The organism is Sinomicrobium oceani (genome assembly GCF_900119185.1).
GTDB classification, from domain to species: domain Bacteria; phylum Bacteroidota; class Bacteroidia; order Flavobacteriales; family Flavobacteriaceae; genus Sinomicrobium; species Sinomicrobium oceani.
Genome location: NZ_FPJE01000023.1, coordinates 1 through 57,671, shown reverse-complemented (window position 1 = coordinate 57,671; position 57,671 = coordinate 1). Strand labels below are relative to the sequence as shown.

The 57,671-nt window shown below is 43.8% G+C and carries 51 protein-coding genes (1 of these 51 running past the window's edge); 37 read left to right on the top strand and 14 right to left on the bottom strand.

Annotated elements, in window-relative coordinates:
• The 10 genes from BT112_RS21895 to BT112_RS17215 form a co-directional block, all read left to right on the top strand.
• On the top strand, window positions 1–61 hold the end of the coding sequence (locus tag BT112_RS21895; protein WP_175545818.1) for a hypothetical protein. Its footprint begins 113 nt before the window's first position; 61 of the gene's 174 nt are visible here — the last part of the coding sequence; the start codon falls outside the window, past its left edge; the stop codon is at window positions 59–61.
• Window positions 45–1,457, top strand: a complete 1,413-nt coding sequence (locus tag BT112_RS17255) for a LysM peptidoglycan-binding domain-containing protein (protein WP_072318699.1) — start codon at window positions 45–47, stop codon at window positions 1,455–1,457. Before BT112_RS21895 ends, BT112_RS17255 begins: the two co-directional genes overlap by 17 nt.
• Entirely contained in the window at window positions 1,454–2,083 is a 630-nt protein-coding gene (locus tag BT112_RS17250; RefSeq protein ID WP_072318697.1) for a hypothetical protein, read from the top strand. Before BT112_RS17255 ends, BT112_RS17250 begins: the two co-directional genes overlap by 4 nt.
• 118 nt (window positions 2,084–2,201) lie before the next feature.
• Window positions 2,202–3,266: a hypothetical protein gene (locus tag BT112_RS17245; RefSeq protein ID WP_072318695.1), complete on the top strand. Its 1,065-nt coding sequence runs from the start codon at window positions 2,202–2,204 to the stop codon at window positions 3,264–3,266.
• Window positions 3,267–3,272: 6 nt separating this feature from the next.
• Window positions 3,273–3,773 carry a DUF4280 domain-containing protein gene (locus tag BT112_RS17240; RefSeq protein WP_072318693.1) on the top strand — a complete coding sequence of 167 codons (501 nt, stop codon included), beginning with the start codon at window positions 3,273–3,275 and terminating at the stop codon, window positions 3,771–3,773.
• Between the two features lie 23 nt (window positions 3,774–3,796).
• Entirely contained in the window at window positions 3,797–6,460 is a 2,664-nt protein-coding gene (locus BT112_RS17235) for an OmpA family protein (protein WP_072318692.1), read from the top strand.
• Window positions 6,461–6,470: 10 nt separating this feature from the next.
• Window positions 6,471–7,160, top strand: a complete 690-nt coding sequence (locus tag BT112_RS17230; RefSeq protein ID WP_139276293.1) for a hypothetical protein — start codon at window positions 6,471–6,473, stop codon at window positions 7,158–7,160.
• Complete coding sequence (locus tag BT112_RS17225) at window positions 7,157–7,924, top strand: hypothetical protein (protein ID WP_072318688.1); 768 nt, start codon at window positions 7,157–7,159, stop codon at window positions 7,922–7,924. The genes BT112_RS17230 and BT112_RS17225 overlap by 4 nt, the downstream gene beginning before the upstream one ends.
• A 231-nt stretch (window positions 7,925–8,155) precedes the next feature.
• A complete protein-coding gene (locus BT112_RS17220) occupies window positions 8,156–8,773 on the top strand; it encodes a hypothetical protein (RefSeq protein WP_139276292.1) in 618 nt (205 codons plus the stop codon).
• A 57-nt stretch (window positions 8,774–8,830) separates the two neighbouring features.
• A complete protein-coding gene (locus tag BT112_RS17215) occupies window positions 8,831–9,559 on the top strand; it encodes a hypothetical protein (protein ID WP_139276291.1) in 729 nt (242 codons plus the stop codon).
• A 188-nt stretch (window positions 9,560–9,747) separates the two neighbouring features.
• Here the strand turns inward: BT112_RS17215 and metK are convergent, their stop codons facing one another.
• Window positions 9,748–11,004: a methionine adenosyltransferase gene (gene metK, locus BT112_RS17210; RefSeq protein WP_072318682.1), complete on the bottom strand. Its 1,257-nt coding sequence runs from the start codon at window positions 11,002–11,004 to the stop codon at window positions 9,748–9,750.
• Between the two features lie 435 nt (window positions 11,005–11,439).
• Here metK and BT112_RS17205 point away from each other — a divergent pair, with 435 nt between their 5' ends.
• Complete coding sequence (locus BT112_RS17205; protein WP_072318680.1) at window positions 11,440–12,720, top strand: serine hydrolase domain-containing protein; 1,281 nt, start codon at window positions 11,440–11,442, stop codon at window positions 12,718–12,720.
• A 33-nt stretch (window positions 12,721–12,753) separates the two neighbouring features.
• Here BT112_RS17205 and BT112_RS17200 read toward each other — a convergent pair whose 3' ends face one another.
• Together BT112_RS17200 and lysS are read right to left on the bottom strand one after the other, a co-directional pair.
• Window positions 12,754–13,215 (bottom strand): DUF4890 domain-containing protein, encoded by a 462-nt coding sequence (locus BT112_RS17200; protein WP_072318678.1) that lies wholly within the window; start codon window positions 13,213–13,215, stop codon window positions 12,754–12,756.
• 142 nt (window positions 13,216–13,357) lie between these two features.
• Entirely contained in the window at window positions 13,358–15,055 is a 1,698-nt protein-coding gene (gene lysS, locus BT112_RS17195; protein WP_072318677.1) for a lysine--tRNA ligase, read from the bottom strand.
• Window positions 15,056–15,405: 350 nt separating this feature from the next.
• Here lysS and BT112_RS17190 point away from each other — a divergent pair, with 350 nt between their 5' ends.
• Window positions 15,406–15,564, top strand: coding sequence for a YqaE/Pmp3 family membrane protein (locus BT112_RS17190; protein WP_072318675.1), 159 nt, complete (start codon window positions 15,406–15,408; stop codon window positions 15,562–15,564).
• A gap of 61 nt (window positions 15,565–15,625) precedes the next feature.
• Window positions 15,626–16,351 carry a lipoyl(octanoyl) transferase LipB gene (lipB, locus tag BT112_RS17185; RefSeq protein WP_072318674.1) on the top strand — a complete coding sequence of 242 codons (726 nt, stop codon included), beginning with the start codon at window positions 15,626–15,628 and terminating at the stop codon, window positions 16,349–16,351.
• A 37-nt stretch (window positions 16,352–16,388) separates the two neighbouring features.
• Here the strand turns inward: lipB and BT112_RS17180 are convergent, their stop codons facing one another.
• Window positions 16,389–17,105 (bottom strand): pyridoxine 5'-phosphate synthase, encoded by a 717-nt coding sequence (locus tag BT112_RS17180; RefSeq protein WP_072318726.1) that lies wholly within the window; start codon window positions 17,103–17,105, stop codon window positions 16,389–16,391.
• Window positions 17,106–17,275: 170 nt separating this feature from the next.
• Between BT112_RS17180 and BT112_RS17175 the strand changes: the two genes are divergently transcribed.
• The 7 genes from BT112_RS17175 (at window position 17,276) to BT112_RS17145 (ending at window position 24,817) form a co-directional block, all read left to right on the top strand.
• Window positions 17,276–17,932 carry a CBS domain-containing protein gene (locus tag BT112_RS17175; protein WP_072318672.1) on the top strand — a complete coding sequence of 219 codons (657 nt, stop codon included), beginning with the start codon at window positions 17,276–17,278 and terminating at the stop codon, window positions 17,930–17,932.
• An 18-nt stretch (window positions 17,933–17,950) separates the two neighbouring features.
• Entirely contained in the window at window positions 17,951–18,835 is an 885-nt protein-coding gene (locus BT112_RS17170) for an NAD kinase (RefSeq protein ID WP_072318671.1), read from the top strand.
• A gap of 177 nt (window positions 18,836–19,012) precedes the next feature.
• Window positions 19,013–19,753 carry a type IX secretion system protein PorG gene (gene porG, locus BT112_RS17165; RefSeq protein ID WP_245777062.1) on the top strand — a complete coding sequence of 247 codons (741 nt, stop codon included), beginning with the start codon at window positions 19,013–19,015 and terminating at the stop codon, window positions 19,751–19,753.
• A gap of 82 nt (window positions 19,754–19,835) precedes the next feature.
• On the top strand, window positions 19,836–20,579 hold the full coding sequence (locus tag BT112_RS17160) for an isoprenyl transferase (protein ID WP_072318669.1): 744 nt from the start codon (window positions 19,836–19,838) through the stop codon (window positions 20,577–20,579).
• A gap of 7 nt (window positions 20,580–20,586) precedes the next feature.
• A complete protein-coding gene (locus BT112_RS17155; RefSeq protein ID WP_083564978.1) occupies window positions 20,587–23,160 on the top strand; it encodes a BamA/OMP85 family outer membrane protein in 2,574 nt (857 codons plus the stop codon).
• 291 nt (window positions 23,161–23,451) lie between these two features.
• Window positions 23,452–24,279, top strand: a complete 828-nt coding sequence (locus BT112_RS17150) for an OmpH/Skp family outer membrane protein (protein WP_072318665.1) — start codon at window positions 23,452–23,454, stop codon at window positions 24,277–24,279.
• Between the two features lie 28 nt (window positions 24,280–24,307).
• Window positions 24,308–24,817 (top strand): OmpH/Skp family outer membrane protein, encoded by a 510-nt coding sequence (locus BT112_RS17145; RefSeq protein ID WP_072318663.1) that lies wholly within the window; start codon window positions 24,308–24,310, stop codon window positions 24,815–24,817.
• 91 nt (window positions 24,818–24,908) lie between these two features.
• Here BT112_RS17145 and BT112_RS17140 read toward each other — a convergent pair whose 3' ends face one another.
• From BT112_RS17140 to BT112_RS17115, 6 genes are all read right to left on the bottom strand, one after another.
• Window positions 24,909–25,646 carry a tyrosine-protein phosphatase gene (locus BT112_RS17140; RefSeq protein ID WP_072318662.1) on the bottom strand — a complete coding sequence of 246 codons (738 nt, stop codon included), beginning with the start codon at window positions 25,644–25,646 and terminating at the stop codon, window positions 24,909–24,911.
• A 324-nt stretch (window positions 25,647–25,970) separates the two neighbouring features.
• Window positions 25,971–26,777 (bottom strand): TPM domain-containing protein, encoded by an 807-nt coding sequence (locus BT112_RS17135; RefSeq protein WP_072318660.1) that lies wholly within the window; start codon window positions 26,775–26,777, stop codon window positions 25,971–25,973.
• A 27-nt stretch (window positions 26,778–26,804) separates the two neighbouring features.
• Window positions 26,805–27,254, bottom strand: coding sequence for a TPM domain-containing protein (locus BT112_RS17130; protein ID WP_072318658.1), 450 nt, complete (start codon window positions 27,252–27,254; stop codon window positions 26,805–26,807).
• Window positions 27,255–27,321: 67 nt separating this feature from the next.
• A complete protein-coding gene (locus tag BT112_RS17125) occupies window positions 27,322–27,918 on the bottom strand; it encodes a LemA family protein (protein ID WP_072318656.1) in 597 nt (198 codons plus the stop codon).
• A 25-nt stretch (window positions 27,919–27,943) separates the two neighbouring features.
• Window positions 27,944–28,273 carry a MerR family transcriptional regulator gene (locus BT112_RS17120; protein ID WP_072318655.1) on the bottom strand — a complete coding sequence of 110 codons (330 nt, stop codon included), beginning with the start codon at window positions 28,271–28,273 and terminating at the stop codon, window positions 27,944–27,946.
• Window positions 28,274–28,324: 51 nt separating this feature from the next.
• Window positions 28,325–29,302, bottom strand: a complete 978-nt coding sequence (locus BT112_RS17115; RefSeq protein WP_072318653.1) for a M23 family metallopeptidase — start codon at window positions 29,300–29,302, stop codon at window positions 28,325–28,327.
• Window positions 29,303–29,544: 242 nt separating this feature from the next.
• Here BT112_RS17115 and alaS point away from each other — a divergent pair, with 242 nt between their 5' ends.
• From alaS to asnB, 3 genes are all read left to right on the top strand, one after another.
• A complete protein-coding gene (gene alaS, locus BT112_RS17110) occupies window positions 29,545–32,157 on the top strand; it encodes an alanine--tRNA ligase (protein WP_072318651.1) in 2,613 nt (870 codons plus the stop codon).
• A 22-nt stretch (window positions 32,158–32,179) separates the two neighbouring features.
• Window positions 32,180–33,118 carry a GSCFA domain-containing protein gene (locus tag BT112_RS17105; RefSeq protein ID WP_072318650.1) on the top strand — a complete coding sequence of 313 codons (939 nt, stop codon included), beginning with the start codon at window positions 32,180–32,182 and terminating at the stop codon, window positions 33,116–33,118.
• A gap of 251 nt (window positions 33,119–33,369) precedes the next feature.
• Window positions 33,370–35,031, top strand: coding sequence for an asparagine synthase B (gene asnB / locus BT112_RS17100; protein WP_072318648.1), 1,662 nt, complete (start codon window positions 33,370–33,372; stop codon window positions 35,029–35,031).
• Window positions 35,032–35,111: 80 nt separating this feature from the next.
• Here the strand turns inward: asnB and BT112_RS17095 are convergent, their stop codons facing one another.
• A complete protein-coding gene (locus BT112_RS17095; protein ID WP_083564979.1) occupies window positions 35,112–36,407 on the bottom strand; it encodes an exo-beta-N-acetylmuramidase NamZ family protein in 1,296 nt (431 codons plus the stop codon).
• A 73-nt stretch (window positions 36,408–36,480) separates the two neighbouring features.
• Here BT112_RS17095 and BT112_RS17090 point away from each other — a divergent pair, with 73 nt between their 5' ends.
• From BT112_RS17090 to tsaB, 10 genes are all read left to right on the top strand, one after another.
• A complete protein-coding gene (locus tag BT112_RS17090) occupies window positions 36,481–37,716 on the top strand; it encodes an ABC transporter permease (protein WP_072318646.1) in 1,236 nt (411 codons plus the stop codon).
• 169 nt (window positions 37,717–37,885) lie between these two features.
• Window positions 37,886–39,193, top strand: coding sequence for a M20/M25/M40 family metallo-hydrolase (locus BT112_RS17085; protein WP_072318645.1), 1,308 nt, complete (start codon window positions 37,886–37,888; stop codon window positions 39,191–39,193).
• A 164-nt stretch (window positions 39,194–39,357) separates the two neighbouring features.
• Window positions 39,358–40,575 carry a porin family protein gene (locus BT112_RS17080; protein ID WP_139276290.1) on the top strand — a complete coding sequence of 406 codons (1,218 nt, stop codon included), beginning with the start codon at window positions 39,358–39,360 and terminating at the stop codon, window positions 40,573–40,575.
• A 10-nt stretch (window positions 40,576–40,585) separates the two neighbouring features.
• Window positions 40,586–42,031: an anion permease gene (locus tag BT112_RS17075; protein ID WP_072318718.1), complete on the top strand. Its 1,446-nt coding sequence runs from the start codon at window positions 40,586–40,588 to the stop codon at window positions 42,029–42,031.
• 150 nt (window positions 42,032–42,181) lie between these two features.
• Window positions 42,182–42,886 carry an ABC transporter ATP-binding protein gene (locus BT112_RS17070; RefSeq protein WP_072318643.1) on the top strand — a complete coding sequence of 235 codons (705 nt, stop codon included), beginning with the start codon at window positions 42,182–42,184 and terminating at the stop codon, window positions 42,884–42,886.
• Window positions 42,876–44,111, top strand: a complete 1,236-nt coding sequence (locus tag BT112_RS17065) for an ABC transporter permease (protein WP_072318641.1) — start codon at window positions 42,876–42,878, stop codon at window positions 44,109–44,111. Before BT112_RS17070 ends, BT112_RS17065 begins: the two co-directional genes overlap by 11 nt.
• Before the next feature lie 50 nt (window positions 44,112–44,161).
• A complete protein-coding gene (locus BT112_RS17060; RefSeq protein ID WP_072318639.1) occupies window positions 44,162–45,427 on the top strand; it encodes an ABC transporter permease in 1,266 nt (421 codons plus the stop codon).
• A 55-nt stretch (window positions 45,428–45,482) separates the two neighbouring features.
• Window positions 45,483–46,610 carry an efflux RND transporter periplasmic adaptor subunit gene (locus BT112_RS17055; RefSeq protein ID WP_072318638.1) on the top strand — a complete coding sequence of 376 codons (1,128 nt, stop codon included), beginning with the start codon at window positions 45,483–45,485 and terminating at the stop codon, window positions 46,608–46,610.
• A gap of 242 nt (window positions 46,611–46,852) precedes the next feature.
• Window positions 46,853–48,274, top strand: coding sequence for a TolC family protein (locus BT112_RS17045; protein ID WP_072318635.1), 1,422 nt, complete (start codon window positions 46,853–46,855; stop codon window positions 48,272–48,274).
• Between the two features lie 80 nt (window positions 48,275–48,354).
• Complete coding sequence (gene tsaB, locus BT112_RS17040) at window positions 48,355–49,029, top strand: tRNA (adenosine(37)-N6)-threonylcarbamoyltransferase complex dimerization subunit type 1 TsaB (RefSeq protein WP_072318627.1); 675 nt, start codon at window positions 48,355–48,357, stop codon at window positions 49,027–49,029.
• Window positions 49,030–49,145: 116 nt separating this feature from the next.
• Here the strand turns inward: tsaB and BT112_RS17035 are convergent, their stop codons facing one another.
• Complete coding sequence (locus BT112_RS17035) at window positions 49,146–51,185, bottom strand: thioredoxin domain-containing protein (protein WP_072318626.1); 2,040 nt, start codon at window positions 51,183–51,185, stop codon at window positions 49,146–49,148.
• A 406-nt stretch (window positions 51,186–51,591) separates the two neighbouring features.
• On the opposite strand from BT112_RS17035, the gene BT112_RS17030 reads away from it, so the two are divergent.
• A complete protein-coding gene (locus BT112_RS17030; protein ID WP_072318625.1) occupies window positions 51,592–53,862 on the top strand; it encodes an inorganic phosphate transporter in 2,271 nt (756 codons plus the stop codon).
• A 93-nt stretch (window positions 53,863–53,955) separates the two neighbouring features.
• On the opposite strand, the gene BT112_RS17025 is transcribed toward BT112_RS17030, so the two are convergent.
• On the bottom strand, window positions 53,956–54,861 hold the full coding sequence (locus BT112_RS17025; RefSeq protein ID WP_072318623.1) for a NifU family protein: 906 nt from the start codon (window positions 54,859–54,861) through the stop codon (window positions 53,956–53,958).
• A gap of 211 nt (window positions 54,862–55,072) precedes the next feature.
• On the opposite strand from BT112_RS17025, the gene BT112_RS17020 reads away from it, so the two are divergent.
• The 3 genes from BT112_RS17020 to tssD all read left to right on the top strand — a co-directional run bounded on the left by BT112_RS17020 (window position 55,073) and on the right by tssD (window position 57,255).
• Window positions 55,073–55,609, top strand: coding sequence for a gamma carbonic anhydrase family protein (locus tag BT112_RS17020; RefSeq protein ID WP_072318621.1), 537 nt, complete (start codon window positions 55,073–55,075; stop codon window positions 55,607–55,609).
• Window positions 55,610–55,714: 105 nt separating this feature from the next.
• On the top strand, window positions 55,715–56,590 hold the full coding sequence (gene fabD, locus BT112_RS17015; protein WP_072318619.1) for an ACP S-malonyltransferase: 876 nt from the start codon (window positions 55,715–55,717) through the stop codon (window positions 56,588–56,590).
• A gap of 278 nt (window positions 56,591–56,868) precedes the next feature.
• Window positions 56,869–57,255, top strand: a complete 387-nt coding sequence (tssD, locus tag BT112_RS17010) for a type VI secretion system tube protein TssD (RefSeq protein ID WP_072318617.1) — start codon at window positions 56,869–56,871, stop codon at window positions 57,253–57,255.
• A gap of 149 nt (window positions 57,256–57,404) precedes the next feature.
• Here tssD and BT112_RS17005 read toward each other — a convergent pair.
• Window positions 57,405–57,671: transposase (locus BT112_RS17005; RefSeq protein ID WP_139276289.1), on the bottom strand; the 267-nt coding region annotated here is incomplete at its 5' end.

Below are 57,671 nucleotides of genomic sequence, written 5' to 3'. Positions count from 1 at the left end.
TAGTTCTGATCTGACGCTGACCAGCAATAAAAAAATAGTGTCCAATGGGAACAAGCGTTAGTTTCGGAGATTATAGCCCGGGAGTTCTACCGGTGACCATAGTGGTACGGACGGCTTATTTTGCCAAAAAAAAAACGGAAGATATCCTTGAAGAAACTACGGAGGAATATACCGTGGTAGCTGGGGATAATCTCTCCAAAATAGCCGGTAATTATGAAGGTGTATCCTACCAGGATATCATGGAGGAAAACGGGTTGACATCTACCGTTATCAGTGTCGGGGATACGTTAACTATAACCAGCCGGAAAAAGACCGGTGAAAAAACGAGTTTTGAAAAGATAAAAAATGGAAATGTAGGAGATGAAGTGTATATCGTAGCGGAGCATTTCGGTATCGTGAGCAGTATACAGGTAACGCTGAAAGAAAAGGAGGCTTTGCTTACCGATGGAGGGATGCTTCCCGTATTGCAGGATGAAAGTGAGATAACCACTATAGAACTCTGTGAGCCGGAAGAAGAAAACTTAAAAGGAACACATCGTTATGCCAAGGTAAAGCTCCGCCCCAAGGAAGATGAGACATTGGAAGAATGGCGCGAAAAACTCGGAGAAAAGGAAGTTATGGGATATACCGACGGGCAGCGGAGCATATCCCCTGAAAGCTACGACAGAATGATCACTAAAGAAGGATGGGAACCGGAATACGGAGAAGCAATAAAAAGTCTCCTGTCTATTGAGGTGGAAGCCCAGGCAGAAGGAGAAATTACATATAGAGGAACGGACAAGAGCAATGTGTTTTTGAATGAAGAGGGGGAGTGGTTTGAAGTGAAGTCTGAAGAAGATGGATATGTAATACTTGCAGATGGTACTATAGAAATTGGAAATGTGTTGGATGAAAAAATTCGGTATTACATAGAAAATAAAAGTGGTAATATAGAATTTGTCGGTGAGTTTATAAAAAATGATAACGAACTTATTCAATTACCATCAAGCTTTAATTTTGAATCTGAGGATGCTAATTCTTCGTTTGCTTTTTCCGTTAAATCTGGAAATGAATACCGTAGTTATATAAGCCCAATTTCTTTAGCAGCTATAATAGGAGCAATGTCAGAAGCAAATATTGAAGATGTAACTATTGTAGGCTTTAGTGTTGAGGATGGGAGTTCCCCGGCTCCAAGCACATCTCATAAAAATGGAAGAAATGGGGATTTCAGATATTTACGAAAAGACAAATCCGGAGGTGCTTTATATATAGATAGTTCTGCTGAAGATTTAGATGAAGATCGACAGAATGATTTTAATGATGCATTATATAAATATGGTTATACTGATTTATTGAGTTTTAAATATAATATAGACAGTGAAGAAAGGCTTTTGAACCATTCTAGACATTATGCTAATCACCATCATCATTTACATATTCAAGGTTTTAATCCAACTACTAAAAATATAGGAGAATGAAAATAAAGACTCAATTCATTTTGATTTATATCTTTTTTTGCGGCTTATACAGTTGTAATTCGCAGCCAAAGAAATCACTTAATGATATCAAAACAGAGGGAGTACTCATAGCTGGTTCTATTACGCATTATAGATTGGAGGAAGATATAAAAATAGTAAATAATGATAATACTATTTATACAACAATATCCAGAAAAGAGAATCAGGAAATAGTACTAAGACCACAAGTAAAAAAAATTGAAATAAGAGCGTTTTACCCAGATTACGATATCATAATTTTTGATGCGGACAAAAAGGAAAATGAGTATTTGGTGTATGTTGGTAGTGAGGTGAAAAGAATAGTTTCGTATTCAGGTTTGACCTATATGAATTGGGAGGATTTCATTAGTGGAATATATCTGGGATTGACTGATGAAAGCCCATTGAAAACATTAAAAGATGATAATTCTGAAACTATTAAGGATTATAAACTATATAGTTATGAGGTTACTAGTGTAGAAGGTGATTGGCTAAAAGTAAGATGTTTAAAAGACTGCGAGGGATGTCCTTCTGGTACCATGGTAGAAGGATGGGTTAAGTGGAGAAATAAAAACCAATTATTAGTAGAACTATTTTATTTGTGCTAATGGTAAGTATTATAAGTTGATGGTTTTTACGTTTGGATATATCAAATTTCCATATAAAAAGAAGGAGAGCTTCAATAGAAGTATAATGCCTTTTTGATTAAGGTTTAAAACATAAAAATTGCCCCCAAAATACAGAACATATAAAATACACAAGGGAGATACGCTGATTAGTGTAGCTGAGGCTCTGGGGATTACACCACAGGAAGCGAAGAGTTTTCACAATATTTTCAGTAGTGAAGACGACCTTATTAGTGTTGATCTTCCACCGCATTTGCGTACACTATATGTGTATCCGCATATTTATGAAAAGATCCGGGACAATCCGGCTTTCGTAAAATTTAATTACGGATATACCCTCAGGTTTAAACCTGTGGAAAAAGCGCTTAATTATGGAGTGATGTATACCATCTCATCCGGTGAAAAAGAAGAAAATACCTTAAAATACAGGGTTAGCGTAACATTTATAAGACAGGATGAAAAAGGATATGTTTTTGAGATAAACCGATTGTCAAAAACATATATTAACGATGAAGAAGCATCGGAAATAGCCGACGAGCTGGCCGAAAAGGTATCGGGTACAGTATACCCGTTAGAAATAGTTGTGGATGAAGACGGTAACTGGATAGATATTGCTAATCATCCTGTTATACGGAGACGATGGGAACAGGTTAAAAAGGGGATTTTCGAAGAATACGATGGAGCATGGGTAAAACAGTACGTGGCTGAAAGCGAAGTCTCGCTGGAAGATAAAGAATTATTGAAGATGTCCTTATCTGGAGATTGGTTTTTAGTCGCCTATTTCGGACAGATTTATGTGGATTACACGCCACGGTTTGTCTTTGAGAATAAAATTTCATTTCCCGTTGTGCCATTTATAAAACCTGTAGCGTACATCGTTAAACAGGAAGTGAAAATGCTTCTGGATGAATACGGCCTGGTACAAATAAGCCAGGAAGGAAAGGTCTCGGACAACAGGTCAAAGACCGATCTGGAAAACAGGCAGAATTTTCCTCACGATGCTTTGTTGTATCTGGAGTCGGAAAAAGCAGAGGGAACATATAAGGCTAAATATTTTTTAAACGCCGGAAATAACCTCATTGAAAGTTTGTTTCTGGAATGCTCTCTGCAACTGGAGAAACCGAAGAAAATAAAAGTAGTCGTTTCTTTATTGGAAGATAAATAGAAGATTATGAGCGAAAAGCATGTTGTAGTTCATGGGGCCACCTGTAAGTGTAAGTTTAGCGAGAAACCGCAGACAGATATATTGCAGGTTAAAACACAAAGCAGGCATTTTGCCAATGACAAAGACGGTTCGAAGAAATTAATTGCAACCGATAAAGAGGTTGGACAAACCTTAAAGAAGAACACTTTTGGCAAATGTAAACTGCAGCCTACCTCAAGCGGATATAAACCTTGTCAGGCAGTGATAACCCAATGGAGCAACTTTTATGAAGATACGGTGCTTTCCAATCAGGGTAAAATATTGCTTGAAAACAGTAAGGCAACATGTCCTATAGGAGGGGCGGACTGCATTTCTATAGACAACCACGGACAGAAAACGGAGGGCAGTAAGCAAAATGCGGACAATGCCAATGAAGATGTTCACAGTCAGTTAAACCCCATGACCAATATAAAGGAGATGAGTGCTCCGGCACCTACTCATGAAGGAATAGAAGATTCTTCGCAATAACAAAGTTGATGGAATAGGTTATTATGGCAAAAGGAGTACAAAAAATACGCTGTGTCAAAGGGAAATACTATCCCAAGATGTCGGTACAAAATGAAAAAGTGGTCATAGTGCCCGACCAGTTCGTATATTTTATGGTCAGTGAATGGTATCCGGATACTACCGAGGAGGAAAAGAAAAGAGACCTCACCTGGATGCGACAGGATACCGGTAGAAAGACGATCATACGGCAAATGACACTTCCTATAAGTAAAATGTACGGAGTGAAACTGCCAAAAAAACTGTGCGGTCCGTATAGCTATTATGTCGAAGCGAGCCTTTTCGGAAAACGGGACCCGGCGAATACGGGGCTTTATGTAAACGGACATTGCCCCGCCCGGATAGTTAGCAGTAAATGGAGTACCCGGAATGGGGGAAGTGATGAACGAAAAAGCAAAAAATTCGCTTATGGCGAAACGGTTTACCTCAATTTAAGTACAGAAGGACTGAATGGTTGTACCGATCTGTCCATAGAGATATACAATATTCAGAACCTGAGAGGAGATAAACGTATCTTTACCTATAACCGCATACATGTTACCGACGGAGAGATCAACCTGGAAATACGCAATACTTCTTCATGGCAACCCCTTGTCAGCAATATACAGGAAGAAGAAAAGTTTTATATAAAAGTAAAAAATGGCATAGGACAATATATAATAGATGATAATAACGATGATATCCATGCCCGTTTTCTCCGTATTAAAAATGAACTCGTATCGAACGAACCCGAACGGCCAAAGAACCTTACGCCGGTAAGAATAGGAAAACCACAGCTGAACATGGAGCGTTATGAGCCATGTAAATTTGAGACCATATCTATTACAGAAGTAGAAGAGAAAAATGGCAAGGCACAGCAAAAGAAGATTGTGGTTTTTGACAACGGTAAGAATCTGTCTGAGATCAGGTCTGTTCCGGAACTGGTGAACCGCACCGTCTATTTCACTTTTGACTCGGCAGCGATAGAATCCCAAAGCAGATCGGTTCTGGATAATACCCTTCGGTTTTTACTGGAACACGAACACTCTACGATTACCCTTAACGGATATGCTTGTGTAATAGGAAAGGCAGATTACAATAAAGCATTATCACTTGAAAGAAGCCAGGGCATTAAACAATATCTGACGGAAGGAGGTTTGAATCCCAATCGTATTATAAGTAATGGTAAAGGAGAAATACTCTCGGATAATAATAGGGAGAACGATACTAAGGATGGAGCAGATAATTTAAGATATAAGGACGAAAAGGAATATATAGAAGCCCGAAGAGTGGATATTTCCTTTACGTTTTACGGGCACGATGCGCATACTGTAATCTATGAAACTATAGCGCCTAGCAGTGACCGGAATATAACCATCGATGTTACAGGATTTGAAACGAAATCTTGTTTTAGGAATGACAAAAATAAACATGAAAAGAAAATAACAGTTTCTTCTCCCGAATATAATTCAAAAATAGAAATATCGGGCGAATCGGTGCAAATTCCCATTCACTCTGCTCTTTCCGTATTGAACATAGCTCCATTACAGTATATCTGGCCAAAATGGAATCTTATAGACGGTATCGGAGGAAGAGGCCTGGATTCTGCGGTTTTGTATAATGCTTATATAAATTCATGTCGTTATTTTTCTAATGAGAAAAAGGTAACGGTATTGATTAAAGCATATCCCGATATAAAATGGACTCTGGAATTCAAATGGAATCATAAACAGGCATTTGCGTATAGTTACGGTAGAGCAATGCATCCTTATGATATTAAAACAGGGCAGAAAAAAGTGATTGGTTCTGTTCTTGATGGGGCGATGGCTGCAGAATATGGGGAAATGGACCAATCTTTTGAGCTTTCTTTGGAAGCAGAATGGAATAAAGGAACTCAAAAGATAGAAATAGCAAAGGAATTCGGAGAAAAAATAGCAAAGACGCTTAGATTATTTCTTAAAATTAAAAAGACTGCAGATGCTATAACAAAATCGCCTGTAAACGGAGGAAAAATCAGCTTTGAGATAAAAGCCCCGGTTATTGCTGTTTCCCTACAATGGTCTTTGGAAAGAGCATCCCAAACTTCCAAGGAAATTGGTGCTGCGATTGAACTAGGGGTGGAGTCTAAACCTTTATTAGAGGCCAACGGGAATATTAACCTGTGGAAAATATTTACGGAATATGGAGCTAATGCCCTTTGTCCAGGTGCGGGAACCATAATCAGGTTTGTTTTGGATCATTTGGAAGGAAATGTCGGAATGCATTTTCTGGTCATTTTCATAGGAGCTATTAACGTAAAGGGACGAATCAGAGGGAATACGTTACTGCCTGCAGAAGCTGATGGTAAAGTGGAAACAACAGGAAAAATTGGAGTTAGTGTAGAATTTAAAGCTTGGGCCAAAGCAGAAGTTGGATGGGCCGGTTTCGATGGGTATATAAAGGCAAATGTAGATACGTCTATTACAGCTGGCGTGGGGACTGAGTTTGATAAACATGGGGTGGCCGGCTACCCCTTATTTGAATTTGCAGGAATTGTAGCTAAATATGTTGCTGTAGGAACTGTAAAGTTTGGTATTTTTAAACGGACTTTTTCAATGAGTGGAGAATACGTGATTGTTGAAGAAAATAAAGCGTCATTTAATAAGTTTCATATAGTAGGCCCATACGAATAAATTAATAGTCATGAAAAGAATGTTGTTTTTAAGTAGTCTTTTATCAATATTTAGTTGTCAGACACAAACCCTCGATATAACAAAGATAGACTTGCATAAAAATGCAAAAGAAACACTTGAAGGATTAAAAATATCAAGAATAGATACTCAAAACGGAGCTTATAAAACAGGAGGAAATGCTGAACTTGAAGATAATGGAAAAATAAGCATGTATTATATCTTCAAAGGGCCCAGTGACGAAAGTAAAGTTGCCTATTCCGGTATAAGACCAGAACCAGGAACTGGGGGACGGATTGTAGAACATGACGATAAAATAGCTTTCATAAATTTTGCCTTTCAGCGAGATAAGACATTCGAACTTCTTGCCAAATTAAAAAAAGATTTGGGAACTCCGGACCAGATATTATATGACAGTATTCCTAATAATGAGTCTGATTCTGAAGTTAAAATGCTTTTGAAAGCCTTTTCATCTGAAGAATTAAAATATTCGGAAGATGAATTCGGGGATTCTTATATATCATTTCCATTGCATCATGTATGGGTTAAAGATGGGTATATTTATAAATATACATTATTAAGAGGTAGAAAGGAATACAGTAATGATCTGGTAATTATCTCAAAACAAGCATTATTGGATAGGATTGTTTTTGGATACCATAATCCGGATAAAGATCCTATTTTTATAAAATATGTGCAATGAAAAAGTATAAGGAACCTTATTATCTGGTAGAGTTTAATTCCTCCATTTGTAATTTTGAAATTTTCATAAATGATTTGCCCGCTTTTATTCATAATACGGGAGGAATTATATCTTCACATTACCCAATTAACCACCTGATATTAGAAAGTGGAAAGCAGATAATAAGTGTAAGAATTCTACCCTTAAAAGGAGAGACTTCTTTAAGGAAAGACAGTTTTTTGAAGATAAAAGTTTTCTTTTTTGATGCTTTTACTAATGATTATAGCAATTCAATTGAGGTTTTTCAATATAATAACACCGATTTGGATGGAGATATTCCTTTAATCGAAATATCCGAGTTCTTTTTTGCAGAAGTGCCTTATGCTTTATCGGGATGGGGTAATTCAGAGGAAATTAAAGATTGTGATATGGAATTAATTTCATTTTACAAGCATCTTTATAAGTCCTTTGAAGGGAGAGATGTAGAAAAAATATATCAAATATTTAGAACTAAATTTAACGAAATAAATACGGCAATGTATTTAGATGACTCGGATGATAAAAAAGATTTGACTAAGTTATTTAAACAAATTGATGAAGGAGAAATGAAATTACAGCCCTTCCCTCTCAATCCTTTAGTGATTTTATATAATAATAAAGTGGGTAATGTGATTCGTGAGAATAGGGAGCCTGTTATATATTATAAGAATAATAAAACCAATGAAGAATTTGCCTTTCCTGTTTTCGTAAATATGAATGATGGTGATATAAGTGTTATAAGATAATTTGAGGATAAACAATATAAATTAATCCAAATATAACGAGAATAGCTTCATACTGAAGGAATAAGTTTAATGTAGATATAAACTCATACAGGTATTTTATGGGCGAAAAAATCAACAGTTTTCATAAGAGTATGTCTTGTTGTAAAAGGATATTTAATTTTTTTCTTAATCATTTGAAATGAATTGAAAGTTAATGGGAAGAATATATTGGTTAATTAAAAATGATTAAGTATGAAGAGTTGTATGTTGAGTGCTAAAATTTTTGTGCTTACCATAATATTATATTCTTGTCAGTCCCGAATGGAAGTTTCCCAAGTAGTTCTCAATGAAGATGTAAGTAGGGTGATTAAAGATAAAAAGGAATTCTTTTCTGAGCAGATTCACCCTTCCGCCGGCTTGCCGTTGCTGTATACTTATGATGTTCAGCATTATACTTTCGGGGATGTTGACTTTAAAAACAATAGTCAACAAACTGCATTAGGAATTAATTCGGTTGGATTCTACCTGTATAAAGCTTATAATAAAGAAGAAAATAAAATAGCAGGTATTAGGATAGAAGTTCATGAACAGGGAGAAGAATTGTTTAGTTATTTAAAAGAAAAGTACGGAGAACCGGAAGAACTGGCTCCTGAACCGGAAACCCGCTATGAAGGTATCGTTCATGGCATATCAGCTTATATATGGAAAAGCGATGCCCCGTATACTGTGATATTGTCCAAATCTTATGCGACGAAAGATAAAGAACAACTCATTACAACCACTGTCTATATACTGAATAATGATGCTGTAGATAGTACTGCCGATGGAAGAACATCTGTGGAACGTCTTATACAATCACTTAAACAATAATGTTTTAGCATGAGTATATTGCCCTATTATATGATAGACTTTAGCGGGTCTGCCTGTATGTTTGAAATCCGTGTAAATGATTACCCTGTTATTACACAAGATCTTGACGGACAGGTGTCTTCGATGATTCCCATAAATTATGCCATATTGAAAGACGGTATACAGACAATTTCAGCAACCGTATTACCGTATTCGGGAACCGAAACTTTGCACCCCAAAGCCAGCCTGAGGTTTAAGGTAATGTTGTTTGATGTGACCAGTGATTTTATGTTTAAAGAACAATTTAGTGAATATCAAACGCAGGACGTAGGTGATAAGGTATTACCTGTCTTAAAAGAAGCAGGTACTTTTTCTGCACAAATTCCGTATACTCTGGATGCCTGGCAAAATGGATTGGACCTTAAAGATGAAAAGGACCTGGGACAGAAATTAATTTCGGCCTATCAGAAAATTGAGGAGCTGATAGCTACTAAAAAATACGATCTTTTTAGAGAAAAAATAAGTAAAAGGGAAGGGAATATGGCTCTTTCCATGTATCTCTCAGAAGAAGAAAGCCAATCGAGAATCTCCGGATTGGTTTCTGATTTTGAGTCAGGATTTGAGGTTGTACCCGTTACAACAGAAGGTGCAGTCTTGCAGATTTATGGAAATGGTAAAGTGGCAGCATTAAAAAAAGCAGACGGGCGTTCCGGGTTAATGCTTTATAATAAAGAAACAAAGGAAGAGTTGATGCTGGATTTAACATTCTATATTCCAAAAGGGAAAACGGAGTTCGAAATTATCTGATAGCCATATGTATGCATTAGATTTTAGCTTTTTCCGGCTTCTGTCACTTTTGTTCGTATAACCTCTCTTGAAAACAATGAAGTGTTTCATAAAATAGTCCGGATATTGAAAATAAAAAACGGGGAAAAATAACAGAACTGTTTCCGTTTTCCTCCCCGTAAATATAGGATATATGAGGTTTTTTCTTCTTACAGAGAAAAAGCCTCTTTTATTTTAGCTACATGATCCAGCTTTTCCCAGGTAAACAGTTCCACCTCTTTTTCTATTCTTCCGTTGTACGGAGATTCGAATACCTTGGTTACGGTCTGTGGAGTTTTTCCCATATGACCGTAGGCTGCAGTTTCCAGGTAAATCGGGTTTCGGAGTTTTAACCTTTCCTCGATAGCGGCAGGCCGCATGTCGAACAGTTTTTCGACGATCTTTGCGATCTCCCCGTCTTTGAGCTGTATGTGGGCTTTGCCGTAAGTATTAACACTGATAGAGGTAGGTTCAACCACCCCGATAGCATAACTCACCTGTATCAATACTTCGTCGGCTACGCCGGCAGCAACCAGGTTTTTGGCAATATGGCGGGCGGCATAAGCCGCACTTCGGTCTACTTTACTCGGATCTTTTCCGGAGAAAGCACCTCCGCCATGAGCTCCTTTTCCTCCGTAAGTGTCAATGATGATTTTCCGGCCGGTAAGACCGGTGTCTCCGTGAGGTCCTCCGATTACAAATTTTCCCGTAGGGTTGATATGATACTGGATGTTATCCGTAAATAGTTTTTGCAGGTTTTCGGGAAGCAGAGCCTTGACTTTCGGGATCAGGATTTCGATGATGTCTTTTTTGATCTTTTGAAGCATGGCTTCATCATCTTTATCAAAATCATCGTGTTGGGTGGAGACCACAATCGTAACGATACGTTGCGGAACATCTTCATCACTGTACTCAATAGTTACCTGAGCTTTGGCGTCAGGCCTCAAGTAAGCGATTTCTTTTCCTTCCCTGCGTAGTTCCGCAAGTGTTTGCAGTATCTTATGCGAAATATCGAGGGCAAGAGGCATGTAATTTTCCGTTTCCCGGGTGGCATAGCCAAACATCATTCCCTGGTCGCCTGCTCCCTGTTCTTCTTTGCTTGCACGATCCACACCCTGGTTGATATCCTGGGATTGTTCGTGAATAAGTGAAATAACACCGCACGAATCTCCGCTGAACTGGTATTCTCCCTTGGTGTATCCGATATTATTAATAACGTCCCTTGCAATATTCTGCAGGTCCAGGTAAGTTTTGGATTTTACTTCTCCGGCGAGTACGACCTGGCCGGTAGTCACTAAGGTTTCGCATGCCACTTTAGATTCGGAATCGAAAGCGAGGAAGTGATCCAGGAGGGCGTCGGATATCTGGTCTGCTACTTTGTCCGGATGTCCTTCACTGACAGACTCGGACGTAAATAAATATGCCATTGTATATTGTTCTGATTATTGTTATCCTTCGGAAGGAAGATTGTCCGGCGAGAAAGCTAAAGCGGTTTGTCCTGCGGCATTTTTCAGGTGCCGGGTCCGGGAGACGACAGGATAACTGTTTTAGCATTTTTTCACGAGGTTGCAATCAGTCAAATCCTTCCTCTTTTATTTTACCGGGACAAAGGTATGAAACGGATTTGAATTGCAAAATGAATTAACAAATTTAGTCATCTCATTCCCCGTCAGGTCTATCTGCTCCGGTGTGCCTCGATTTGACTTTTTTTAATTATCATTGGAGGATACGGTTATGGTGTTAATATATAACCTTCTTACCCGGTGAAATAATAACTAAATAACCGAAATACAATAAAACTCATAATTGTTGATTCACACTTTTATTTGGTATATTGCCATAATGATCAATCTCTTTTTACGATGAAAGTAAAATACCTTTTCTATAGTCTTATATCTGTTGTGCTCACTCCGGTGTATGCCCAGAAACTACAGGTTTCCGATCCTGCCCAGGCCGGATTTTCCAGGGAACGTCTCGACAAAATCGATGACATGCTGCAGGAATATGTGTCTGCAAAAAAAATTGCCGGTGCGGTTGCTTTGATAGCGCACGACGGCAAAATTGTCTATCATAAGGGAACGGGATATGCGGATATCCGGGAAAAGCGAAACATGGCTCCCAATACTATTTTTCGTATCGCTTCGCAGACCAAGGCGATAACCAGTACCGCTGTTATGATGTTATTTGAGGAAGGAAAGCTGCTGCTGGACGACCCTGTCTCTTTATATATACCGGAATTTAAAGATCAGGGTGTGCTGGATGAATTTAAACCGGCAGATTCTACGTACACTACCGTTCCTGCCCGGAGAGCTGTGACCATCCGCGATCTTTTGACACATACTTCCGGTATCGGGTATGCGGTGATAGGAAGTAAAGAGGCCAATGCCATATACGCCAGGGCCGGAATACCTGCCGGTTTTGTGGCGGAACCGCTGAAACTCGGGGATAAAATGAAAATACTTGCAAAACTCCCATTGACGCATCAGCCAGGTGAAAAATTTACATACGGATTAAATACGGATGTGCTTGGCTATGTTGTGGAAGTGGTTTCGGGTATTTCTCTCGATGACTTTTTTCGTCAACGTATTTTTCAACCTTTGCAGATGAACGATACGTATTTCTACCTGCCACGGGACAAGCAGGCTCGTCTGGCAGAAGTTTATGTGGAAAATCAGGCCGGCGAAACTGTGGAAGCCCCTCAGGTAAGCCACGGAGGGATAGATAAAGATTATCCGTTGAAAGGGAGTACCTACTTCTCCGGGGGAGCAGGACTTTCATCGACTGCGGCAGACTATGCCGCATTTCTGCAGATGTTACTGAATGGTGGTATATACAACGGGAAACGCCTGTTAAGCCCGGATACCATACGATTGATGACGGTGAACCAGATCGGGGAACTGGGCCTGGGATACGGCAATACATTCGGACTGGGATTTGAGATTGTCGGTAAAGGCGGCAGTGCCGCACTTCCGTGGCATGAAGGATCTTTTTCCTGGGGCGGATATTTCGGTTCGCATTACTGGGTAGACCCGGCATCGGGGATTGTAGCCGTTATTCTCACACAGGAAGTCCCTAACAGGGAATGGGGAGATATTTCGGCAAAGTTTAAGAATATGGTCTATGCAGCGCATACCGGAAAATAAAAAATCCTGCCGAAGCAGGATTTATAGGGGGAATTAACGTCCCTGACGGAAACCTTTTCTTTTATGATGAAAATGTTTCCCGGGCTTATCGTGACTTTTTTTCCATATGGCATACTGGTTGTCATCCAGGATGTTTTTCATTTTTTGCTGAACAGCCAGGCGTGCATCAAGTTTTTTGTTCATAAAATCGAAGCGCTCTTCTGCTGTCCATTCCTTCTTTCCGTCCTTGGCTTCTTTGAACTTCTGAAACTCGGCTTTTCTCTTTTCGGCAAGTTCTGTGTTGAGTTTCAGTATTTCCTTTTGCTGTGCCTGGCTCAGATCCAGCTTAATGGCCATACGCTTGGTCTGCAAAGTAGCCAGTTGTTCCGGCGTTAAATCTTTGAAACGTTCTATACGGTCTTTTTTATGGTCCGTACTTTTTCTGTCCCTCTTTTCCTGTGCCATAGCTCCGGTGATCAGGGTGAGTGCTATGACAAGACTAAATACTTTTTTCATACTCTTAATTTTTTGCGATTTTACTTCTTAGACTGTTGTAGAAGTGTAAAGTTTAAAGAGAATGCTTTAGTTTGTGATGTTTTTAACAAAAAAAAGCCCGGAAAGACTGATCTCCGGGCTTGTGAATGTATGTAGAAAAATCTTATTCCTGGTCCTGTAACACAACGGTTTTGGAATCCCCACTGACTTCTACTTTGATAAGGCCCAGTTTGGAAAGCCCTTTCATGCCTTTGTCCCAGGCCTTATTGCTCAGCTCTGTTTTGTTCTTGAGGGTATCGAGCGGCATGGATTTTTGTAATTTCAGGATGTCCAGAATGGCCTTTTCATTATCGCTTAACTGCAGGGGCTTTTTCTCGGGTCTCATTTGCGGGAAGAACAGTACTTCCTGTATAGAGGAGTTATTGGTCATAAGCATCACGAGACGATCAATTCCGATCCCGATCCCGGAAGTCGGAGGCATACCGTATTCGAGTGCACGGAGAAAGTCCTGGTCTATAAACATGGCTTCGTCGTCACCCTTTTCGGATAATTTCAACTGATCTTCAAAACGCTGCCGCTGATCGATAGGGTCGTTGAGTTCGGAATACGCATTGGCCAGCTCCTTACCGTTTACCATCAGTTCGAATCGCTCGGTAAGTTCCGGGTTATCCCGGTGTTCTTTTGTCAGCGGACTCATCTCTTTGGGATAATCCGTGATAAACGTGGGTTGTATGTAATGATGTTCGCATTTTTCACCGAAGATCTCATCGATAAGTTTTCCTTTACCCATCGTTTCGTCGGCAGGAATATCGAGCGCTTTACATACGTTGCGTAGTTCGTCTTCGGTCATACCTGCTACGTCATATCCCGTATGCTCTTTGATAGCCTGTAATATCGGTACGCGCGGATAGGGAGCCTTAAAATTGATTTCGTTTTTACCTACGTTCACTATAGAGGAGCCGTTAGAATCCAAAGCTACTTTTTCGAGTAGTTGCGCTGTCATATCCATCATCCAGTGGTAATCCTTGTAGGCTACATAAAGTTCCATGACCGTGAATTCCGGGTTGTGAGTACGGTCCATGCCTTCGTTGCGGAAGTCTTTGGCAAATTCGTATACCCCGTCAAAACCTCCTACAATAAGCCTCTTCAGGTACAGTTCGTTGGCAATACGCAGGTATAATGGAATATTGAGTGCGTTGTGATGCGTTATAAACGGGCGGGCGGCGGCGCCACCCGGTATAGGCTGAAGAATAGGGGTCTCGACCTCCAGATATCCTTTCCTATTGAAAAAATCCCGAATACTTGTGGTAATCCGGGTGCGTTTTATAAAAGTTTCCTTAACATGCGGATTCACCACCAGGTCTACATAACGCTGACGGTACCGGAGCTCAGGATCGTTGAATTCGTCAAATACGTTGCCTTCGTTATCCACTTTGGGCAACGGCAAGGGACGAAGTGATTTGTTCAGTACGGTAAAGTCGTTGACCATAACGGTTCTTTCACCGACCTGCGTTGTAAACAGCGTACCTTCGACTCCTATGATATCCCCGATATCGAGCAGCTTTTTATACACTTCGTTGTACTTGGTTTTGTCATCGTCGGGGCAAACTTCGTCACGGTTGAAATATACCTGTATCCGTCCCGCGCTATCCTGCAATTCGGCAAAGGAGGCCTTACCCTGTATTCTTCGGCTCATCAGTCGTCCGGCAATAACAACCTTCTTGCCTTCCTCGTATCCTTTTTTTATTTGTTCGGATGTGTGATCTACCGGATACAAAGCGGCAGGATATGGATCTATACCCAATTCCCTTAACTTTCCGAGTTTTTCCCTTCTGACGATTTCCTGTTCTGAAAGCTGCATAGTAAAGCTGTAATATTAATTTCGGTTCTTCTTTTAAAAGTGCAAAGATAATTACAATTTATATTATAAGCATGTAGTAAATAACATCATCCGAAAGTGATGAAAACCATAGGTGGTGAGTGACCGGTTGAAAAGGGAATTTCAGATGAGGGTAGTTTCGTGGTAGGCACTGACGGCTTTTGTAAACCCGTGGTTTTCGGAGCGCGTTTTTAACTTAAAAAACATTGTAACAAATCGGAGTCATAAACGTCTTATACTTACCATCAATCAGAAGCAGACAAGGCCCGACCAAATCGGAGAATGATCCCGGGGAGGTGCCGTGACCCAACGTCTGTAGTAAAAAAGTTATTATGAGTATCTGGAGAGTATTATTGTCTATTTTATTTCCGCCCCTTGCGGTGCTGGATAAAGGGTGTGGTTCTGTTGTTATCGTATTTCTTCTGACCCTTTGCGGTTGGATTCCCGGGGTTATTGCAGCCCTGGTTATCCTTAATAACCCCAATCGTTAGGGGGCTGTTTTTGGTCTGGTATCCCGTATCGTATTCAACCTTTAATGTTTATCTTTGTAAGATGAACAGGAAAGTAGAAATACAGGATCTGGGACTTCGGGATTATAAAGAAACCTGGGATTACCAGGAAGAACTATTCGGAAGTATATTGGATATTAAAATGAAGAACAGGAGGGAAGGAGCAGGTCTCGAAACCCCGAATTACCTGTTGTTTGTAGAGCATCCTCATGTGTATACTCTCGGCAAAAGCGGAGATGTACACAATATGCTACTGGACGAAAAGCAACTCGAAGCCAAGGGGGCTACCTTCTATAAGATCAACAGGGGAGGAGACATCACATATCACGGTCCGGGGCAGATTGTGGGCTATCCCATTCTGGACCTTGACAATTTTTTTACCGACATCCATAAATACCTGCGTTTTCTCGAAGAAGTAATCATCCGTACCCTGGCCGAATACGGGCTTAAAGCCACCAGGAGTGAGGGAGAAACCGGGGTGTGGCTGGACGTAGGGACCCCTTTTGCAAGAAAAATATGTGCCATGGGAGTGCGGGCATCACGTTGGGTGACCATGCATGGGTTTGCACTCAATGTCAATGCCGATCTGGGATATTTCGATCATATAATCCCGTGTGGAATCAGGGGCAAGGCGGTAACCTCACTTCATGTGGAGTTGGGAAAACAGGAGGTGTCAGAAACAGAGGTCCGGGAAAAAATACAAAAACATTTCTTCGACCTTTTCGAAGCGGAATCCGTTGCATCTGTAAAGACGGTAACAGAGAACTAATACCACGGCCTTTTCGGAAGCCTCCTGCTTTTTATCTTTAGTCCTTTAGCTTATGGAGGTACATGTTTACGACGTTCTCAATGCCGAGATATAACGATTCGGCGATGAGGGCGTGCCCTATGGAAACCTCAAGTAATCCGGGGATGTTATCCTTAAAAAAACGGATGTTTTCCAGATTCAGATCATGTCCGGCATTGATGCCCAGACCAAGCGAGTTGGCTGTTTCCGCTGCTTGTATATAGGGCTTTATCCCATCTTTGTTTCCTTTTTCGTAAGCCGCAGCAAAAGCTTCGGTGTAGAGTTCTATCCGGTCTGTTCCGGTGGCTACCGCCCCTTCGATCATCTTCGGATCCGGGTCTGTAAAGATGGAAGTCCGTATACCGTGGTTCCGGAACTCCGCGATGACTTCGCTGAGAAAGCCCCGGTTTTTTAAAGTGTCCCATCCGGCATTGGAGGTAATGGCATCTTCGGCATCGGGTACGAGTGTTACCTGTGTGGGTTTTACCTCGAGGACCAACTGCATAAAACTCTCTACAGGGTTCCCTTCGATATTGTATTCCGTGCGGACAATTTTTTTCAGATCCCGGGCATCCTGGTACCTGATGTGACGTTCGTCCGGTCTGGGATGTATGGTAATGCCTTGTGCACCAAAATCCTCGATGTCGCCGGCCATTTTTAACAGATCGGGCACATTGCCGCCTCTCGAATTTCTGAGGGTGGCTATTTTGTTGATGTTTACGCTTAACTTGGTCATACAAATGATAAATATCCGCAAAAATACAAAGTTCATCCTGCTTTTTTCTCACATAATTTAATTAATTTGCTGTCCTTAACAGATGGTCCGGAACTTGTGCCGAACAGTCTGTAACCGTAAAAACGGGTTGTGAAAAAACCGTTGTCCTTCCGGAAACGTAAATGTAAAGTATGGAGATCAATTCATTTATAAATTACGATGTGCCGCCGGTATCTCCGGAGGATCCCGTCAAGCACGTGCAGGAGCTCTTTTTTGAGCTCACCAATACGCATTTGCCTGTGGTGAAGGACGGATTTTTGCTGGGAAATATTTCCGAAGAAGATATCGCCGGATTTGAGTTGGAAAAAAAAGTCTCGGATTACGGATATGCATTGGATATCTTTTTCGTGAAGGAAAATACCAACTGGCTGGAAGTCCTCGAAGCATTTGCAAAAAACAATGCCAATATGATGCCCGTTCTGAATGCAGAAGGGAGATATCTCGGGTATTATGAGCTCACGGATCTTATGGGACTCTTCCGGGAAACCCCGTTTATCAACGAATCGGGAGGAGTGCTTATCGTAGAAAAGGGAAGTTCTGATTTTACCTTTAGCGAAATATCACAAATAGTGGAAAGTGACAATGGCAAATTACTCGGGGCATTTGTGTCGGGTTACGAAGGAGATATGGCACAGATCACTCTCAAAGTGGGTAATACGGGACTAAATTCCATTATGCAGTCTTTTCGCAGGTACGGATATACCATTATTATGGGGAATGAAGATGATATGTATATGGAGAACTTAAAAGAAAGGTCGAACTATTTAAGGAAGTTCCTTAATATTTAAAAAAACAGATCGCCTGGTATGAAGGTAGGGGTATTCGGACAGTTTTATCACGACGGAAGCGAAGAGTATGTACTTACGCTGCTTGAAGTGTTGCATGAAAAGCAAATCGAGGTTATTATCGAGGCGAAATACCTGGAGTTGATCCGGCATCTTCTCGATGGTACCAGAACATACGAAACATTCACTGCTTTTTCCGACCTCGATCCAGATTGTGATATGTTTTTCAGTATGGGAGGAGACGGTACGATATTGCGTACGGTATTGTACATAAGAAATCTCGGAATACCCGTGCTGGGGATCAATACGGGCAGGCTCGGATTTCTGGCAACCGTGCAAAAAGAAAATATACGGGAAGCTGTAGATTGTATTCTCCGCGGGGAATACGATGTGGTAGACCGGGCACTTCTGGAAATCAACACGAACCCGGCAAACGAAGACCTGGCAGAATTTAATTTTGCCCTCAATGAAATTGCCGTCAGCCGTAAAGACACGACCTCCATGATCACCGTAGCCACATACCTCAATGAAGAATATCTTACCTCTTATTGGGCAGACGGACTCATTATAGCAACGCCCACGGGGTCTACCGGGTATTCGCTGAGCTGCGGCGGACCTGTGCTCACCCCTGATACTACCGGTTTCGTCATTACTCCGATCGCTCCGCACAACCTCAATGCACGACCTCTGGTGATCCCTGACGATACCGAGATCAAGCTGAGAGTGTCCGGAAGAGAGCCGAATTACCTGGTCTCACTCGATTCCAGGCTGGCAACATTGTCCGAAGAAACAGAAATTATTATCCGTAAAGCACCCTTTGCCATGAAAATGGTAGAATTGCGGGCGGAGAGTTTTTTAAAGACACTGCGGAATAAACTGCTTTGGGGAGAAGACAGGCGTAACTGAATTTCTTTTTTCCATGTTGTATCGTGAAAAGTTGAAAGGATGTTGCAAACAAACAGATACGGAGCAAGGTGTCGGTAAAGCGGAAATATGCCCTTGTCGATACGGTTTTAGCGGTAAAAAACAATAAAAAACCTTTAAATCTGTTGTTTAAGCGTACTAATTTAAAGGAAATTACCCATGAGCAATCTTAATTATTATATTTGCGGACTTTTAGAGCGTATGAGAAAAAGAGCGGTCATTATCTTTTTGTTACTGTTGAGTGTACAGTCGGGTATAGCTCAGATCCATGAATTGGGGGTATTCCTCGGAGGAAGTAATTTTATAGGAGACGTTGGTAAAACGAATTATATAAATCCCAATAAGCTGGCTATAGGTGGATTGTATAAATGGAACAAGAGCTCCAGGTATGCATATCGTCTGGCATTGAATTATACCAAGCTACAGGCCGATGATACCGATTCCGGGAACTCGGCCAGAGCAGAAAGAGGCTATGCTTTTTCCAATCGTATTATGGAAGCGTCCGCAGGGATGGAGTTTCATTTCTGGGAATATGACCTGCATACCTTACGTAGGCCGTTTACTCCTTATATATATGGAGGGCTGGCTGCACTGAATTACAGGATGCTCTATTATAACGCTGCCGAGGGAGGTATGAGTGCTCAGGAAAGGAGATTTTCCGTAGCTTTCCCTTTTGGACTGGGGGTGAAAGGCGAAGTGTTGCCCAATCTGGTCCTCGGAGCGGAGATCATAGCACGATATACGCTGGTTAACGATATCGACGGGAGTAACCCGGAAAGAAATCCCGGGGTGGATTTTACCCGTTTCGGGAATTATAGTAGTAAAGACTGGTATGTCCTCAGCGGAATTACCATAACCTATACATTCGGTAAGAGGCCTTGTACCTCCTGCTTCGAATAGGGTCCCCGGTACTGTTCGTATACAATACGGGAGTGTCGTAAAAAAGAATAGAAGACAGGGTAACCTGTGTGAATATGTTTTAATGGATAATATAAAAGACGCCATAGATAAAGAAAGGTTGCCGGAGCACATTGCCATCATTATGGATGGTAACGGGCGATGGGCAAAGCAAAGGGGGAAGCTACGGGTCTTCGGCCACGAACAAGGGGCTTCGGCAGTACGTGAAGTTGTGGAAGGATGTGCCGAACTCGGTGTGAAAAACCTGACGCTCTATGCTTTTTCCACGGAAAACTGGAACCGGCCTAAACTCGAAGTAGAGATGCTGATGAAGCTTCTTATTGCCTCACTCAGAAAAGAACTCAAAACACTTAACAAGAATAACATCCGGCTTCAGGCTATTGGCAGGCTTGAATCAATGCCCGCTTCCGTGTCCAGGAAACTGCAGGAAGTCATAGAAAAAACCAAAGATAACGACCGGATGACACTTACCCTCGCACTGAGCTACGGATCCAGAGATGAGCTTAAAAATGCAGTTCAGGCCATCAGTTTTAAAGTTAAAAATAATATAATTTCTGCCGAAGATATTGACGAATCGGTTATAAATGAGCATCTTTACACGCATAATTTACCGGATGTAGACCTGCTCATACGCACCAGCGGAGAGGTTCGGATCAGTAATTTTTTGCTTTGGCAGATTGCTTATGCCGAGCTTTATTTTACGGAAACACTATGGCCGGATTTTAACAAGGAGCAACTGTATGAAGCAATTTTAAACTATCAAAACAGGGAACGGAGATTTGGAAAAACTAGCGAACAACTTAACTAAGATCAGCATGCACAAGAAATATTTTGGAGTCGTAATTACATGCTTTGTGCTTCTTTGTCATAATATCACATTAACTGCCCAGGAAATTAAGTTTGATAAAGGAAAGAAATATATTCTGGGAGGAATTGAAGTTACCGGGGTCAAAAGTTATAACACGCAGACAGTAATCACTTATAGTGGTCTTCGTGTCGGACAGGAAATAACTGTTCCGGGAGAGCAGATTACCAATGTCATCAAAAAACTTTGGAAACTGGAGTTGTTCAGCGATGTCACTTTCTACATCGACCGTGTGGAAGACGACAAGATCTTCCTCGAGTTACATATTCAGGAAGTGCCTACGCTTTCGTCTGTGAAGATAGAAGGCCTGAAAAAGAAAAAAGGAGAAGCCGTTTTAAAAGAAGCGGATATCAAAAAAGGGAAAAGGGTCACGGAAAGTTTTATTACCAATACCCGTAATTTCCTTGTGAATAAATATAAGAAACAAGGATTTTTACATGCACGTGCCAGTATCACTCCGATCCCGGATACTTCTGCGGTTAATGCTGTAAAAATGCTCGTGAGTATCAATAAAGGGGATAAAGTAAAAGTAAAAGATATCACTTTTGACGGTAATGAGGCTTTAAAAGACAAAACGCTTCGTAAAGCCATGAAAAATACCAAGCGAAAGGTCTTCGGACGTTTCTGGAAGAAATCCAAGTTTATACCCGAAGATTATAAAGAAGATCTTACCTCGCTTATCGATAAATACAAGGAAAAGGGATATCGGGATGCAAGGATTATCTCCGATACCGTTATCGATAATAAAACCAATAAGATCAGTATCAATATTGATCTCGAAGAAGGAGATAAATACTATTTCGGAAAGATCGATTTTGTCGGAAACACCGTGTATAGCGATCGCCAGTTGGCATCCGTGCTCGGGATTGAGCCGGGTGATACCTATAACGGAGTTCTGCTCAGGAAACGTATTCAGGACAATACCAAACCCGACGGAGAGGATATTACCAACCTCTATCAGAACAATGGGTATCTCTTCTCTTCTATCAACCCGGTAGAAATCTCGGCTAAAAACGATACGATAGATTTCGAAATACGTATTATCGAAGGAAAACTGGCGTACTTTAATGATGTCAGGGTTTCCGGAAACGATAAGACAAATGACCATGTGATCTATAGAGAGATGCGTACCAGGCCGGGACAGAAATACAGTAAAGAAAATGTGATCCGTACCATCCGGGAACTCGGGGGACTCGGTTATTTCGACCAGGAAGCCGTGGTGCCGGATATCAAAAATGCTAATCCGGATGCAGGAACTGTTGATATAGAATACGGACTTACCGAAAAAGGATCCAGTCAGATCGAACTCCAGGGTGGATACGGAGGAGGAGGTTTCATCGGAACCCTCGGGTTGTCGTTCAGTAACTTTGCGATCAAGGATCTGTTTAACAAAAAAGCATATAAGCCCGTACCTATGGGAGACGGACAGACACTGGCGTTACGTTTGCAGGCAAGTAGGTTCTATCAGACCTATAGCTTCTCGTTTTCCGAGCCGTGGCTGGGAGGGAAAAAACCCACACAGTTTTCCGCCTCATTATCCCATAGCCGACAGTTTTATTACGACTGGAGAACCGGAAGACCCGATAAGAGTCAGCGGTTTTATATTACCAGTTTAACATTTGGTCTGGCCAAGCGTCTCGAAGTACCGGATGATTACTTCACGCTGTCGCATGCCTTGAGTTTTCAGTACTATGATCTGGAAAATTACAATATCGGGCTGTTCGGATTCGGTAGCAGCGGGTACGCTAAGAATATCGCATATACCATAGCCCTGTCAAGAGACAACAGGTTTCCGAAACTGATCTACCCGAGGACAGGGTCCAGGTTTACCATATCCGCCAGGGTAACTCCGCCGTATTCACTTTTTGATGGTGTGGATTATGGTAATCTTGAAAATGAAGAGGAGTTTTGGGAAAAAGATGACGATGGTAATGTCGTATACGATGATGATAATCAGCCGGTAGCTGATGTACAAAAAATAGAGCAGGAGAAGATCAAATGGCTGGAATTTTATAAGATCAAGTTCGACGGAGAATGGTATAACAGGCTCGTCGGGGATCTCGTACTTAAAACTTCCGCAAACTTCGGTTACCTTGGCGCTTATAACCAGGATAGGGGCGTAGTGCCGTTCGAACGGTTCTTCCTCGGAGGAGATGGTATGGCCAACTATACGCTGGACAGTAGAGAGACCATACAGCTCAGGGGATATCCGAACCAGTCTTTGTCGCCCAATATAGGTTCTACCATTTACAATAAGTTTTCTATGGAGTTGCGTTATCCGCTTACCCTGAAACCATCGGCGTCTATTTATGGACTTGTTTTTGCCGAAGGCGGTGCTGCGTTTGACAGCTTTAAGAACTACAACCCATTCCAGTTAAAAAGATCTGCCGGATTCGGTCTGCGAATCTTTATGCCTGCATTCGGATTATTGGGGATCGATTTCGGACACGGATTCGATTCTATAGACGGTACGGGACAGAAGAATGGCTGGGAAACACACTTTATTATCGGACAGCAATTCTAACTTTGGCACGATATTTTCTGTATAGCACATAAGCAGGTGCCCGGAGCATCGAAGTTCTTACAGAGATGATATGGAGCGATGGGTTTTGAAGCAGATCGGAAAGTGTGGAAGTCGGTTAAAAAGGAAACAATGCGTTGAGGTTTTTACACATTTCACTAAGTGGTCAGGTGTAAAAACCTCAATCGTATAAACAGGCCGGGTCGGGAGGCTAAAGAAAATATATATTCGCATTATAGCCGTAATTTGCCAAAAAAATTGTTAATTTCAGGCGAAATTTCAAACAATAAGTAAATGAAGGCCAGAGTTCTTTTTGTAATGTTATTGGCATCCGTATGGGGATTACATGCACAGCGTGGGGTGCGAATCGCATATATAGACATGGAATATATCCTGAATAATGTACAGGAGTATAAAGACGCCAGTTCGCAGCTTAATGCCAGGGTAGACAAATGGAAAATGGAGGTGGAAGAGAAAAAAAATGCCATCGCCAAAATGAAGCAGGAACTGGAAGCGGAAAAGGTTTTACTGACCAAGGAGCTGATCGAAGAGCGTGAAGAAGAAATACAGCTGGCAGAAGAGGAGATGTTGCAATATCAGCAGGCGAGATTTGGCCCCGAGGGAGATATGATTAGACAAAAGCGTCTTCTGGTGAAACCCGTACAGGACAGAGTGTTTAATGCCGTGCAGGAGATCGCCACGCGGAGGGCTTATGATTTTGTTTTTGACAGGTCGGCCGATGTCGTTATGTTATATTCCAATAAAAAACACGATATTAGCGACCAGATTTTAAAGAGTATAGACCGGACCCGTAAGACCGAAGAACGAAATTCCGGGAATGCTAAAAACAGGTTTGAGGAAGCCGGCAGGGAAGTAGATCCGGAAAGACAGGCTCAGAAGGAGCGGATAGAAGAAGAGCGTGACGAAAGAGCTCAGGCCATAGAAGAAAAACGGCAGGAGAGAATACGCCAGCGGGAAGAACGCAAACGCGAATTCGAAGAACGCAGACAGCAGATATTAGAAGAACGGGAAGCCTACAGGAAGGCAAAAGAAGAAGAGCGGCAAAAGAAAAAAGAAGAAAGAGAGCAGCATAACGAAGAAGAAAACAACAATAACAATTAACACTTAAACATTTATTATTTTTGAAATTATGAAACAATTAAGAACGTTAGCCATTGCTTTTGTATTAGCTGTAGGAGCCGTAAGTTTTGCGGGTGCACAGAGCAAAGTTGCGCACATCAACGTGCAGCAATTAGTGGAAGACATGCCGGAGATGAAAGCGGCTAGGGCAGAATTGGAAAAACTGGAAAAACAATATTCTGCCGATTTGCAGAGCTCCGGTCAGGAATTGCAAAATAAAATAAAACTATACGAGAGCGAAGCAGCCGGTAAAAGTGAGGATGAGAACAGAAAGAGAGCTGAAGAAGTACAGGGAATGCAGAGTAACATTATGCAGGCCCGGCAGACTGCAGAGCAGGAACTTCAAAAGAAGCAGATGGAGCTGATCCAGCCTATCCTTGAAAAAGCGCAGAAAGCAATTCAGAAAGTAGGTAGGGCTCAGGGATTCCAGTATGTCCTTGATTCTTCTCCGAATTCGGGAATTTTGCTTGCGGACGGAAAAGATCTGCTTGCAGATGTTAAAAAAGAACTTGGATTTTAATCCCACATTAAAGTGTTGATAAAAACCCGGAGCGATCGCTCCGGGTTTTTTATTTGTTGATTTTAAAAGGATGTGCCGAAGTTTTGCCGCCTTAATGACCAAATATCCTTTTGTTGTTTTTTATGAGTTCCGACAGGCCCGCAGGGTCTTCAGTCTTTATTTTTTGCTGTAACCTGTCCAGGTGACGGGAGTGATGGGCATCGGTTCCTACGAGATCAAACATGCCGCTTTTGAGTAATTTTCCGGCGGTTTGATGAACTTCTTTTCCGTAATACGAGGTCAGGGAGAGTAAGTTGAGTTGCAATAAGCAGCCTGCTTTTTTCAGTTTGTGGTACATGTCGAAGTTCTCGTGATAAAACAAGTAGCGTTCCGGATGGGCCAGGACAGGGGTGTAGCCGGCTACCTGAAGGTCGAAAAGGATATCAAAAAGTGATATCGGGGGATTGATGTAAGACATTTCCACCAGTACATATTTGTCCCGAAGACAGAGGATGTCTTCTTGTTTTATCAGTTCACGAAAAGACTCATCCATGAGGTATTCTGCGGCAGCCCGGAAAGTCATGTCCCCGATCTTCTGTGAATTCAGGACTTCATCCTGCTTTTGTAATATACTTTCGGAAGTATTGGGCCAGACTCCCTGTATAATATGGGGTGTGGTGATGATATGGCGAATGCCGAGTTCTTTAAAAACAGCGAGCATCCTCCCGGTATCTTCCATAGTCCCGGCACCGTCATCGATACCCGGTAGCAGGTGCGAGTGTATATCTACATGATCTCCCTCAAACAGGTCCTTGAGGAAAACCGCTTTCTTCCTGTTAAAAATAAGCAAAATAAACAATATTTACATTTGACAATACGAAATAAAGTAAGCGGCGGTTACCCTGGTTCCGGTGTACCCGGGGATAACCTTGTTAGACTTTTTTCATGAATACTAACTTTGTGGGGTAGTCTTTATTGTTTTTGGTGTTTGCCGGCTCGTGTCTTCCGGCTTCCGGAACAGTAAGGGACCGGAGAGGTATAAGACATTGGGAGCCAAACGAGCTGGCGGGGGTATGGAAGGTTTGTTGTTGTGTACGTATTTTCATTGGGGACATCCGGTTATTACGCTGTAAATATACGAAAAAAACATCAGCAATAAGGCTTCCCGTAAGGGTCACCAGCTGCCGCTGGCACCACCGCCGCCGCCCATGCCGCCGCCGAATCCACCACCGAATCCGCCACCGCCACCACCGAATCCACCGCCGGAAGATCCGCCGCCAAATCCGCCTCGGCCAAGACTGCTCAGGATGATCATGTCCAGAAGATCCGGGCCCCGGAACCGCTTTCCTCCGCCTTTACCGCCTCCTCGGGAATTATTGGAAAGAATGATAATAATGATAAAAAATATAAGGATCAGAAAAAAAATGCCGTTTGCCGGAAAGCCGTTCTGTCCTTTTCGCTGTCGGGGATCGCCCTTGTATTCTCCCGACAGGATCTGGAAGATAGCGTCCGTTCCGCGATCCAGTCCGCCGTAATAATCCCCCTGTATAAAGCGGGGCTTCATGATGTTTTCTATAATCCTTTTCGACAAGGCATCGGTAAGGAGGTGTTCTATGCCGTATCCGGTCTGAATACTGATGGTACGGTCGTTCTCCGCCAGGAGGATGAGTATCCCGTTATCTTTACCCTGCTGTCCTATTCCCCATTTGGTGAGCCACTGGGCGCCGAGATAGTTGATGTTTTCGCCCTTCGTCGAAGGAATGGTAATTAGCACAATTTGTGTAGAGGTGCTGTCCGAATATCGGATAAGCTTTTGTTCCAGTGTTTTCTTTTGAGTTTCCGAAAAAAGCCCGGTATTGTCATAAACACTGGTTTGTACCGTCGGTTTTTCCGGAATTTTAAATTGGGCGTTTGCCCATTGGGAAAAACAGATAAAAAGAAAGGTCAGGTATACGGGGAATATGATTTTGATCTTTTGCATGGCACTCTCGGGGTTGCGACGTTAATGTTACGGGTTCAGGCTCCCTTTGGAAATTTCATCGGGAAGTTCGTTAATATCGTCTGTCTGCCATGGAAAGTGTTGTTTGAGTTGTTTTCCGGCCATTAAAATACCGTCTACCAGTCCCTGTTTAAAATTGCCGTTCCTGAAGTGTCCTGCAATGACTTCTTTGGTTGTGTCCCAGAAGTTCTCCGGGACCAGGGTGTTGATGCCTCTATCTCCGTATATGACAAATTTATGATCTTCCACGGCAACATAAATCAGTACGCCATTTCCCAGTTTGGTGTTGTCCATTTTGAGTTGGTGGAAAACTTCTATAGCTCTTTCATAAGGAGGAGTTCCGGATGTTTTTTCGATATGTACCCGAACCTCTCCCGATGTGTCCAGCTCCGCTTCGCGAATGGCATTGACGACTTCTTCCTCTTCTTTTGCTGACAAAAAATCTTCTACGTTGGGCATAGTGCTGTAGTTTTACAGATTTTTTCCGGCTATTGCAATAATAGCCGGAAAAACAAATAAACCTGTTTTAAAAATTAAATTCTACATCCGGAGCCTTTTCTGCTCCCGGATCAGCTTTGTATCTTGCCATCTCTTCAAAACCGAACCATCCTGCCAGGATCTTGTTCGGGAAGGTCTTGATGTGTTGATTGTATTTGTTAACGGCCGCATTGTAACGGTCGCGTGCAACGTTGATCCGGTTTTCTGTTCCCTCCAGTTGCGATTGCAGCTCGAGGAAATTCTGGTTGGCCTTAAGCTCGGGATACCGCTCTACGGAGACCAGTAATCTGGACAGGGCAGAGGATAATCCGGTTTGTGCCTGCTGGAATTCGGCCATCTTTTCCGGCGAGAGGTTATTTGCGTCGATGGTGGTCGAAGTAGCCTTGGCACGGGCCTCGATGACATCGGTGAGAGTGTTCCTTTCGAAATCTGCGGCTCCCTGTACGGTTTTCACCAGGTTCCCTATTAGATCGTTTCTGCGTTGATAGGCACTTTCGACATTGGACCATGTGGTCTTTGCATCTTCCTGGGCCCGTACGGCGTTATTGTTGAAACCTACCGCCCAGCGATACAGGCCAAAAGCGATAACTGCCAGTATAATTACCGGAATTAACCATTTTTTCATAATAAATGATATTTGAAATTGAAGATTATAATTGATCCTTGATTTTTAAAAGAACCGTTTTTATGTTTTCTAATTTACGAATAATCTCAAAATTAGAAAGCGTTTTTTGCTTTTCTTCTTTCAGATGGGTTTTGGCACCTTCCAGTGTAAAACCACGTTCTTTTACGAGGTAGTAAATGAGTTGCAGGTTTTTGATGTCTTCGGGGGTGAATTTGCGATTTCCCTTGGCATTCTTTTTGGGTTTCAGCACGTCAAACTCCTTCTCCCAAAAGCGTATCAATGAAGTGTTGACCTGGAAAGCCCGGGCTACCTCTCCTATACTGTAATAGCGTTTTTCAGGAAGTTGTATGTGCATGGTGCTAAAGCAAATTATATACTAAATATACGTTTGTTTTTTTAATAACCGTTAATCGAGCGACTGGTTTTCCTGTGAAGCCACATGCAGCAGCTCTTCGTATTCCGCAGGAGTTAAGCTTCCGTAATAGAAATTGAGCGGGTTGATCCGCTGTCCGTCTTTAAAAACCTCGTAGTGGAGGTGTGGAGCTTCCGACCGTCCCGTACTTCCCACATAGCCGATGAGATCTCCCCGTTTTACTTTTTGTCCTTTTCTTACATTGTACTTGCTGAGGTGGGCATAAAGACTTTCATAACCGAAACCGTGTTCTATACGAATGTGATTTCCGTATCCGGCAGCCCTGTTGTCCGACCTTTTAACCACTCCGTCCCCGGTAGCGTATACGGGCGTCCCCCTCGATGCAGAGAAATCCATGCCCCAGTGCATTTTTCTGGCTTTGGTAAAAGGGTCTGTCCGCCATCCGTAACCCGAAGCCATCCGTTTCAGGTCTTTGTTGTTTACCGGTTGTATGGCCGGGATCGTAGCCAACAGTTTTTCCTTGTTTTCGGCCAGTTTTGTAATTTCATCGAGAGATTTGGATTGTACCACAAGTTGCTTTTGTAGTATTTCAAGTCTTCTCGTTGTATTTTTTATAATTTTCGAATTGTCAAATCCTTCCAGTGTCTGGTATCGGTTTACTCCGCCGAACCCGGCCTTTCTTTGTTCTTCCGGGATAGGGCTGGCCTCGAAATACAGCCGATATATATTATTGTCCCGCTCTTCTATATTTCCGAGTACCTTCTCCATTTGCTCCATCTTTTTGTTCAGGATCTCAAACTGAAGTTCGTATTGTTTAAGTTCTCTCGTGGTGGACAATTCTTTTGGAGTGTTGACCAGTCCGGTATTGAGTAAGGTAAAAAGGCCTATCATGCCAAACAGGAACGCTGCCAGGAGGAAAACGAGGAAGTTTCGTATTTTCTTACCCTTTTTTACTTCTATTTTCCGGTACGAAAGTGTCTCCTGATCGTAATAATATTTTACCTTCGACATAAATTAAAATATTCTATTTTTGCCCCGTGTAAATAGGTTTATATGCCGGTAAAGCCCTTTTTGCTCAACGCGATATACCTACGTAACGAACAAAGATAAAAATTGTTTTCGAGTTACCGCAATTTTTAGAAAAGGTTAAGATTTCCGTAGAGGAAGAAACCGTTTCAGAACTGGTGAAGCGATATTTTCTTTTAACTTTACGGCCTGTTAACAAACCGGCAAACAGCATCTAAAAGAACATGATGACATCACAAGAAATAAGAAAGCGTTTTTTATCGTTTTTTGAAGAAAAGCAACATTCCATCGTACCTTCGGCTCCCATGGTTATCAAGGACGACCCGACCCTGATGTTTACCAATGCGGGGATGAATCAGTTCAAGGAGTATTTCCTCGGGAACAAAAAACCGGTGGCTGTCCGGGTAACTGATTCTCAAAAGTGCCTTCGGGTAAGCGGAAAGCACAATGACCTGGAGGAAGTAGGTAAAGACACCTATCACCATACCATGTTTGAAATGCTGGGTAACTGGAGTTTCGGGGATTATTTTAAAAAAGAAGCTATTGCCTGGGCGTGGGAACTCCTGACCGAAGAATTCGGGATAGACAAAGACCGGCTTTATGTTACCTTTTTCGAAGGAGCGTCCGATGACGGCCTTGCGGAAGACGGTGAAGCCCGTAAACTATGGAAGGAAATCGTGCCGGAAGACCGGATCATTCCGGGAAGCAAAAAAGATAACTTCTGGGAAATGGGAGACCAGGGGCCTTGCGGGCCATGCTCCGAAATCCATATCGACATACGCTCAGCGGAAGAACGCAGTAGAATTTCCGGAAGAGAACTGGTAAACAAAGACCACCCGCAGGTTGTGGAGATCTGGAATCTCGTCTTTATGGAATTTAACCGTAAAGCAGACGGTTCTCTTGAAAAGCTGCCGGCAAGGCATGTGGATACCGGGATGGGCTTTGAAAGACTATGTATGGTTTTGCAGGGCGTACAGAGTAATTACGATACCGATGTGTTCACTCCGTTGATCCGCGAGATCGAAGCCATTACCAATGTTCCTTATGGGAAAGAAGAGAAAACAGATATAGCGGTGAGGGTCATCGCCGATCATGTCAGGGCTGTGGCGTTTGCCATTGCAGACGGGCAGTTACCCAGCAACACAGGTGCAGGCTATGTGATCCGGAGGATACTGAGGCGGGCCATCCGGTATGGTTTTACCTTTCTGGGCACCAAAGAACCTTTTATATACAAACTCGTCGATACCCTGAGCAATCAGATGCATCAGGCATTCCCCGAAATACGATCCCAGAAAAACCTGGTGGTCAATGTCATCAGGGAAGAAGAACAATCCTTTCTGAAGACGCTCGATCAGGGGCTGGTATTGCTCGATACGATTATGGTTTCCGCCAGGGACAATCATATATCCGGGGCCAAAGCCTTCGAACTCTACGATACCTATGGCTTCCCTATAGATCTTACAGCACTTATCCTGGGAGAAAAAGGATACAGCCTGGATACGGAAGGTTTCGAAAAGGAACTTCAGAAACAGAAAGAACGGTCACGTGCCGCAACATCGGTTACTACCGGCGACTGGGTCGTGCTGGCCGAAGACGATGAAGAAGAATTCGTGGGGTATGATATACTCGATACCCAGGTGAAAATTACCCGTTACCGCGCCGTAAAAAGCAAAAAAGACGGTGAGATGTACCAGGTAGTCTTTAACCTGACCCCGTTCTATCCCGAAGGTGGCGGACAGGTAGGTGACAAAGGATATATAGAAGCATCCAACGGCGATGTTGTATATATCGTAGATACGAAAAAGGAAAATAACCTCATTATCCACCTTACCAGGAACCTGCCGCGAGACCCCGAAGCGACATTCCGGGCGGTGGTCGATAACAATCAGCGCAGAAGAACATCCGCAAACCATACCGCAACACACCTTTTGCACCAGGCACTCCGAAAAGTGCTGGGTGAGCATGTGGAGCAAAAAGGTTCCATGGTACATAACGATCACCTGCGGTTCGACTTTTCTCACTTCAGTAAAGTGAGCCCGGAAGAATTACAGGCCGTGGAAGATTTTGTAAATGCCAGGATCAGGGAGCAGCTTCCGCTCGAAGAAAAACGCAATGTACCTTTTCAACAGGCTATCGACGAAGGGGCGATGGCACTTTTCGGTGAAAAGTACGGAGATACCGTCCGGGCGATTCGCTTCGGTAAAAGTATGGAGTTATGCGGAGGAACACATGTAGGGAATACCGCTGATATATGGCATTTTATTATTACCGGCGAAAGTGCCGTGGCCTCCGGTATCCGCCGTATCGAAGCGATAACGCTTGATGCTGCCAAAGACTATTTTACCTCCCAGGCCGATACGTTCAGGACGGTAAAAAATATGCTTAAAAATGCAAGCGATCCCATAAAGGCTATCTCTACCTTACAGGAGGAGAACAGCACGCTCAGAAAACAGGTGGAAAGCCTGCTGAAGGACAAAGCCAAAAATCTCAAGGGGGAGCTCCGTAATCAACTGGAAGAAATGAACGGAGTACGTTTTCTGGCTACACGAATAGACCTCGATGCTGCCGCAGTTAAAGACCTGGCGTTTGATCTGGGACGGGAATACCAGGACCTGTTTATCGTGTTTGCAGCCGAACAGGAAGGTAAGGCATTGCTAACCTGTTATATTTCCAAAGAACTTGCCGAAGCAAGATCGCTCCATGCCGGACAGGTGGTCCGCGAACTCGGAAAACTCATTCAGGGTGGTGGCGGTGGCCAGGCCTTTTTTGCAACGGCCGGAGGAAAAAATCCGGGCGGTATCCCGCAGGCACTGGAAAAAGCCAGAGATTTTTTGAAATAACCTTTCGCAAAGTCACAGGATTTTGAAGTTTCAGACACAAATACCCATGAAGCCCGGCAACAATCTTCTGGATTACAATTCCGGAATCGTGTTGCTGGGTTCCTGTTTTGTAGAACACATGGGAGAGAAACTACGTTATTTCAAATTCCGGGAGTTACAGAATCCTTTCGGGATATTGTTTCATCCCGCCGCCATAGCCAATCTCACAGAAAGGATAAAAACCGGGCAGGGCTACACCGAAGGCGATATTTTTCAGCATAACGGACGCTGGCATTGCTTTGATACCCATTCCGACAGGAGCGGGAACACTCCCGGGGAAGTCGTAACGGGAATTAATAAAACCATAGCCAATACCTCAGACTATCTCCGCACCGCAACACATGTGATCATAACCTTAGGAACGGCATGGGGATACCGGCTTAATGAAACCGGAATCCTGGTAGCCAACTGTCATAAGGTGCCGCAAAGCCGGTTTTCTAAAGAACTGGCCTCCGTAACGGCTATAGAGGAAGATATCATCCGCATCCGGGAAAACCTCCGTGCTGTCAATCCCGGTATACATCTTATTTTTACCATTTCTCCCGTCAGGCACCTGAAAGACGGTTTTGTCGAAAATCAGCGTAGCAAAGCGCACCTCATTACGGCGCTGCATAGCGTTCTGGAAGAAGACACCTATTTTCCTTCGTACGAGATTGTGATGGATGAACTCCGGGATTACCGGTTTTATGCGGAAGATATGATACATCCCGGTAAGACCGCTATCGATTATATCTGGGAAAAATTCACTCAAAACCACATTTCCCCGGAAGCTGTTCCGGTAATGAAAGAAGTGGATGCCATCAGGAAAGGACGTTCTCACAGACCTTTTGCTCCCGACTCCGAACAACATCTCCGCTTTCTGGACCAACTGCAACGCCGCATCGAAGCCCTCAGGAAAAAAGTGCCGCATATCAGTTTCTGAGTGAAATAACCTCACCATCACCTGTGCCGGAATGAGCAACTTACTTTTTGCAGCCCACTATACCGCTGCAGAATGACCACGTTTCTTACAGTTTGTTCATTATAGTAAGCTTTTGCTTATGTTTATGTTTCATTTGGAATAAAATCGATGTTTATGATGTTTTTTGTGTAACTGTTTTGGTGTAATTGGTTTTTAAAATGAAAGTTAAAACTAATATTTGCATTGTAATTAGAAACTAAAAACAAAGTGTTATGTGTGGAATATTAGCGATAATCAACGGAACGTATACACAAGAAGGTACAAGTATTGAGAGAAAACCTGCATTGGATACCGTGTTGATCAAAGAGATGTCGAAAAGAATGGGGCACAGAGGTCCCGATGAAAGTGATCTGCACCTTACCGAGAACGGACATATATTGAGCCATGAAAGGCTTTCTATTATAGATCTTCATACCGGAAAACAGCCTATCCAGGGAACAGACAGTGCATGGATGGTACATAACGGTGAAATATACAACCACAAAGCGTTAAGAGAAAACGAACTGAAAGATCATACCTTCAGAACAACTTCCGATTCGGAAGTGATCGTTCACCTTTACGAAGAGTTTGGTTATGATTTTTGCAACAAACTGGATGGTGTTTTTGCCTTTGTAGTGATTGACGGGGACGATTTTATAGCAGGAAGAGACCCGATCGGGGTTAAACCTTTGTATTACGGAGCAGATGCCGAAGGAAGAATGTATTTTTCTTCCGAAATGAAAGTCATCGCCGACCAGTGTGTGGAATTCTCCACATTTCCTCCCGGACATTTTTACACGCCGAAAACCGGTTTTGTCCGCTATTTCACCCCGGAATGGTTCGATTATGAGACAGCAACCGAAGACCTGGATCTCGATAAACTGAGAGAAAGCCTGATCGCAGCGACCAAAAAACGTCTGATGAGTGATGTGCCGCTTGGGGTTTTGCTCTCCGGCGGGCTGGATTCTTCCCTGACTTCCTCCATAGCCTGCAGGTTGCTGGAAGGAACAGGACAAAAGCTACATTCCTTTTCCATAGGACTTGATGCCGATGCTCCCGATCTTATAGCTGCACGTAAGGTAGCGGAATATCTCGGTACGGAGCATCACGAAATATACTTTACCATAGAAGACGGAATAGAGATTCTGGAAAAACTGGTATGGCACCTGGAAACGTATGACGTTACTTCCATCAGAGCGTCCACTCCGATGTATTTTATGAGTAAGGCGATTACCGATATAGGCGTAAAAGTGGTCTTGAGCGGAGAAGGTGCCGATGAGATCTTTGGAGGATACCTTTATTTCAGAAACGCTCCGTCTGCCCAGGATTTTCAGAAAGAAACCATAGACAGGGTACAAAAACTCTCGACGGCAGATTGCCTGCGTGCGGACAAAAGTACCATGGCACACGGACTGGAGGCACGTGTTCCCTTCCTGGACAAATCGTTCCTGCAGACGGCTATGGAGATCATGCCCGAATTCAAGCAGCCCAAAACATACGATGGTGTAGAGAAATACATTCTAAGAAAAGCTTTTGACACTCCCGAACGTCCATTCCTTCCGGATGAAGTACTGTGGAGACAGAAGGAACAGTTTTCTGACGGCGTAGGATATAACTGGATCGATACCCTGATAGCGCATTGCGCCGCACAGGTAACCGACGAACAACTGGCTACGGCAGCAGAAAAGTATCCGGTAAATACCCCGGCCACCAAGGAAGCTTTCTTCTATCGTGAAATTTTCCACAAACATTTCCCTCAGGACAGTGCGGCCAGAACGGTAAAAAGATGGATACCGAAATGGCAGGAAAACACCGACCCCAGTGGTCGTGCGAACTCGGCACACGTAAAGGCAGATACGACTATTGCCGTAGAGAAAGCCAAAGCTGCCATCTGAAAGTAAAGAACCAGCCAGCTATATAGAGTTGCCCGGAACCTTTGTTGGACTTCCGGGCAATTTTTTATATGGTCAAATGATTACGAATCTTTGTAGAGCAGATATTTTTGACGTGTTTTGGCAAATCTCTCCAGGCCTTCCCGCCAGCTTTCCCTGATCTCGTCTTCTGTTACCCCTGCTTCGATCTGTTGCCGGAGTTGAGGTGTCCCTGCCAGTTTTACAAAGAAATCGGTGAAAAATGCCTCCTTTTTAGTCGTATTGCGGTAAGCACCGATAAGCCATCTGAGCTCAATCCGATGTAGCCTTTCCGTGCCCGAGAGATCTTCTCCGTGACAAACCTTTCCTTTGTTTTTTGGGTCTTTGGATCCTGCATTGGGTTGGGGTGTATATGTATAGGGATATTTTTCCGCCGGAAGATACGGAGAACCGTACACCTGAAACTGTTTGTCCGTGCCACGGCCTTCATTGACATTAGTGCCTTCGAAAAAGCAGGTGCTCGGATACAGGTTGATGGACTGGGCGTTCGGAAGGTTGGGAGAGGGCCTTACCGGCAAATCATAAGGCATGTCCTTGGTGTAACCGGTGCATGTAATTACCGCTACAGGACATTGTATTCCGTTGGCCAGCCATTTCTCCCCGTTGATCATCAATGCATACTCTCCTATGGTCATACCGTGAGCTACGGGTATGGGATGCATCCCGATAAAGCTTTTGTATTTCGGGTTGAGGACAGGCCCGTCCGTAAAGTGACCGTTCGGGTTAGGGCGGTCGAGAATCACAATAGATTTTCCCGCCTCGGCACAGGCTTCCATAACGTAATGCAGCGTGGAAATGTAAGTATAAAAACGTACACCTACGTCCTGCAGGTCAAAAAGAAGGATGTCAATATCTTTCAATTGTTCCGGTTTGGGCTTCTTGTTGTTGCCGTAAATGGACAGCACGGGGAGTCCCGTTTTCGGATCTTTCCCGTCTTTTACGGTGCCCCCGGCTTCTACATTGCCGCGGAATCCGTGCTCCGGGGCAAAAACTTTACGGATGTCGACCCCCCGGCTCAATAAACTGTCTACAAGATGAACATACGCTTTTTTATCTTCGTCTTTAAAGATAATACTCGAGGGGTTGGCAACGATTCCTACCCGTTTCCCCCGGAGCAGGGGAAGGTATTCGGCGGTCCGGTCGGCCCCTGTGTTTATCGTAGCTATGGCAGGGATAACAGGCTCTTTTGCAGTTTCCGGGGTTTCCGTGTTCCTGGAGGAAGCCTGCTGTCCGCAGCTGGTAAGAAAGAAAATGAAAAGCAACACCTTGAAGTTCATAAGTGCTGGCCTTACATGCCTTCCGACTCCATTTCCGGACAATATGGCAAAAACATGGCGCATACCCTTTTGCAGAATTTCGGAAAAGAACCGTAATAAAAATGTATTTTTGGGGTTTGTAAAACAAAAAGGCCCGTTGAATTTAGAGTTTTTCATAGCGAAACGCATCATTAAGTCCAAAGATTATAAAAGTAGTGTATCGGCACCAATAATAAAAATTGCAATTGCCGCCATTGCTATCGGACTTGTAATGATGTTGGTGGCCATTGCCACAGGAGTCGGGCTACAGCATAAGATCCGCGAGAAAATAGCAGCTTTCAACGGACATATCCGCATTTATAACTACGACAATAACGAGTCGGAAGTCTCAGTATATCCGGTGTCATTGGATCAGGATTTTTATCCCGAATTCCAAAACGTCGATGGTGTTACGCACATACAGGCCGTAGCCACAAAAGCCGGGATTATCAGGCTCGAAGATACTTTTGAAGGCATTATAGCCAAAGGCGTAGGGAAAGATTACGACTGGACATATTTCGGAGAATACCTGGTAAAAGGACGTCTGCCCGATTATACCGGTAAGCTGAATAATGAGGTACTGATATCCCGCTACCTGGCGGACAGGCTCCACCTCGATACGGACGATACCTTCTATACCTTTTTTCTTAAAGATGATGAAAGTACCGTGCCCAACCAGCGGATATTTAAAATCACCGGTATTTACGATAGCGGTTTCCAGGAGTTCGATGCAAAATTCGTTCTTACCGATATACGGCATATACAGCGCATGAATGGCTGGAGTGCGGATGAGGTCGGGAACTTTGAAGTATTCATTTCCGATTTTGACGCTATCGAAGAAAAGGGTAACGAGATCTACGGGAAGACCCTTTCTACACTCGACTCCGAGACGATACTCGAAGAATACCCTTCGATTTTTGACTGGCTCGGCCTTTTCGATTTTAACATTGCGATCATTATAGGCATTCTCATTATCGTGGGAGGGTTCAATATGATCACGGCTCTGCTCGTCCTGATCCTCGAAAGAACCCGGATGATCGGTATTCTTAAAGCCCTTGGAAGTAACGACTGGATGATCCGGAAAATATTTTTATACAATGCGGCCTACCTGATTGCCATCGGGTTATTCTGGGGGAATCTCCTGGGACTTGGGCTGTTGTTGCTGCAAAAGTACTCCGGGATTGTCGCTCTCGATCCGGAGACTTATTACGTTACCGAGGTCCCGGTGTATATAGCTCCGCTATATCTGATATTGCTCAACCTCGGGACGCTGCTGCTCTGTCTGGCAATGCTGCTTATTCCTTCGTATATCATTACCAGAATTGTTCCGGCTAAGGCCATGCGCTTTGATTGAGACCGGATGGTGAAATGGGTAAACAAAAAAACTTTTATTTTCGCGAAGTCTCCTTTCAGGCCAGGTTTTTTGCATGATGCCTGAAACCTGCTGTGCGAAAAGGATGTATGGAACGGTAGGTCGATTAAAATTGTTAAATTTACTGCATACGAACTCAAAACAAACCGAAATGTCCTTAAAAACCGTTTTTAAAAACGCGATGGCAGCTGCTGTAATTCTGAGTGCCGGGAGCCTCTCCGCACAACATCTGACCAGACAGGAAAAGAAGATCGTAAAAACAATTTCCGCGAATTTTAAAGACCAGGTCCGTTTTACGGAAGAGGTGGTTAATATAAACAGCGGGACCATGAATCACGAAGGTGTCCGTAAAGTAGGGCAGGTTTTTGATGATGCGTTTAAAAATATAGGTTTTGATACCCGGTGGGTGAATATGCCGCGGGAAATGGACCGCGCCGGTCATCTTTTTGCGGAAACCTCAGGTAAAAAAGGAAAAAAGGTATTGCTTATCGGGCATATCGATACGGTTTTTGAAGAAGATAGTCCTTTTCAGAAGATGGAGAAGGTCAATGACAGTATTTCCCACGGTCCCGGAGCCAACGATATGAAGGGAGGCGATGCCATTATATTATATGCCTTAAAAGCATTGCGCGAAAACGGATTTTTAAAAGACAGACAGGTCATCGTAGCGCTTATGGGAGACGAAGAATTTACGGGAAAACCGCTATCGGTAAGCCGGAAAGATTTGATAGAAGCGGCAAAACGTAGCGATGTGGCACTGGGTTTCGAACCCTCCGGAGGTTTCGGTGAAGCTACGATGGCCCGGAGAGGATCTTCCGGATGGAAGGTGGAAGTTACCGGAAAACAGGCGCACTCCGCAGATATCTTCAGTAAAGAAGTAGGAGCCGGAGCCATTTTCGAATTGTCGCGTATTATCAATGCTTTTTACAACGAGGTGCGAGGTGACCGTTACCTGACTTTTAATCCGGGAGCTATACTGGGAGGTACGGAGGTGAGCTATGATGAAGCCAGAAGTAAAGGGGAGGCCTTCGGAAAATCTAACGTGGTGGCCAGGAAAGCGGTTGTCGATGGAGGACTCCGGTTTATATCCGAAGAACAGAAGGAAAAAGCACGCGTCCGGATGCGTGAAATCGTGAGTCAGAACCTGCCGCAAACCAGTGCCGGGATTACATTTATCGACAGTTACCCTGCAATGGAACCTACAGAAGGGAACAAAGCGTTGCTGGAGAAACTCAGTAAAGTGAGCACGGACCTCGGACTTGGCCCGGTGGAAGCTGTGGACCCTCTCGAAAAAGGAGCGGCCGACGTTTCTTTTGTAGCTGCATATGTCGATTGCCTGGATAGCCTCGGTGCTATGGGAGAAGGAGCCCATTCCCCCCAGGAAACCATCAATTACAATACCCTTGAGGCATTGACACAGCGTGCGGCATTGCTGATATACCGTTTGCTGAATGAGTAAGGCATAACACGGGGGGATGTGTGTAATGTTTTTTCTACAAAAAAAGAAAGGTCAGGCTTGCGGCGTTATAGATTATATCTTAACTTTAAGGAGAAATCACCACGGGGTATCTGCTACAGGAATAGCAAATGAGAGGGTAACATTGTCTTTGTGCGGGAGAAAGTATGCGTTCTGGATTATTAGTCGTATGTCCCGACGAACAACAACTACCCATGCCCTTACAGTCTTATTTTCAGTGTTTTCTCAGCTCCGGAGCCTTACATTTATATTTTGCGTGTATCCTCATCCTCGGGGGCATATCTCTGACAAACGCTCAGGCAGACAATCCTATAGACGATTATTCCGAATATAAACGTGGATTTCAGTTCAAAGCCCTGGTGGTTGGGCGGTATGTGGTTTCTCTCGATGACGATATCAATACCGCGGGGATGCATTTTTCCGATCCGGAGGTCAATGTCGTGACCAATTCCTTTGAAATGCAGTATGTCAGGATGCAGACCAACTTTAATATCAACGATAAAATAAGTGCTTCTATCCTGGTCAACCTGGCCGAGTTTAAAAACGATCCGACATCCAAAGTCCTGGAAAATGCTTTTGTGAAATATGCACACAATCCCTATCTTAATATACAGTTAGGACAGTTCCGTCCTTATTTTGGTATAGAAGACCTGCATCCTTTTCAACTGAACAATTCTTATACCTGGTCCAATCAGTATACCCTGTTCGGGAGCAACGGGTGGCAGAGTTTCCAGATAGGAGCTGCTGTTTATGGTTCGCTGATGGAAAAGAATATCCCGTTTTATTATTACCTGACTATCTATAACGGGAACAACCGGAACCAGCCATGGGATAATGACAATTCTAAAAATTACACCCTGCGTTTGGAATACAATGTAATTCCCCAGCTTTCGCTGGGGATCAACGGGGGATTGGCCCGGTTAGACGGACAGCAGGGCAATGCATATGGAGCTGATGCCAGGTTGCGGTACGACCTTACAGATGCCTGGGACTTTGATATGAATGTGGAGTATAAAAACGGAACAAATTTCAACGATTACCGCAGTACGACATTGGAAAATCCCGCTCTGGGAGATTTCCGCATGCACGGCATATATGCCCTGTCCCGTTTACGTTACAAAATCAATAAACCGCGGATCAGGGCTCTTGAATTCAGTTTCAGACATGAATATCTCGATAGCAATACGCTGATTATGGACAACTCGAGATACGCCTACATTCCCATGGCAAGTGTTATCTTTTCGGGAGTGTATGCCGCTAAGTTTTCTCTGGTGGGCGTTATCAATCATTTCGACCGGAATATTCCCGATACCAGGACTTACGATAATAACCAGATCATTGCACAGTTCCAGGTCGCTTTTTAATTGTTATATTATGAAAACAGAATTGAATTACAAGATGCTGGCCCTTTCTTCGGCAGTGGGGATCATACTCTGGTTTATTCCCGTACCGGAAGGATTAAAAGAAAATGCGTGGCACCTCTTCGGTATTTTCGTCTTTGTCATTATGGGAATTATTACCAAGGCTGCTCCTATGGGGACCATGGCCATGCTGGGGATTGCACTGAGTGCGTTTTCCACCGTTCTGGCTCCGGAAGATTCGGTCAATCCGGCAAAAGACAGTATTGTCAATGCACTGAGCGGGTTCGGGAATTCCATTATATGGCTTATCGGAATGGCCTTTTTTATAGCCAGGGGATTCATAAAAACCGGTCTGGGGGCGAGGATAGCCTATTTCTTTGTACAGAAGTTCGGTCGCAGTACCCTCGGACTCGCTTACGGACTCAATCTGGCCGATCTTCTGCTCGCTCCGGCAGTGCCGAGCAATACCGCGAGATCAGGTGGTATTATCTATCCGATCATGAAATCCGTAGCCATGAGCCTGGGATCCGATGCTGCCAAACCTGAAACGAACAAAAAGGCCGGAACATTTCTGACACTGAGTACATATAATGCCAACCTTATTACCTCGACGATGTTTCTTACCGGGACGGCAAGTAATCCCATGGCACAGAAATTTGCTGCTGATCTGGGTATCAGTATCTCCTGGGGGAGCTGGGCTGTTGCTGCACTGGTTCCCGGTCTGCTTTGCCTTATGGTAATGCCCTATGTGTTGTATAAGGTGAGTCCTCCCGATCTCAAAAATACCGGCGATGCCCCGGAGCTGGCCAGGCAAAAACTCCGTGAAATGGGGAAGATGAAACCAGAGGAATGGATTATGATCGTTGCGTTTCTCATTTTACTTTTTTTATGGATTTTCGGTGAAACCGTACATATCGATGCTACAACTACCGCACTGTTAGGATTGTGCTTCCTGCTTCTGACCAGGGTACTGACCTGGGAAGATGTAAAAAGCGAAAAAGGAGCCTGGGATACCGTAGTATGGTTTTCTTCCCTGGTTATGATGGCGAGCTTTCTGGCAAAGCTGGGTTTTATTCCATGGCTTTCCGAAAATATTAAGGATTCGATTTCGGGAATGTCCTGGTACTATGCCTTTCCCATTATCATCCTCATTTATTATTACCTGCACTATATGTTTGCCAGTGCTACGGCACACGTTGCAGCATTGTACTACGCCATGCTTTCCGTTGGGGTAGCCGTTGGGGTTCCGCCCGATATGCTTGCTCTTTTTCTCGGATTCTGCGGCGGTATTTTCGGGACACTGACCCATTACGGACACGGGCCCGCTCCCATTCTTTACGGAAGCGGTTATGTAACCGTCAACCAATGGTGGAAAGACGGCTTTTTGTTAAGCATGGTTTACCTGTTCATATTTTTTATTATAGGTGGAGCCTGGTGGAAAGTGCTCGGACTGTGGTAGCATACGATTTTAACATTTTTTTTGTGCTTATGCTGTAACAAATCCGGCGTTATAGCGTCAAATGATTGTAAAGTACTATGAATTGCTGTATTTTTTACATACTAAAAGATATTTTATCAGTACATTACCAAAAAAATCAGCTTACCGGATATGATAGAGATCAAAGACTTGCATAAGTCCTACCGGATGGGGAGTAATTCCCTCCATGTTTTAAAAGGGCTTAATTTATCCATAAAAGAAGGAGAACTCGTAGCAATTATGGGGTCTTCGGGCTCCGGGAAATCGACTTTTCTCAACATTCTCGGAATGCTCGACGAGGCTGATACGGGCGAGTATCTGCTGGACGGGGTGCCTATTAAGAATCTCAACGAAACGAAAGCTGCCAAGTACCGTAACAAATTTCTCGGATTTATTTTTCAGTCTTTCAACCTCATCAATTATAAAACCGCTATCGAAAATGTAGCGCTTCCGTTGTATTACCAGAAAGTCAATCGTAAGGACCGGCAGGAGAAGGCCCTGAAGTATCTCGAAAAAGTTGGGCTGAAACAATGGGCAGACCACCTGCCGAGCGAGCTCTCCGGAGGACAAAAACAACGTGTGGCCATAGCGAGGGCACTTGCGGCAGAACCCAAGGTACTCCTGGCCGATGAGCTGACCGGTGCATTGGACAGCAAAACATCTTACGAGATAATGGAACTTGTTCAGGAAATTAACGATGAAGGTAAAACCATACTGGTAGTGACCCATGAACCTGATATCGCTCAAATGTGTAAACGGATCGTCCATCTCAAAGACGGCGTAATAGTGGAAGATACTTTTGTAGAACAGGTAAGAGCTTCACAATATGTTCAGTAGAGACCGCTGGCAGGAAATATTTCAGACTATACGAAAAAACAAACTGCGGACATTCCTTTCCGGGTTTACCGTAGCCCTCGGGATATTGATCTTTACCGTGCTTTTCGGAATGGGGAATGGGTTGAAAAACACATTCAACGAGTTTTTCATGGGAGACGCTACCAATACCTTTTTCATATATCCCGGAAGTACCAGTGTGCCTTATCAAGGCTTTAAGAAAGGAAGGCGGATAGAATTCCGCAATGACGACATGGAAGATATCAAAAAAGATTTTGCCATGTATCTCGATAAGATTACTCCGCGTTCTTCCAAAAGTTTGCTGGCCAGTTACAAAGGAGAATCCAATACATACAGCGTTCGTGCTATAGCACCCGCATATCATGAGGTGGAGAAAAATATCATCATGAAAGGACGCTATCTCAATGATAAAGATATAAAAGACAGGGCCAAGCATGTCGTTATAGGACGGCTGGTGGAGATAGACCTGTTCGGTAAATCGGAAAGTGCAGTCGGGAAGTATATGGATATAGGAGGAGTGATGTACCGGGTGGTCGGTGTTTTTCAGGACGATGGCGGGGACAATGACGAAAGGTTTATCTACATGCCCTACACCACCAGACAACTTCTGGATAAAGGAACAGACAAAATCGACGAGATCGTACTGACCTATAAAACTGAAATCGGATATGCCGGGGCCATGGCTTTCGATGCCAGTTTGTACAGGTACCTGAAGGATAAACATAAGGTAGCCCCGGAAGATCAGAACGGCATTTACCTCAGTAATACAGCAGATATTGTGCAAAGGAATATGATGTTTGCCAATGTATTGCAACTCGTGGTGTTGTTTGTAGGTATAGGTACATTGATCGCAGGGGTCATCGGGATCAGTAACATTATGGTTTTTGTAGTCAAGGAAAGGACTAAGGAACTCGGTATCCGTAAAGCCCTCGGGGCCACACCGGCTTCTGTGATCGGCCTGGTGTTACAGGAGTCTATTTTTATTACGACGATCGCCGGATACATCGGGTTGATTATGGGGATGGGATTACTGGAGCTCATCGGGAATAATTTCAAAGATGATTATTTTATAACCAATCCCGGCGTAGGATTGAATGTGGTGATATCGGCTACCCTCATCCTTATATTTTTCGGGGTGATTGCAGGATATATTCCTGCCCGGAGAGCAGCCAGTGTAAAACCTATAGTAGCGTTAAGAGATGAATAGCAGGTTTGCCGGTGTGGCCGGTAACCGGAACAATATAAAACCAATACCCTATGCGGTTTATTTTTGACAGGGATACGTGGCAGGAAATATTCGGTTCGATCCGTAAGAACAAGGTGCGTACGATCATTACGATTATCGGGGTACTCTGGGGAATATTTGTCTATATCGCCTTGTCGGGTGCAACAAAAGGACTGGACAACGGTTTTGAAAAGGAATTCCAGGGTGTCGCCAATAACAGTATGTTCGTATGGACACAACGAACCAGCATACCCTACGGAGGATTTAAGATAGGGCGGGCCGTTCAGTTAAAACTGGGGGATATCGAAGACCTTCAGAATAAGCTTCCCGGCATACAGTTTATCGCCCCGCGGAATGTTCAGGGTATTTTCGGAGGTGCACCACCCCAGGTGTCCCGAGGTATGAAGACAGGGAATTATTCCGTGTTCGGGGATTACCCTATCGTCGATGAGATCTCTAAAAAGAAGATCTATGAAGGCGGCCGTTTCCTGAACGAAATGGATATGGAAAAAGAACGGAGGGTATGTGTCATAGGAGAAAGAGTGCGCAATGACCTCTTCAGTAAAGATGAAGATCCCGTAGGAAGCTATGTCAAGCTCAATAACGTATATCTCCAGGTGATCGGGGTGTACAAAAAGTCGGAAAATATAGATTTTGAAGGAGACAATTCGCTGATGCTGCCTTTTACCACCTATCGGAAAATATTCAATACCGGCGAAAACGTAGGTTGGATGGCCATAGCGGCATATAACGACGTGGATGTAGTACGTCTGGAAAGCGATGTGAAAAAACTTTTGAAAAAACGGCATAAAGTACATCCGGACGATGAAAGGGCATTCGGGTCTTTTAACCTCGGAGAAGCTTTTGCCAAGCTTTTTGGCTTTGCAAAAGGACTCAACTTCTTATCCCTTTTCGTAGGATTGGCTACGATCATAGCCGGGGTAGTAGCCATCGGAAATATATTGCTGATATCGGTAAAAGAGCGTACCCGCGAGCTCGGTGTGCGAAGAGCATTGGGGGCTACTCCTGCAGAAGTAAGGGGGCAGATACTATTGGAATCGGTTTTCCTGACCATGGTCGCCGGAATCTTGGGGATTATCATGGGGGCGGTGGTGCTGGCCATTCTCAATGTGTTGACTCAGGGCGACGGAGGTTTTCCGTATACCAATCCCACCGTAGCCATATCTTATATTCTGGGAGCCCTTTTTATTATGATTGTGTTAGGAACTCTCATAGGGCTTATACCGGCACAAAGGGCAGTAAGTATTAAACCGATCGATGCCCTGAGAGAGGAATAAACCGAAAGACAGAAATTATAAACAGAAAATAAATAACCAATTTAGAGTGTCATAGATGAAAGTTTTAAAGTACATAGGAATAGGTGTTCTTATTATAGGAGCATTATTTGCAGCGGCATACTTTATAAAATCCAACAGTAAACCGCCTGTTACGTATGAAACCGAAACCGCCTTCCGGACCACTATAGAAGAAAAAACGGTGGCAACAGGAAAGGTCATTCCCGAAGATGAGGTGGCTATCAAACCGCAGATATCCGGTATCATCGGGGAGATCCTGGTAGAAGAAGGAGATCAGTTACAGGCCGGAGACCTGATCGCTAAGATCAAGGTGGTGCCCAACGAACAGACACTGAACACGGCCAGGGGAAGAGTAAGCAATGCCAAGATAGCGCTCGGCAATGCCAAAATAGAATACGACAGAAATAAAATACTGGTCGATAAAGGCGTAATATCCTCCCAGGAATTCAATACTATAGAACTTACCTATAACCAGGCCAAACAGGAGCTGTCCAATGCCGAAAGCGATCTTCAGATCATCAGACTCGGTTCTGCCGGAGGCTCTACAAGTGCCAATACCAATGTAAAGGCTACTATTGCCGGTACGGTACTGGAGATCCCCGTAAAAATCGGAGATCAGGTTATAGAAAGTAATAATTTTAACGATGGTACTACCATTGCGAGTATTGCCGACCTGTCGAAAATGATATTCGAAGGTATGGTCGATGAAGCCGAAGTGGGAAAACTGAAGGTAGGAGAACCGCTCACTATCAGTTTCGGAGCTATTCCGGATAAGGAGTTCCGGGGAGAACTGAAATTCGTTGCTCCCAAATGGAATGAAGAGGAAGAAACGACTTCGGGTGTTGTTCAGTTCAAGATCGAGGCCGATGTATTTATGGAGGACGGCTATTTTATCAGGGCCGGTTATAGTGCCAATGCTTCCCTGATACTCGATAAAAAGGAAGATGTACTTGCCATAAAGGAAGCGCTGTTGCAGTTTGACAGGGAAACGGAAAAGCCTTACGTGGAAGTAGAAACAGGCGATCAGAAGTTTGAGCGAAGAGATGTAGAGACCGGGATATCAGACGGATTGAATATAGAGATCGTTTCGGGAATATCCGAAAATGATAAAATCAAGATCTGGAACAAAACCGAAGCGGTGAAAAAAGATGCGTCAAACAGGTAAAAAATACTTACGATCGGGCGGAATGGTGCTAAAAAGCTTCGGATGAAGACTGACATTTATAAAAATAATGTAAATTCGTGCCGCTTGCCGTTCGGTACAAAAATACACCCCTCAAGTACATTCCGCAGTCAGAAGAGATGTAAAATCTGGCATTCCTGTGGAACACCGGGAGCGGATGAGGTAGGAATACCGGGCACCGAAGGCAGGAGCCCCGACAAAACCAAAAAACAATTTTAACCCTTATGAAAACAAGAATTGTACTGCTCACTTTTCTCTTAACCACATGTTTTGCACATGCCCAGGCCAAAAAATGGACCCTGGAATCGTGTATCGAATATGCCCTGAAGCACAACATAAGTGTCAGACAAACCGAGTTGGATACCGAAGATGCGCGTATTAACAAATCGGATGCAATAGGAAACTTTCTTCCGACATTAAACGTTGGGATGTCTCACTCCTGGAATATAGGATTAAACCAGAATATCACTACAGGTCTGCTGGAAAACCAGACCACACAGTTTACCTCGTTGCAGGGAGCCGTAAGGGTAGATATCTTTAAGGGATTACAGAATGTCAATACCCTCCGGCGGGCCAACCTCAGTATCCTGGCCAACAGGTACAAACTGGCCGACATGAAAGATGATATATCACTTTCCGTAGCCAACGGATATCTCCAGGTGCTTTTCAGTCGTGAAAACCTCGAAGTAGCAAGGTCGCAGTACGCCGTGACGGAACAGGACCTGAAAAAGACAGAAGAGCTGGTAGAGTCCGGGGTCGTACCCAAAGGGGACCTGCTTGAAATAGAAGCTACGGCGGCGACGCAGGAGCAACAGATCGTAAATGCCGAAAACGAATTACGGCTGTCCAGAATTGCACTTGCACAATTGCTCCTTATCGATGATTATGATAATTTCGATGTAGCAGATGAAGATTTTATGCTGCCCGAATCTGACATTCTGGAGAATTCACCCCGGACCATTTACAATAAGGCACTTACGTTCCGAAACGACATCAAGTTTTCCGAAGCAAACGTAGCCCTTGCGGAAAAGGATCTGGATATAGCAAAAGGGGCATTATTACCCACCCTGTCTGCGTTTTACGGTTACGATACCAGGATATCTTATCAGGACCGGATTGTGGGGACAGGCGATTTTGAACTTATTCCTATAGGCCTTGTACCGTCTACCGAAGAACAGGTGGTGACGTCCCGCGAAATCAGTGCCATACGAGGACCGCTGCCATTCTTCCGGCAATGGACACAAAATGATGGTCACTCTTACGGATTACAGCTCAATATTCCGGTGCTCAACGGCTTTTCTGCGAAGAACAGTGTAAAAAGAAACCAGGTCAATGTAGAACGTTCCAAAAACCAATTGGAGCAGGATAAACTCGATCTGGACAATGCTATTCACCAGGCCTGGAACGATACGCGTGCCGCATACAAAAGTTACGAAGCGGCGGGGAAAGCTCTCGAAGCAAGGCAGGGAGCGTATAATTATGCGCGGGAACGCTTTAATGTAGGATTGATGAACAGTTTCGATTTTGCACAGGCACAATCGAGAGTGGATAATGCCGAAGCAGAATTTGTACGGACAAAATACGACTATATCTTTAAACTGAAGGTTCTCGAATTCTATTTCGGAATTCCGCTGGATGAACTTTAGGATTTCCGTTTTTCGATCGCAGGCCTTAGCTTTGCATAAAAACCGAATCGTAGTTTTACGATTGTAAACTTTGTATTACTGTGGCCGTCATTTTAAATATCGAAACCTCCACGACCAACTGTTCCGTCTGCCTTGCAAAGGACGGGGAAGTCCTGGTCCTGAAAGAGCAGGATGATGTGAATTATTCACATTCCGAAAACCTTCATGTATTTATCCGTGATGTTATGGAAGAAGCGGCCATGGCGCTCCAGGATATAGATGCGGTAGCCGTAAGTATGGGCCCCGGATCGTATACGGGGCTGCGTATCGGGGTTTCTACAGCCAAGGGATTGTGCTATGCTCTCGATAAACCCCTGATAGCCATTCCTACCTTGCAGGTGCTTACTTCCCGTTACACGATAGACGAAGGTTTTATTCTTCCGCTGCTCGATGCAAGGCGAATGGAAGTATATGCTGCGGTGTATGACAAAGATCATCAACCCGTCGGGGAAACCAGGGCCGAGATCGTTGATGAACATTCCTTTATCGAATGGCTCGAAAAAGGGAAAGTTTACTTCACGGGTAACGGTACGGAGAAATGCAGGGAAGTGATCCGCCACGTTCACGCGGTCTTTCCCGAAGATACAGAAGTTCCTTCCGCTTCCGGAATGACAGGCTTTGCCGAACAAAGGTTCCGCAAAAATGAATTTGAGGATGTAGCCTATTTCGAACCGTATTACCTGAAAGATTTTGTCGTGACCCGAAAAAAAACGTGAGATCATGTTTGGGGTTGCTGAGGTGTTTCCTGCTAAGCGTAATGGGCGAATACAGTTTGTTGCGCAAATTTTCCTGACCGATGAACATGTCCGTTTTTACCAAATATTCCCATGGTTTATTTTTCGCTGAGCTCTGCAAGGACCTCTTCTGTCTGTGTGACGGGCAGATTACAGGCCATGTTTTTACAGATATAAAACAAGGTTTTGCCTGTTACATACCTGTTTTGAAGCAATGGTAACCCCGATGCTTTATCCGCGCCTGTGAGCAGTTTTCCCGGCAGGTAATACCGGTTGAGTTCCGTCGCTTTTTTTAAGGCGTCTTTTCCGGAAACGGCCACTTCATAGAAATTTACGGAGTGTAAAAGAAATACCCGTAGCCAGTTGGTGTGGAAAGAAGGGTATTCCTCTATGGCAGGCATCATGTTGCGGAGCATCTGCCGGGCGGTTTCGAGATAACGTTTGTCATTGAAGTGCCGGGACAACAGGAACAGGTTCTCTGCCATAACGGAGTTGGAGGAAGGAATAACATTATCCGACTTTTCAATACTCCGGGTGATCAGCGGTACATCTTTATCCGAAGTAAAGAAAAACATACTGCTGGACGGATCAAAAAAATGCCGGAATACATAATCGGTAAGTTTTTTGGCGGTCTGTAACCATTGTGCATCCAGGGTTGCTTCGTGCAGGCTGAGGAGCGCCCCGATAAGTGTGGCATAGTCCTCAAGATATGCAGGAATAGTACTTTTTCCGTTCATATAATTCCGGTAAAGCCTACCGCTGGCATCCATCTGTTTTGTGGTGAGAAAACGGGCGTTTTTCAGTGCAATTTCCAGAAATTCAGGTTCCCCGAAGACTTTGTAGGCGTCGGTATATCCTTTGAGCATGATGGCGTTCCACGAAGTTAGTACTTTATCATCCCGTTGCGGAAGGGCCCTTTGGTCACGCAGTTTTAACAGCATCGATTTCCATCGTAAAACCTTTTCTGCCAGTATGCTTTCGCTGAGATGATGTTTCTCGGCAATTTCTTTTTCCGGCAGCGTACGGATCAGCACGTATTTTCCATCTTCCCACAAGCCGTAACTGTTGATGTTAAAGTAATCGCAGAATACGGGAAAATCTTCTCTGATAGCCGCTTCCAGTTCTTTATACGTCCAGGTATAGAAAGCGCCTTCTTCGGAAATACCATTGGTATTGAGACTGTCGGCATCCAGGGAGGCATAAAAGGTTCCTTCGGGACCGGTAAGTGATCTCCGGACAAAATCGAGGGTTTCGTAGACTATGTTTTTGTAAGTCGTTATTCCGGCGACGGCATAGGCATTGGCGTATACACTGACCAGTTGTCCGTTGTCGTACAGCATTTTTTCGAAATGGGGGACATGCCATTTCGCATCGACAGCATAGCGGGAAAACCCGCCTCCGATGTGGTCATAAATACCGCCATACGCTATTTTAGTAAGTGTAAGGTTCAGGAAGTCTTTAAGTTCATTGTCGGGCTGTACATAAGTGTAATGCTGGAGAAATGCCAGGTTAGAGGGCATCATAAACTTCGGGGCGCTCCCGGTACCGCCATGAATGTGATCGAAACGTTGTTTCCACCGGTCCGTAATGGCTGCTGCCCGGCCTAAAGAGAAAGGTGTATCGTCTTCTCGCAATATCACCGTTTCCAGGTTGTGAAGACCTTTCTCCATATTGTCGGCATATTCACGAAGTTTTTCCGGTTGTTCCAGGAAGAGTTTCTGTATTTGGGACAGGGCCGATATCCACCGGTCTTTCGGGAAATACGTGCCACCCCAGACAGGCCTGCCGTCGGGAAGAGCTACGATATTCAGGGGCCAGCCACCCTGTCCGGTCATGAGTTGCAGGGCGTTCATATAAACCTGGTCCACGTCCGGACGTTCTTCCCGGTCCACTTTGATACTGACGTACTGCTTGTTCATTACAGCGGCGACTTCCGGGTCTTCGAAACATTCGTGCTCCATAACATGGCACCAGTGACAGGCCGCATATCCTATACTGATCAGCATCAGTTTGTTTTCCGCGATAGCTGTATCCAGTGTTTCCGGTTTCCAGGGGTGCCAGTCCACAGGGTTGTGCGCATGCTGTAACAGGTATGGACTGGTTTCACGGATAAGCCTGTTGGTATAATGATGTGACATGATGTAGTGTTTTAGCGGGTTTTCCGGTATTGCTATAAAGGAGGGTAGCCCCTTTCCGTATCAAAAATAAAATAAAAAAATGTCCTGCTGTGTTCCGGAGCCTTACAATACGACATAACCCGGTAGGTGCGGAAGCATTAATGTTTTCGTAGCAACACGGAAATGTGTGATCCCGGAACCGAAAAACCGGAAAACCGGTTTTTTCTTCGCTGAAAAGGCAGGATTTGGTAGCTTTGTTAATTGTTTGATTATGTTTGGATTGAGATATTTTGCGTGGATGTTAAAATAAATTTACTTAAATTGTAGATTAAGAAACCGTTATAAACATGTGCGTAATATTTTGGTAACATTAAATTAACGTTATTTTAATTAAGTTAACGGACTTTTGCGTCTGTAAAAAATACGTATGGAACAGGTGTATATGGTAATGCTGATAGCCCTGGCGCTGTTAGCCATAACAGATTTGGTTGTCGGGGTCAGTAATGATGCAGTTAACTTTTTAAATTCGGCTATAGGATCCAAGGCAGTTTCAATGAGGACCATCATGATTGTTGCCAGTGTCGGGATAGCCTGCGGAGCATTGTTTTCGAGTGGGATGATGGAGATTGCCCGTAGTGGTATTTTCGTGCCGGGGATGTTTACTTTCAACGATGTGATGATTATTTTTATGGCGGTCATGATATCGGATATTCTTTTGCTTGATGTCTTTAATTCTATAGGGCTTCCCACATCCACAACAGTATCTATTGTATTTGAACTTCTCGGGGCCGCTGTCTGTCTGGCCATATATAAGATTGTGGTCCAGGATGGAGATATGGCTACCCTTGGCGAATATATTAATACGGCCAAAGCCACACAGATTGTGGTGAGCATACTGCTTTCCGTAGCCTTGTCTTTTTCTGTAGGAGCGCTGGTGCAGTATGTGTCGAGACTTGTTTTTACGTTTCAGTTTGAGAAAAAGGTAAAATATATAGGAGCTATTTTTGGCGGACTGGCCATCACAGCGATCACTTTTTTCATGTTGGTAAAAGGATTGAAAGGAGTTTCCTTTGTGCCCGAAGAAGTGGCGGTCTGGATCAAGAACAATCAGTTGCTCATTATCGGGATAAGTTTTGTGTTCTGGACTGTTTTGTCACAGGTGCTGATGAGTGTTTTCAAGGTCAATATCCTTCGGATGATCATAATCATCGGTACATTTGCACTTGCTATGGCATTTGCGGGGAATGACCTGGTAAACTTTATCGGGGTGCCGATAGCCGCTTATCAATCCTATGGGTTCTTTATAAATTCCGGAATGCCTGCCGATAGCTATTTAATGGGTGAGTTGGCCAGCGGGGAGATCGTAGCGCCGTTTTATTTCCTGTTGTTTGCCGGTATTATCATGGTGATCACACTGTGGACTTCCAAAAAAGCCCGTGATGTTATTGCAACCGGTGTAGACCTGGCCCGTCAGGGAGACGGTGCGGAAAAATTCTCTCCCAATACCCTTTCCCGTTTTATCGTAAGAACATCCGTATATGCAGGGATGGGGATAAACTATTTTCTGCCCAAGTCCATTCAGCTGAAAATAGATAAGCAGTTCGAGCAGCCGGAAACCAAACGTAAGAAGAAGGATGCCCCAGCTTTCGATATGGTCAGGGCTTCCGTAAACCTCATGGTTGCCAGTATACTGATATCTATAGGGACATCCCTGAAACTCCCGCTTTCCACAACCTATGTAACCTTTATGGTGGCCATGGGTACTTCGTTTGCCGACCGGGCCTGGGATCGGGAGAGTGCTGTTTACCGTGTGGCCGGTGTGCTCAATGTAATCGGCGGATGGTTCTTAACGGCTATAGTAGCTTTCTTTTCGGCGGCTATTATCGCTTATCTCTTAACAATCGGAGGGATCGTGGCTTTTGTAGGATTACTGATCGTATCCGCTGTGTTGCTCTACAGGAGTTCCAGGATACATGCCAGAAAAGCCCGTGAAGAAGAAGAAAAGCGCAAGTTGCGCACGGAAGATATTATCACGATCCACGAAATCGTAAACGACAGCTCACACCATATTTCCAAAGTTATCGGTAAGACCAACAAGCTCTACAGTGAAGTGGTAGATAACCTGGGGTTACAGGAATTGAAAAAACTCAAAAAGAATAAAAAGACCCTGAGGAAGCTCGAAGATGAGGTCGATGAACTGAAAGGAGAACTGTTCTATTTTATAAAGTCTCTCGATGAATCTTCTATAGAAGCGAGTAAATTTTATATTCTCGTGCTGGATAACCTCCAGGATATGGTACAATCTATCGGTTATATTGTGAAAAACAGTTATTCACATGTCAATAATAACCACAAAAATCTCAAATTCAACCAGATCAGGGATCTCAAAGGAATAGATAATGATCTACAGATCTTGTTCGACAAGATTAAATATACCTTCGACAAAGAGTCTTTTAAAGATATCGATAAAATCCTGGAAGAAAAACAGGAATTGTTTGATCGTGTTTCCAATCTCATTCAGAAACAGATAGACAGGATACGAACTACGGAAACCAGCCCGAAGAATACAAAACTATATTTTGGACTGTTGCTGGAGACGAAGGACCTGATTACAGCCAGTATGAACCTGTTAGAGCTCTTCCGCGATTTCTATCAGGAGTACAAGGAGGTCAAAGAAAAATCGTTTCCGGTACTGTAGTGTTGGTTATACGGACAGGAACGACATTAAAAATCCCGGACTTCTTTAGTATTAAAGAGATCCGGGATTTTTATGTAAAAGTGCGTTGCGTGTTTAACCGTTGATGGCAACCACTTCGTTGACTTTGCCGTGCATCATCTCTTTCAGCATGGTTTCGATACCGTTTTTAAGCGTGAATGTCGAAGAAGGGCAACCGCTGCATGCACCTTGCAGCACCAGTTTAACGATTTTACTTTCTTCATCATACGATTCGAAGAGGATATTTCCCCCGTCACTCGCTACGGCAGGTTTGACATATTCTTCTATAATCTCGATAATCTGTTTTGAAGTGTCGTTGAGATTTTCAGCATACTGTGTATCAGTGACCGTATTTTTATTGGTTTTCTGCTCCCGGATATTTTCAGCTACTACCGTTTTTCCCTCTTCGAGGTAGACACGGATAAACTCCCTGATTTCCATAGTTACATCATTCCATTCGGCAATGTCGTATTTGGTGATGGAGATATAGTTCTCATCCATAAATACCTCTTTGACAAAAGGAAAGTGAAAAAGTTCCTGTGCCAGTGGGGCATCCTTGGCTTCATCTATATTTTTGAATTCGAAAGTAGAAATGACCAGTCGCTTGTTGGCGACGAATTTCATGACCGACGGGTTCGGCGTACTTTCCGCATAAACCGTATAAGGTAGCTTTTTACCGCCCTCGTCTGTTTTAATTACCGGGTGGCCGCTGTTGATGTAGCGCGTTATCTGCTCGGCGACTTCGTTTTGTACTTCTTCCCATTCCACGATGTTGTAACGCTCAACGGCTACGAAATTTCCGGAAATAAATACGGTTTTTACAAACGGCAGGTAAAACAACTGCTGGGCCAGCGGTGAGTTTTTCGCATCGTCTATGTTTCTGTATTCAAAACTTTTATGCTCCGTCAGGAAACGGTCTGCTTCGAATTTGATGATGGCCGGGTTGTTGGTGGCCTTTATCTGTATAGTGGTATTTTCCATGATTTTCAATTTTGGGGCAAAGTTACGTATAAGATATGACAAATGTATGTTAAAGTCAGAACCTCTACTGTTTTGGGGGTCAGTACTTCATCGGTAAGGGAGGTGGTTGTTCCGGTGCTTTTATATTTTCACCGCAAAAGCAGCCCAATGTCGGGCACAGCGATAAAGCACGCCGTGTTTTTTGTAATTTTGATTTTTAAATTCATCAAAAATGATCCTGAAAAAAATAAACGGAAAAGAGCCTCGTATGGGGGCGGATTGCTATATCGCCGAAAATGCGGTTATTGTGGGTGACGTCGAAATGGGCGACCAGTGCAGCGTATGGTTCAATGCGGTCATTCGTGGGGACGTACACTATATAAAAATGGGAAATAAGGTCAATGTACAGGATGGGGCAGTGATCCATGCGACATACCGGAAATCCCCGACCACTATCGGTAACAATGTCTCTATCGGGCACAACGCTATCGTACATGGCTGTACGGTGCAGGACAACGTGCTTATAGGTATGGGGAGTATTGTAATGGACGATTGTGTGATAGAGTCGAATAGTATTATAGCGGCAGGGGCCGTAGTTACACAGAATACCCATGTGGAAGCCGGAAGTATTTATGCCGGCGTTCCTGCACGAAAGGTAAAAGATATCAGTGCCGAACTTATTTCGGGAGAAATAAACCGCATTGCCGATAACTATGTGAAATATTCCGGTTGGTTTAAAGAAGAACGGGAAGAGGATCATGAAGGTTGATATGTTTTAGGGCAAGCCTTCCGTGTTGTGATCCGAATAAATCGTCGGGTTTCGGGCTGCCAATAAACATTTTACTATTTTTGTCCCCAATAAATACGAATTTTTATGAATGCATACATATTCCCCGGCCAGGGGGCACAATTTTCAGGAATGGGAGCCGACCTGTACGAACAGTCGGAAACAGCCCGGGAACTTTTTGAAGTAGCCAATGATATTCTCGGCTTTTCGATTACCGATATTATGTTCAAAGGTTCGGATGAAGATCTGAAACAGACCAGAGTTACCCAGCCCGCGGTTTTCCTGCACTCCGTTATTCTTAGTAAAACACTGGGAGCATCGTTTAAACCCGATATGGTAGCCGGGCACTCGCTCGGAGAGCTCTCTGCATTGGTAGCTAACGGTACCCTTGGTTTTGAAGACGGTCTGAAACTGGTGTCACAACGTGCTATGGCCATGCAGAAAGCCTGTGAATTACAGCCCAGTACCATGGCTGCCGTGCTTGGCCTGGAAGATGCTGTGGTTGAAAAGGTATGCGAAGAGACCGAAGGTACCGTCGTGGCCGCAAATTATAACTGTCCCGGCCAATTGGTGATTTCCGGAGATGTCGAAGCAGTGAACAAGGCTTGTGAAGCCCTGAAAGAAGCAGGGGCCAGAAGGGCATTGGTGTTGCCTGTGGGTGGAGCATTTCATTCCCCGCTGATGGAGCCTGCACGGGAAGAACTTGCTGCAGCCATTGAACGTACAACGTTCAGCACTCCTGCTTGCCCCATCTATCAGAACGTCACCACTACGGCGGTTACAAACGGTGATGAGATCAAAAAAAATCTTATAGCACAGCTTACTGCACCCGTAAAATGGACGCAGAGCATTCAGCACATGATAGCCGATGGGGCAACCCTGTTTACCGAAGTAGGTCCGGGGAAAGTACTCCAGGGACTGGTAAAAAAAATAGACAGAAATACCGAAGTGACCTCTGCATAAAAACAAGCGGTTACCTTATATAACAACAGTATTATTCCCGGAGAAAAAGCTGGCCAGGGTAGCTTCTCTCCGGGTTTTTTTATGTATAAACGGCATCGGAGACCAAAAATATGGTGTAGTCGAATGCAAATGATTCTTCCGGATGCAACTGTGCCGGAAGCAGGTAAATATATCGGAGCTATTGCATAATATAAAGGTCTTTAATATATTGCATCTTTATATTTATTCTTTGATTCGGTATTTTAGTTGTTAACCTTATCTCTAAAATTTTAGGTATTATGTCATTTAAGGCTATTTTAAACGTTGGCGGCAAGCAGGTGAATATTCTGAACGTCAATTACGACCTGGCTCAGGAAGTGGATGCTACAGGTCGCCCTTCATCGGTGACACGCGGAGGGAGGATCAATCTGACTGTAGAGTCTACGGGAGATTCTTTCTTTTTCGAGTGGATGACCAATAATTTCGAACGCAAAAACGGGACGATCACGTTTATCAAACGGGAAACGGATGCCAAACTGAAAGAAGTGAATTTCGTAGAAGGTTACCTGGTGAAATACAGGGAAAACTTCGATGCTTCCGGCTATAACCCTTTAACGGAGACGTTTACCATATCCTGTAGGGAACTTTCCTGCGGAGGTGGTGAGCATGTTAATCAATGGGTGTAAGAGGTCTTACCGTTGATATTAAAAAAAAAACGAGGCCGTCTAAAAAGTTTTAGGCGGTCTTTTTATATTTAGGCTATTTTCTTGCTTTCAACCTACAAGGTGCAAGAGTTGCGTGTTAAAAAGTTAATGAGTTAATAGAAGTTGTGGGATTACGCCCTTAACCCAACCTTTTTAAGATTGTGTGCCATAGCCACAAGCCCTATTTCGGTTTCCACTTTATCCAGTCCTCTGAGCATAAAGCGCTTGAAGCCCATATTCTGCTTTATATTCCCAAAGACAGCCTCCACCTCCCAGCACCTCCTTTTTCGGTGGGCAATGCCCTGTTCTGAGAGCAACAGTGCTTTGGCCTTGGCCTTTAACCGTATTAGCTCATGGTTTCTCTGGATGGTCCGGTTGCCTTTGGTTTTATGACATAA

Excerpts from the sequence above, each read along its gene's own strand:
- BT112_RS17255 (WP_072318699.1), top strand. The coding sequence starts at position 45 with ATGGGAACAAGCGTTAGTTTCGGAGATTATAGCCCGGGAGTTCTACCG.
- BT112_RS17250 (WP_072318697.1), top strand. The coding sequence starts at position 1,454 with ATGAAAATAAAGACTCAATTCATTTTGATTTATATCTTTTTTTGCGGC.
- BT112_RS17240 (WP_072318693.1), top strand. The coding sequence starts at position 3,273 with ATGAGCGAAAAGCATGTTGTAGTTCATGGGGCCACCTGTAAGTGTAAG.
- BT112_RS17235 (WP_072318692.1), top strand. The coding sequence starts at position 3,797 with ATGGCAAAAGGAGTACAAAAAATACGCTGTGTCAAAGGGAAATACTAT.
- BT112_RS17230 (WP_139276293.1), top strand. The coding sequence starts at position 6,471 with ATGAAAAGAATGTTGTTTTTAAGTAGTCTTTTATCAATATTTAGTTGT.
- BT112_RS17225 (WP_072318688.1), top strand. The coding sequence starts at position 7,157 with ATGAAAAAGTATAAGGAACCTTATTATCTGGTAGAGTTTAATTCCTCC.
- BT112_RS17220 (WP_139276292.1), top strand. The coding sequence starts at position 8,156 with ATGAAGAGTTGTATGTTGAGTGCTAAAATTTTTGTGCTTACCATAATA.
- BT112_RS17215 (WP_139276291.1), top strand. The coding sequence starts at position 8,831 with ATGTTTGAAATCCGTGTAAATGATTACCCTGTTATTACACAAGATCTT.
- metK (WP_072318682.1), bottom strand. The coding sequence starts at position 11,004 with ATGGCATATTTATTTACGTCCGAGTCTGTCAGTGAAGGACATCCGGAC.
- BT112_RS17205 (WP_072318680.1), top strand. The coding sequence starts at position 11,440 with ATGAAAGTAAAATACCTTTTCTATAGTCTTATATCTGTTGTGCTCACT.
- BT112_RS17200 (WP_072318678.1), bottom strand. The coding sequence starts at position 13,215 with ATGAAAAAAGTATTTAGTCTTGTCATAGCACTCACCCTGATCACCGGA.
- lysS (WP_072318677.1), bottom strand. The coding sequence starts at position 15,055 with ATGCAGCTTTCAGAACAGGAAATCGTCAGAAGGGAAAAACTCGGAAAG.
- BT112_RS17190 (WP_072318675.1), top strand. The coding sequence starts at position 15,406 with ATGAGTATCTGGAGAGTATTATTGTCTATTTTATTTCCGCCCCTTGCG.
- lipB (WP_072318674.1), top strand. The coding sequence starts at position 15,626 with ATGAACAGGAAAGTAGAAATACAGGATCTGGGACTTCGGGATTATAAA.
- BT112_RS17180 (WP_072318726.1), bottom strand. The coding sequence starts at position 17,105 with ATGACCAAGTTAAGCGTAAACATCAACAAAATAGCCACCCTCAGAAAT.
- BT112_RS17175 (WP_072318672.1), top strand. The coding sequence starts at position 17,276 with ATGGAGATCAATTCATTTATAAATTACGATGTGCCGCCGGTATCTCCG.
- BT112_RS17170 (WP_072318671.1), top strand. The coding sequence starts at position 17,951 with ATGAAGGTAGGGGTATTCGGACAGTTTTATCACGACGGAAGCGAAGAG.
- porG (WP_245777062.1), top strand. The coding sequence starts at position 19,013 with ATGAGCAATCTTAATTATTATATTTGCGGACTTTTAGAGCGTATGAGA.
- BT112_RS17160 (WP_072318669.1), top strand. The coding sequence starts at position 19,836 with ATGGATAATATAAAAGACGCCATAGATAAAGAAAGGTTGCCGGAGCAC.
- BT112_RS17155 (WP_083564978.1), top strand. The coding sequence starts at position 20,587 with ATGCACAAGAAATATTTTGGAGTCGTAATTACATGCTTTGTGCTTCTT.
- BT112_RS17150 (WP_072318665.1), top strand. The coding sequence starts at position 23,452 with ATGAAGGCCAGAGTTCTTTTTGTAATGTTATTGGCATCCGTATGGGGA.
- BT112_RS17145 (WP_072318663.1), top strand. The coding sequence starts at position 24,308 with ATGAAACAATTAAGAACGTTAGCCATTGCTTTTGTATTAGCTGTAGGA.
- BT112_RS17135 (WP_072318660.1), bottom strand. The coding sequence starts at position 26,777 with ATGCAAAAGATCAAAATCATATTCCCCGTATACCTGACCTTTCTTTTT.
- BT112_RS17130 (WP_072318658.1), bottom strand. The coding sequence starts at position 27,254 with ATGCCCAACGTAGAAGATTTTTTGTCAGCAAAAGAAGAGGAAGAAGTC.
- BT112_RS17125 (WP_072318656.1), bottom strand. The coding sequence starts at position 27,918 with ATGAAAAAATGGTTAATTCCGGTAATTATACTGGCAGTTATCGCTTTT.
- BT112_RS17120 (WP_072318655.1), bottom strand. The coding sequence starts at position 28,273 with ATGCACATACAACTTCCTGAAAAACGCTATTACAGTATAGGAGAGGTA.
- BT112_RS17115 (WP_072318653.1), bottom strand. The coding sequence starts at position 29,302 with ATGTCGAAGGTAAAATATTATTACGATCAGGAGACACTTTCGTACCGG.
- alaS (WP_072318651.1), top strand. The coding sequence starts at position 29,545 with ATGACATCACAAGAAATAAGAAAGCGTTTTTTATCGTTTTTTGAAGAA.
- asnB (WP_072318648.1), top strand. The coding sequence starts at position 33,370 with ATGTGTGGAATATTAGCGATAATCAACGGAACGTATACACAAGAAGGT.
- BT112_RS17095 (WP_083564979.1), bottom strand. The coding sequence starts at position 36,407 with ATGCGCCATGTTTTTGCCATATTGTCCGGAAATGGAGTCGGAAGGCAT.
- BT112_RS17085 (WP_072318645.1), top strand. The coding sequence starts at position 37,886 with ATGTCCTTAAAAACCGTTTTTAAAAACGCGATGGCAGCTGCTGTAATT.
- BT112_RS17080 (WP_139276290.1), top strand. The coding sequence starts at position 39,358 with ATGCGTTCTGGATTATTAGTCGTATGTCCCGACGAACAACAACTACCC.
- BT112_RS17075 (WP_072318718.1), top strand. The coding sequence starts at position 40,586 with ATGAAAACAGAATTGAATTACAAGATGCTGGCCCTTTCTTCGGCAGTG.
- BT112_RS17070 (WP_072318643.1), top strand. The coding sequence starts at position 42,182 with ATGATAGAGATCAAAGACTTGCATAAGTCCTACCGGATGGGGAGTAAT.
- BT112_RS17065 (WP_072318641.1), top strand. The coding sequence starts at position 42,876 with ATGTTCAGTAGAGACCGCTGGCAGGAAATATTTCAGACTATACGAAAA.
- BT112_RS17060 (WP_072318639.1), top strand. The coding sequence starts at position 44,162 with ATGCGGTTTATTTTTGACAGGGATACGTGGCAGGAAATATTCGGTTCG.
- BT112_RS17055 (WP_072318638.1), top strand. The coding sequence starts at position 45,483 with ATGAAAGTTTTAAAGTACATAGGAATAGGTGTTCTTATTATAGGAGCA.
- BT112_RS17045 (WP_072318635.1), top strand. The coding sequence starts at position 46,853 with ATGAAAACAAGAATTGTACTGCTCACTTTTCTCTTAACCACATGTTTT.
- BT112_RS17035 (WP_072318626.1), bottom strand. The coding sequence starts at position 51,185 with ATGTCACATCATTATACCAACAGGCTTATCCGTGAAACCAGTCCATAC.
- BT112_RS17030 (WP_072318625.1), top strand. The coding sequence starts at position 51,592 with ATGGAACAGGTGTATATGGTAATGCTGATAGCCCTGGCGCTGTTAGCC.
- BT112_RS17025 (WP_072318623.1), bottom strand. The coding sequence starts at position 54,861 with ATGGAAAATACCACTATACAGATAAAGGCCACCAACAACCCGGCCATC.
- BT112_RS17020 (WP_072318621.1), top strand. The coding sequence starts at position 55,073 with ATGATCCTGAAAAAAATAAACGGAAAAGAGCCTCGTATGGGGGCGGAT.
- fabD (WP_072318619.1), top strand. The coding sequence starts at position 55,715 with ATGAATGCATACATATTCCCCGGCCAGGGGGCACAATTTTCAGGAATG.
- tssD (WP_072318617.1), top strand. The coding sequence starts at position 56,869 with ATGTCATTTAAGGCTATTTTAAACGTTGGCGGCAAGCAGGTGAATATT.